We start from the raw sequence: 54,973 nt of genomic DNA on the forward strand, positions 1-54,973 counted from the left end.
CGCTCACGGCCCGGCAGGCCCTGGAGATCGCCACGCTGGGCGGGGCGCGCAACCTCGGCAGGGAGAGCGAGCTCGGCTCGCTCGAACCCGGCAAGCTGGCCGACCTCGTCCTGTGGCGCGTCGACGGCCCCTTCACCTCGGCGGTGGCCGACCCGGTCTGCGCCCTCGTCTTCGGGCCCCCGCCGCCGCCGGCGCGCGTGCTGGTGGGCGGGCGCACCGTGGTCGAGGACGGCGAGCTGAAGACCGTCTCCCAGGACGCCGCCGGACGCGCGGGAGCGGCGGCCCATCGGCGGCTGATGAGGCTGGCCGAGGAGCGCGGCTTCACCGCTGCGAAGCAGGTCCATGGGGGCGACTAGGGTGAGAACGTCCCGGTACGAGCAGGAAAGGGCGGTCCCGTGTCGGAGGAAATCCCAGACGAGCTGCTGGCGCGGCTCAAGAGCACCTTCGCGTCGATCGACACCGACGGCGACGGCTACATCAGCGAGGCGGAGCTGAAGCAGCACTTCCCCGACCTTCCGGCGGAGGCGCTCGGGGCGATGAGCGAGGCCGCCGACTCGGATCAGGACGGCCGCTACTCGCTGGAGGAGTTCATCCGCACGGTCTCCTGAGCCGCGAGTCCCGAGCCCGGTCCTCACCACCTGCGCGGTCGCCGAGCCGGGGATGTGATGATGAGTCACGCCTTCCTGCCCGCTCGCACCGGGCAGGAAGGCGTGTCTGGACATTGTTCACCATCCTGTAGGGGTTCGTAGTGGTTCAGCAGGTTCTTGTCGCTCCCGACAAGTTCAAGGGGTCGCTGACGGCGGCCGAGGTGGCATCGCGCGTGTCGGCGGGGCTGGGCGTGCCCACCGTGGAGCTGCCGGTGGCCGACGGGGGCGACGGCACCGTGGACGCGGCCGTGGCCGGCGGGTTCGGCCGGGTCACGATCGAGGTGACCGGGCCCACCGGGGAGCGGATCCCCGCCTCGTACGCCTGGCAGGACACGGACGCGACGGCGGTGGTGGAGCTGTCGGAGGCGTCCGGGCTGCGCCGCCTGCCCGGCGGGCATGAGCCGCTGACCGCCACCAGCTACGGCTCCGGCGAGCTGATCGCGGACGCCGTGCGCCGGGGCGCCAAGCGGGTGGTCCTGGGCCTGGGCGGCAGCGCGTGCACCGATGGGGGCGCGGGCATGGCGCAGGCCCTCGGCGCGCGACTGCTGGACGCCGGCGGGAACGACCTTCCGCGGGGCGGGGCCGCGCTGAAGGATCTCGCCCGCATTGACATGTCGGGTTTTGTGGATGTTTCCGGCATTGAGTTCGTGGTGGCGAGCGATGTGGACAACCCGCTTCTCGGGCCCCACGGCGCAGCCGCCGTCTACGGGCCGCAGAAGGGCGCCACTCCCGAGGACGTCAGGACGCTGGAGGCCGGTCTGGCCAAGCTGGCGGCCGTGGCGACGGCGACCCATGGGCTGATGGGAGCCGTCGAGCACGACGACACGCCCCGGGCGATGGGCGTCGCCGGGGCGCCGGGAGCGGGGGCGGCCGGTGGGGTGGGGTTCGCCGCGCTGGCGTTCCTGCACGCCGAGATCCGGCCCGGCATCGGCTACCTGCTCGACCTGCTCGGGTTCGGCGAGCTGGTCAAGGGCGCGCGGCTGGTGATCACGGGTGAGGGGTCGCTGGACGAGCAGTCCCTGCGCGGCAAGGCGCCCGTCGGCGTGGCGCAGGCCGCGGCCAGAGCGGGCGTCCCCGTGGTGGCCGTCTGCGGGCGCCGTACGCTCACCGACGACGAGCTGCGGGCCGCCGGCATCGAGGCCGCCTACGCCCTCACGGACCTGGAGCCCGACCCCGACCGCTGCATGACCGAGGCGGGGCCGCTGCTCGAGCGGCTCGCCGCCCGGCTGGCCGACGTTCACCTCCGAGAGGACTAGATGATCGATCTGGTGATCCGATCCCGCAGGACCGTCACCCCGGAGGGCGAGCGGGCGGCGGCGGTGGCCGTGCGGGGCGAGAAGATCGCGGTCCTGCACGCCTACGACGCGCCGCTCGACGCCGCCGAGGACATCGACCTGCGCGGCCTGGCCCTCCTGCCCGGCCTGGTCGACACGCACGTGCACGTCAACGAGCCGGGGCGCACGCACTGGGAGGGGTTCGACTCGGCGACCAGGGCGGCGGCCGCCGGCGGCGTCACCACGATCCTCGACATGCCGCTCAACTCGCTCCCGCCCACCGTGAACGTGGCGGCCTTCGAGGCCAAGCTGCGGGCCGCAGAGGGCCAGTGCCACGTGGACGTGGGCTTCTGGGGCGGGGCCGTGCCGGGGAACGTCAAGGACCTCGCGCCGCTGCGTGAGCGCGGGGTCTACGGCTTCAAGTGCTTCATGTCGCCGTCGGGCGTGCCCGAGTTCCCGCCGCTGAGCACTGCCGAGCTGCGGGAGGCGCTGTCCGAGGTGGCCGGGATCGGCGGGGTGATGGTGGTGCACGCCGAGGACCCGGCGCTGCTCGGGGAGCCGGGCGGGCCGACGTACCGGGAGTTCCTGGAGTCGCGGCCCGGGGAGTCGGAGCGCAGCGCCGTCGCGCGGGTCGTGCGGCTGGCCGGGGAGACCGGCGCGCGCGTGCACATCCTGCACGTCTCCAGCGCCTCCTGCCTGGACGTGTTGGAGGAGGCCCAGGCGGCGGGCGTGGCGGTCACGGCGGAGACGTGCCCCCACTACCTGACGCTGGCGGCCGAGCAGGTGCCCGAGGGGGCGACCGCGTACAAGTGCTGCCCGCCCATCCGTTCCGAGGCCAACCGCGACCTGCTGTGGGACGGGCTGGCCAGGGGTGTGCTGAGCTGCGTCGTGTCCGACCACTCGCCGTCGCCCGCCGACCTCAAGGTGCCCGACTTCGCCGCGGCCTGGGGCGGCATCGCCTCGCTCCAGCTCGGCCTGCCCGCGATCTGGACGGAGGCCTCGAGGAGGGGGTACGGGCTGGGGGACGTGGTCCGCTGGATGTCCGCCAATCCAGCCTCAATGGCCGAAATTTCTGGAAAAGGCGGGATAGAAGTCGGCAAAGACGCCGATCTGGTGGCGTTCGATCCCGCGGCGGACAACCCCGTGGACGCCTCGCTCCTCCACCACAAGAACCCGGTCACCCCTTACCACGGCCGCGTGCTCAAGGGCGCCGTACTGACCACCTGGCTGCGCGGCCGGCCCGTGGACGGCGTGGCGCACGGACGATTCCTGTTGGGAGAGCGCTAGATGTCACCCTTCACCACCCTGCCGGACCTCGCCCTGCGCACCCTCGGCGGCTCCGTCGTGGCGGCCAGCGACGAGTCGTTCGCCGAGAAGGAGAGTCTGATCAGGCCGGGCCGTCCGGGCTTCCAGGCGGAGACGTTCGGCAGCAAGGGGCAGGTGTACGACGGGTGGGAGACCCGCCGCCGCCGCTCGCCCGGCCACGACTGGGCGCTGGTGCGGCTGGGGATTCCCGGCGTGATCCGTGGCGTGGTGATCGACACGGCGTGGTTCAAGGGCAACTACCCGCCGCACGCCTGCGTCGAGGCGGCCTCGGTCGAGGGCCACCCGTCACCGGTCGAGCTGGAGGCCGCCTCGTGGGTGGAGATCGTCCCCCGGGCCGAGCTCAAGGGGGACGCCGAGCACCAATTCGCCGTCACCGACTCGCGCCGCTTCACCCACGTGCGGCTGAACATCTTCCCCGACGGCGGCGTCGCCCGCCTCCGGGTGCACGGGGAGGCGCGCCCCGACCTGTCGGTGTACGACGGGCTCAGCCTCGACCTGGCCGCGCTGGCCAACGGCGCCCTGGTCACCGCCTGCTCGAACGAGTTCTACTCCGCTCCCAACAACGTCCTCGCCCCTGGCCTGGCCCGCCACCAGGCGGAGGGCTGGGAGACCGCCCGCCGGCGGGACGGGGGCAACGACTGGCTGGTCATCCGCCTCGCGGGCCGCGGCGTGCTCAGGCTGGCGGAGATCGACACCACGAACCTGCTGTTCAACGCGCCGGGCGCGGTCTCGCTCACCGGGCTCGACGGCGAACGCGAGGTCGAGCTCCTCCCGCGGACCCGCCTCCAGCCCGACACCCCGCACCGCTTCCGCCTCGGCCACCGGGATCCGGTCACGCACGTGCGGGTGGACATCTACCCGGACGGCGGTCTGGCGCGCGTCCGCCTCCAGGGCCACCTGACCCCCTGACCGGCCCTGACCGCGATGGCGGTAGTCTGGCGATCACCCACTGTGACGGCGCCCGATCGGGGCGTCCGGCTGAGCATCGGGGCCTGAGCCGCCGCTCAGTCCGCAGCGGCGGCACGCCTAAACTGAGAGCCATCATGACCCCAACATCCCTGATCGGCGGGCACGTGCTCGTCACAGGCGGCCTGGCGACGGGCGGCCTCAAATACATGGCCGAGATCGGCGCCGAGATGATCCAGGTGTTCGTCACCAACCCACGCGGCTGGGCGCTCACCGAGGGCAGGCCCGACGAGGACGCCAAGCTGGCCGAGTCAGGCGTCGACGCCTTCGTCCACGTGCCCTACCTCGCCAACTTCGGCTCGCCCAGCCCGGAGACGCTGGCCGGCTCCATCGCGCTCGTGCGCCACACGCTGCGGCGCGGGGCGGAGATCGGCGCCAAGGGGGTCGTGGTGCACACCGGCTCGGCGGTCACGCAGTCGCGCGACGACGCGCTGCGCCAGGTGCGGGAAAACCTGCTGCCGCTGCTGGACGAGATCCCCGACGGCGGCCCCGACCTGCTGCTCGAGCCGATGGCGGGGCAGGGCGCCATGCTGTGCGCGACGATCCACGACCTCGAGCCCTACCTGGCCAACCTCGACTGGCACCCGCGGGCGGGCGTCTGCCTCGACACCTGCCACGCCTTCGCCGCCGGTCACGACCTCGCGGCGGCGGGCGGGGTGCAGGAGACGTTCGACGCGCTGCACAAGATCGCCCCCGGGCGGCTCAAGCTGATCCACGCCAACGACTCGAAGGACGTGTGCGGGGCCAAGAAGGACCGGCACGAGAACATCGGGGCCGGGCACATCGGCGCCCAGCCGTTCGCCGAGCTCATGCGGCACCCGGCCATGGCGGGGGTGCCGCTCTGCATCGAGACGCCGGGCAAGGCGCCCAAGCACGCCGAGGACATCGCGCTGCTGAAGAAGCTCCGCGACAGCTGACCGAAACCCCGAAGAGGGGCAAATCGTGATAGGGGCGCCTGCTCGCGCGATCCGACCGCCCCCGAAGGCCGGATCGCGGGGCCGGCTGAGGGCCTCAGCAGGCGCCCCTCCACGGGACCGGCATGGCGGGCCCTACCCCCGTTGAGGGCCCGGCTGCCGTGGTGACCAGCGCGGTCACCGGTGAAGCCGACGCATCAGGCCTGCAATGAGCCCCCCGGCTCGTCCCCCCGATGCGCCGGGGTGGCTATCCGATGCCGAAACACTACGGTTGCGATCTTGTGGGCGAAACCCTGTTTATGGGCAGCTCGTTGAACGGTCCGTAGTCATCGATATACGGAGAGTGTTCTTACGGTGAGCGGTTGCTCTGGTGCGACGAACGGTAGGTTCCCGGGCCCGCGAGCTGCTGGGGCAGAGGTCAGCACGAAGGTCAGCACGCCCGCTTTCACGCCCGCCTCCCGCCGGAGCACGAGCACCGCCGTCACTCCCCCGCCGAGCGCGAACCCGGCCGCCACCCCGCGTCCGTCAGCCGTCGCCACCAGAACGCCTCCCGTGGTGGCCAACGCCCTGGCGGCCAGCACACCGGCGAGCGCGTCTCTCAGAGGCCCAGGAGCCGGCCTGGAGGGGAGTCTCCTCCCCGCCTCCCCGCCCCCGCATCACGCACGCGTATGTGCCCCAGGAGCCCGTACAGCGGCGGCACGACACAGAACACCGCCAGCGCCCGACCAGCGCCGCCGACACACCGTCACCGGACCGCTCTTCCGGGAGCCGTCACGAGATCACGCCCCGGTGCTGGCGTACGAGCTGCTCGCGCACCTGACGGCTGTGCCGCCTGCTGACCTGCAGCGTCTCGGTGCCGACGGTGAGCGTCACCCGTCCGCCCTCGAACCTGAGCTCGCTGACGTGCCGGCCCGAGACCAGCGTGCTGCGGTGGATGCGGATGAACCCGGCCTCCGACCACCGCCGCTCCAGCGCGGCCAGGGACATGCGCACGAGGTAGCTCCCGTCCACGGTGTGCAGCCGCACGTAGTCGCCCTTGGCCTCGGCGTACCAGACGGCCTGCTGCGGCACGAACCGGGTGCGCCCGCCCAGCTCGACCGGGATCACCTCGTCCTGGCCAGACTCGGGGGCCGGCAGGGAGGACGCCTCCAGCCTGCGCACGGCCTCCGCCAGGCGCTCGGCCCTGACCGGCTTGAGCAGGTAGTCGACCGCCTCCAGCTCGAACGCCTGCACCGCGCACTCCTCGTGCGCGGTCACGAACACCAGCTTGGGCGGGCTGGGAAAGCCGCCGACCAGCCTGGCCAGATCGAGCCCGTCGAGCCCCGGCATCCGGATGTCCAGGAAGATCCCGTCGAGCCGCTCGCCGCTGCCGATCATCTGCACCATGTCCTGCAGCGCCGCGACGCCGTCGGCGGCGGTCGCGACGTGTTCGATCCTGTCGTCCTGGCGCAGCAGGTAGGCCAGCTCCTCCAGAGCGGGCACCTCGTCGTCGACGGCCAGAACTCTCAGCATGTCCTCCACGCTGCCGTATGAAAGCAGAGGCCACAAGCGACACGCCAACATAGAGTAATGAATTGACTACAATGAGCTGAGTTGAGTCTTGGGCACCCGCAGCCTCACCTTCGTGCCCGCGCCCAGCGCCGTCTCCACGACGAGCCCGTAGCCGTCGCCGTAGATCTGGCGCATCCTCAGGTCCACGTTCGCCAGGCCGATGCCGCTGCCCTCGCGGGCCGGGTCCTCGTCCAGCATCCGCCGCGCGCACTCCGGGTCCATCCCGGCGCCGTCGTCCTCGACCGTGATGTGCGCCTCGGGGCCTGCGTCGCGCACCACCACCCGCACCTCGCCGCTGCCGCCGCGCCCGCGCATGCCGTGCTTGATGGCGTTCTCGACGAGCGGCTGCAGGCACAGGAACGGCACGGGCACGGGCAGCACCTCGGGCGCCACCTGCATGCTGAAGCGCAGCTTGTCGCCGAATCTGGCACGTTCCAGCAGCAGGTAGCGGTCGACGCAGGTCAGCTCGTCGGCCAGGGTCGTGAAGTCGTGCGCCCTGCGCAGCGCGTACCGGGAGAAGTCGGCGAAGTCGAGCAGGAGCTCGCGGGCGCGCTTGGGGTTCGTGCGGACGAACGAGGCGATCGTGGTGAGCGCGTTGTAGACGAAGTGCGGGGAGATCTGCGCCCGCAGCGCGCGCATCTCGGCCTCCAGGGCGCGCCGCCGCGAGGCGTCCAGGTCCGCCAGTTCGAGCTGGTCCGACACCCAGCGGGCGACCTCGGTGACGGTACGCACGAGCCCGGCGCTCACCTCGTCGTCGAAGGCCGCCAGCGTCCCCACGACCGTGCCGTCCACGGTCAGCGGCACCACGACGCCCCCCTGCGGCTCCCCCGCGAACACCTGCGCCCGGCCCGCCGCCAGCGCGGCGCGGGCGTAGGTGAGCACGTCGTCGGTACACGGCCCCTCCCAGGCCAGCGCGGCCTCGGTCGAGGTGATCGCGACGGCCCGGGCGCCGAGCAGCGTGCGCAGGTGCCGCACGGCCTTGCGGGCGGAGTCGCGGTTGAGCCCGCCGCGCAGAGCGGGGGCGGCCATCGCGGCGATGTGCAGCGTGGTGAATGTCGCCTCGTCCGACCTGCGGCCCTCGGGCAGCGCGTGGCGGCGCGACCGAGCCCGGGCAAGCCCGTAGCCGGCGATGAAGGACAAGGAAGACAGCGCCACGCACGCGGTGGTCAGCATGCGGGCAACCGTAGCCAAAAACAGAGCGTGTCCGGGGGAAAACTCTCAGTGAAGTCTAAGGGGGTCCCTCGCCGGGTTCTTCCTGGTAGGAGTAGCGCTGCTCGCGCCAGGGGTCGGCGATGTTGTGGTAGCCGCGCTCCTCCCAGAAACCTCGGCGATCTTCGAGGAGATATTCGATGCCGCGCACCCATTTGACGCTCTTCCACGCGTACAGATGGGGCACGACGATCCGCAGCGGGAAGCCCCGGTCGGGGCTGAGCGGCTTCTCGTCGAGCTCCATGGCGAACAGCGTGTCGGGCGCGGCGAAGTCGGACATGCGGAGGTTGGCGCTGTAGCCGTACTCGGCCCAGATCATCACGTGGCGCACCGCGGGGTCGGGCGGGGCGGCCTCCATGATCGTGGCAGGGGTGACGCCGCGCCACTCGTTGCCCATGAGGGAGAACTTGGTCACGCAGTGGAAGTCGGCGATGCGGGTCGTGCGGGGCAACCGCTCGAACTCGCCCCAGGTGTAGCTGTGCTCCGCGCCGGACGCGGTGGCGCCGAAGACCCGGAAGTCCCAGCTCTCCGGCTTGAATCGGGGAACCCTGCCGTAGTGGATCACGGGTCGGCCGCGCGGCACGTACTGGCCTGGAGGCAGGCGCGACTCCTCCACGATCACTCCCCTCACCGGATTCGCCGTCTTGGGCCATCCTGCCATCGGATCGTCCGCGCCTCGCGGGCGGGTGCGGCGCCGTACGCGAGCGGGCGGCCTGACCTGGCACTCCCGCCGGCCCACGCGGCCGGAGCCGTCACGTACTCATGAGTAACTTGAGTACGTGACCCCATGCGGCAGCCGGTCGCCCGGCGGCACGATGGCCGCATGACGAAGACCATCCAGCCCACGCATACCGCCGCGTTCTACGTCCAGGCGGTCCTGTCGTTCGCCGTCTCGCTGGCCTCCGTGGTGATCGCCCTGATCTACCTGCCCGTCGAGGGGTGGGTCAGGGCGTTCCTGGGGCTCGGCCTGCTGTACGTCGTCACCTCGACGATCACGTTGTGCAAGGTCGTACGCGATCGTCAGGAGCAGTCGGAGGTCACCAACCGCGTGGACCAGGCCCGGCTGGACAAGCTGCTGGCCGAGCACGACCCGTTCAAGGTCAGCACCTGAGCCCCGCCTGGGGCGGACCGTCGCGCACGGGGGTCGCGACGATCCGCGGCTACAGCGTGTACTCCTGGATCGAGTCGGCGAGCTGCACGCACAGCTCCTCGGCGTCGAGCCGCTTCTCGATCTGCTTCAGGTCCTCGATCTTGGCCCGCGTCTCCGCCCGCTTGGGCGCCAGCAGCGTGCAGCAGTCCTCGTCGGGCAGCTCGGAGATCTCCAGCGTGCCGATGCGCCGCGCCTCGGCCATGATCTCGGTCTTGTCCCAGCCCACCAGGGGGCGCAGGATCGGCATGTCCACCGCGTTGTCCTGGGCGGTGATGTTGGCCAGGGTCTGGGAGGAGACCTGGCCGAGCGCGTCGCCGGTGATCAGCGCGGAGGCGTGGATGCGGTGGGCGACCTCCTCGGCCGTCTTGAGCATGAGCCGCCGCTGCGCGATCACCGCCAGGCGGTCCTGGCCGGAGGTGCGGATCGACTGCTGCGCCTTGCCGAACGGCACCACCCAGAGCCGCGACCTGCCCTGGAACCTGTCGAGCTTCTTGACCAGCGCGTACGCCTTGTAGATCGACTCGGAGGTGGTGAACGGGATGCCGGAGAAGTGCAGGAAGTCGACGTGCAGGCCGCGCCGCATCATCCGGTATGCCGCCACGGGCGAGTCGATGCCGCCCGACATGAGCACCAGCGCCCGGCCGCTGCTGCCCACCGGCAGGCCGCCCTGACCGGGGATGCCGCCGGTGAAGATGAACACCTCGTCCCTGTCGACCTCGATGAACACCGTCAGCTCGGGGTTCTTCAGATCGACAGGGAGGCCGTACTCGTCGTTGATCGCGCCGCCCACGAGCCGGTCGAGCTCGTTGGAGCGCAGCGGGAAGCGCTTGTCGCGGCGGCGGGAGCGGACTGCGAAGCGGGCGCCCCGCTTGGCCTCCTCGCTCTCGCCCACCAGCTCCAGACCGGCCTTCAGCACGATGTCGGGGTCTTTGGCGACCCGCCACGCCCGGTGGATCCAGACCAGCCCCGGCACGTCGGCGACCCGCTGGGCCACGGCCTCCGCCTGCTCGGCTGTGGCGCCCTGGGGCAGGAAGATCGCGATCACGCCATGCCGCTTGCGCACGTCGACCTTGAGGTCGAGCGACTGGAGCGCGTCGCGGATGTTGCTGATCAGGCGGCGTTCGAACAGCTCGCGGTTCTTGCCCTTGAGGACGATCTCGCCCAGCTTGAGCAGAACGCACGGCTCGCCCAGGGCGGACATCGTCATGGTGGAACCTCCGGGAAGATGGGGAATTGCGCGTGTTGATGCCAACGTCGCTTGATGCCAACGTCGCGCCTCATTGAGTTTAGTCCGCGTCGAGTCCCCGCTCGATCGCATATCGCACCAGCTCCACTCGGTTGTGCAACTGGAGCTTGCCCAGCGTGTTCTGGACGTGGTTCTGGACCGTGCGGTGGGAGAGCACGAGCCGTTCGGCGATCTGCTTGTAGGTCAGGCCCTTGGCGACCAGCCTGAGCACCTCGGTCTCGCGCTCGGTCAGCCGCGGCCCCTCGGCGGGCGCGGAGTGCGCGGCCAGCCGCCGGTATTCGCCGAGCACGAGCCCGGCCAGCCCCGGGGTGAAGACGGCGTCGCCGTCGGCGGTACGGCGTACCGCGTCGAGGAACTCCTCCCGGCTGGCCGACTTCACCAGATATCCGGACGCGCCCGCCTTGACGGCCTCCAGCACGTCGTCCTGCTCGGCGCTGGCCGACAGCACCAGCACCCTGGGCGGCGGCTCGACCGCAGCCAGCCTGGCGGCCACCTGCGGGCCCGGCATGTCCGGTAACCGCAGGTCGAGCACCACGACGTCCGGCCGCACCGCCCCGGCCGCCCGCACGGCCTGCCGCCCCTCCCCCACGACGGCCACGACCTCGTAACCGGCCTCGGCGAGATCCCTGGCGACGCCGTCACGCCACATCGGATGGTCGTCCACCACCATCACCCGCACCATGCCGCAACTCTAACCGCGCCCCTTCGGGGGCAGCGGTCCCCAGGTGGTGCCGGAGGTCAGGCGGGGAGGGTGATCTCGACCTCGGTGCCCTGGCCGGGGACGCTCACGATCGAGACCTCGCCCCCGAGCTCGGCCACGCGCCCCCGGATGGACCGGGCGACGCCCATGCGGCCGTCGGCGAGCGCCTCGTCCAGGCGACCGTCCGGGATGCCCGGCCCGTCGTCCCTGATGCTGACGGTCACCGTGCCCTCGCCCGACTCCGCCAGCACCCAGGCCCGGGCCCCAGGACCGCAGTGCGCGCGGACGTTGTCCAGGGCCGCGCCGACCGCCGCCGCGGCCTCCTGCGCCACCGCGGCAGGCAGCACCAGCGGGGTCGCCGGGGTGGACACCGTGACCTCGGGCGAGCCATACCGCAGCAGGAGGGCGCGCAGATCTGTCGCGCCAGAAGCCGGCGGGCCGGTCGTGACGAGATCGCGCAGGGCGGCCTCCTGCTCGCCCGCCAGGCGCCCCAGCTCGGCCGCCTCGCCGCCGATCTGCCGCCCGCGCCGCTGGACCAGCGCCAGCACTTGCAAGACCGAATCATGGATGTCGCGGGCCAGCCGGTCGCGTTCGCGCTGGGCGGCCTCCATCTCGATGGCCCGCTGCATGCGCTCCTCGGCCTGCCTGGCCAGCCGGGCCACATGACCGACCACGACGCCCGCCAGGAAGAGCAGGACCGCGCCGTTGATCAGGATGGGCTCCTCATGGGTGCGGACCCGCAGCCACAGGTCGCCCGCCGCGACGACGGCCGCCGCCACCGCGCCCAGCCGCCTCCCCCCGTGCACGGCCCAGGCCAGTACGGGACCGGCCACCCAGGTGGCGGGGACCGGCATGGTGCCCTGCGCGCCCTGGCTGGCGCCTTCGACGTACGGGGAGGCCAGCAGGCAGGCCATCGTCACGAGCAGGTCGATCGCCAGCAGCGGCCACCGGCGCAGCGACTCGGCCGAGTAGGCGAACGTCGCCGCCGCCGTCCACAGCGCCATCACGCCGATGACCAGCCAGCCCAGCACAGGATGCTCGTAGCCGCGGTACTGGGCCATCAGCACGGCCGCGTACACCAGCGACGCGACGCGGTAGACCGCGATCGCGCGCCAGAACGGGCCCTCAATGGCCATGAGCCCCTCTCATGTTCCGACAGAAGGGTTGACAGATAGTGTCGCTATCCATGCGAATAGGACATGCCGGATGAAACAATCCGGGAACCCCTAATTGCAAGGAACCGATAGATGACCGCTGTGAATCATTTCACCTACGGCCTGCTGACGCCGCTGCTCGCCTACGTGATGTCGTGCATCGGGTCGATGCTCGGACTGCGGCTCACCGCACAGGCGCACGCCTCGCGCGGCGGTTCCCGGGTGCGCTGGCTGCTCGGCGCGGCCATCTCGATCGGCGGCACCGGCATCTGGGTCATGCACTTCATCGCCATGATGGGCTTCCAGGTGGAGGGCACCCAGATCAAGTACGACGTGTGGCTCACCGCGGCCTCCGCGGTGGTGGCCATCGTGGTCGTGGGCACCGGCCTGTTTCTCGTCTCCTACGGCGGCGGCCGGGTCCTGGCACTGCTCGGCGGCGGCCTGCTGACGGGGCTCGGCGTGGCCTCCATGCACTACCTGGGCATGTACGCGATGAACATGTCCGCCCACGTCGCCTACGACCGCCTCACCGTGGCCGCCTCCGTGGCCATCGCGGTGGTGGCCGCGACGGTGGCGCTGTGGTTCACGCTCCGGGTCAAGAAGCCGATCTGGATCACCCTCGCCGCCCTGGTCATGGGCGTGGCCGTGTCGGGTATGCACTACACCGGCATGTACGCGATGCGCGTCACGGTTGACTCCGAGCCCGGCGTGGTCACCGGCGCCGACGCGCTCGACTTCCTCGTGCCGCTCATGACCGTGATCAGCCTGATCACGCTGACCATGCTGCTCATGGTGATCCTCTCGCCGTCGGAGGAGGAGCTGCATGAGGACGCGGAGCTGGTGGCCAAGCTGGAGCTGCGCCGCCGCGCCGCCCAGCAGCAGCAACTCACCTACCCCGCGCCCGCCGCGCCGATGCCCCAGCCGCGCCGTGCCATGCAGGCTCGCAGAAGATAGTTGCGCGGGCGACAACCCCCTGTTCATACTCCCTTATCGGTGTGTAAGGGATGGGTGGGGGGCATGTCGCCGATTGACCATTTCTCGTTCGGGCTGTTAACGCCCGTTCTCGCGTACATCATGTCCAGCGTGGGCTCCATGCTGGGCCTGCTGCTGACCTCGAGAGCCCGCCTGGCCGGCGAGCGCGAGGGCAAGTACTGGCTGGTCGGGGCGGCCCTGGCGATCGGCGGCACCGGCATCTGGACCATGCACTTCATCGCCATGCTGGGCTTCTCGGTGGCCGGCTCGGCGATCCGCTACGACGTCCCGCTCACCGCCCTGTCCGCGCTCATCGCGGTCGTGGTCGTGGGGCTGGGGCTGTTCCTCGCCTCCCACGGCGGCGAACGATTATGGTTCCTGCTCGGCGGCGGCGTCCTGACCGGATGCGGCGTGGCGAGCATGCACTACCTCGGCATGGCCGCGATGAACATGTCCGGCCACATCTCCTACGACCCGGCGGTCGTCTCCCTCTCCGTCCTGATCGCGATCGCGGCGGCGACCGTGTCGCTCTGGTTCACGCTGCGGGTCAGGGGCGCGCTCAAGATCGGCGGTGCGGCGCTGGTCATGGGCGTGGCGGTCTCGGGGATGCACTACACGGGGATGTACTCGATGTCGGTGACCACGCACCCGGAGCTGGTGCCCGTCTCCGGCGCCAGGGCCATCGACCTCCTCCTGCCGCTGATCGTCGGCATCAGCGTGATCACCGTGGGCCTGCTGCTCGCTGTCATCCTGTCGCCCTCGGAGAAGGAGCTGCGCAGAGAGGCGGAGTACAAGGCGCGGCTGCACGAACACGACGAGGGCGCGCCGGAAGTGGATCTCTTCGGCACGCCCCGCGGTTGAGCTATCTCCTAGGTACGGCTTGCGACGCGTGGTGGGCCGCCGACTCGCCGCGGCGCAAGCCGTACCCCGAAGGGGGTTGTAGCGGTAACCCCGCTGGTTCAGAAGGTACGGCCGCGCGCTTGCAAGCCGCTTTCAGCTAACCGAAGAACACCTCCGCCTCGGCGTAACGCGAGACGGGCACGGTCTTCAGCTCCGCCGTGGCCTCGTCGAGCCCGACGCGGACGATGTCGGTGCCGCGCAGCGCCACCATCTTGCCGAAGTCGCCCTCGTGGGCCGCGTCGATGGCCTGCAGCCCGAACCTGGTGGCCAGCACCCGGTCGTACGCCGTCGGAGTGCCGCCGCGCTGGATGTGCCCGAGCACCGTGGTGCGGGCCTCCTTGCCGGTGCGCTTCTCGATCTCCTTGGCCAGCACCTCCCCGATGCCGCCCAGCCTGACGTGGCCGAACGCGTCGAGCTCGCCCGTCTGCAGCTCCATCTGGCCCTCGATCGGGTGGGCGCCCTCGGCGACCACGATGATCGGCGAGTATCGGGTGCGGAAGCGGGACTCGACATATTCGCAGACCCGGTCGATGTCGAACGGCCGCTCCGGGATGAGGATGACGTTCGCCCCGCCCGCCATGCCCGCGTGCAGCGCGATCCAGCCCGCATGGCGGCCCATGACCTCGCAGATGAGCGCCCTGTGGTGGGACTCGGCCGTGGTGTGGAGGCGGTCGATGGCCTCCACCGCGATGTTGACGGCGGTGTCGAAGCCGAAGGTGTAGTCGGTGCCCGACAGGTCGTTGTCGATGGTCTTGGGCACGCCCACCACATTGACGTGGCGGTCGTACAGCTGCTTGGCGACGCCCAGCGTGTCTTCGCCGCCGATGGCGATCAAGGCGTCGACACTGGTGGCGGCGAGGTTCTCCTTGATTCGGTCAACCCCGCCCTCGATCTTTATCGGGTTGGTGCGGGAGGAGCCGAGTATGGTGCCACCGCGTGGCAGGATGCCCCGCACGGCCTGGATGTCGAGCGGCATCGTGTCGCCTTCCAGCGGGCCGCGCCAGCCGTCACGGAAGCCGACGAACTCATGACCGTAGACGCTCACCCCCTTACGCACCACAGCCCTGATCACGGCGTTGAGACCGGGGCAGTCGCCGCCCCCGGTGAGCACTCCAATACGCATGGCGGGTTCCTCCCGATGGGGGTCACCTTGATGTCAGACTCGCATTGTGCCCGCCGTCACGGGCAGTGGTCTAGACCAAACGCACAGCTCCGCGACATAAACATCGATTGCGAGGAGATTTCGTGAGTGTGTTGGCCATCGACGCCGGGACAACGGGGGTGACTGCGCTCGTTGTCACCGATAACGGGCAAATCGAGTCCATGGGCTACGAGGAGTTCAGGCAACATTTTCCCTCGCCAGGCTGGGTCGAACACAATCCGGAGGACATCTGGCAGGCCACCCTCTCCGCGTGCAGCGCGGCGCTGAGCCGTGCCTCCGGCTCGCCGTCCTGTGTCGGACTCACCAACCAGCGCGAGACCGCCGTCCTGTGGGACCGGCGGACGCTGGCCGCCCCGTGCCGGGCCATCGTCTGGCAGGACCGGCGCACCGCCGAGATATGCGGGCGGCTGCGCGAGGCGGGCCACGAGCCGCGCGTGTCGGAGCTGACCGGGCTGCGGCTCGACCCGTACTTCACGGCCAGCAAGCTCGCCTGGCTGGCCGAGCACGAGGAGGGCGTGTGGGAGGGCGTCGAGACCGGCAACGTCGCCGTCGGGACGGTGGACTCCTACCTCATCGCCAGGCTCACGGCGGGCGCGCGCCACGTGACCGACCCGTCCAACGCCTCACGCACGCTCCTGTACGGCCTGGAGTCCGGCACCTGGGAGCCCGAGCTGTGCGAGCTGTTCGGGGTGCCCGAACACGCCCTGCCCGAGATCGTGCCCAACTACGGACCGCTCGGCCACACCGAGCCGTCGGCCTTCCTCGGGCTGGAGCTGCCGATCAGCGGGGTGGCCGGCGACCAGCAGGCGGCGCTGTTCGGGCAGACGTGCTTCGACGTGGGTGACGTCAAGTGCACCTACGGCACGGGCTCGTTCGTGCTGGCCAACCTCGGTGGGGAGATCGTCAGGTCCGAAGCGGGGCTGCTGACCACCGTGGCCTGGCAGACGCCGTCGGGCGAGCGCACGTTCGCGCTGGAGGGGTCGATCTTCGTGACCGGGGCCGCCGTGCAGTGGCTGCGCGACGGGCTGGGATTGATCGGCACGGCGCCGGAGTCGGAGGCCCTGGCGCGCACGGTGCCCGACAGCGGCGGCGTGGTGTTCGTGCCGGCCCTGACGGGACTGGGGGCGCCGCACTGGGATCCCCAGGCGCGCGGGCTGATCACCGGCATCACCCGCGGCACCACCCGGGCCCATCTGGTCAGGGCCACGCTGGAGGCGATCGCGTTCGAGGTGCGGGACGTGGTGGAGGCGATGACCGGGGGTCCGGTGCCGGTGCTCAAGGCCGACGGCGGGGCCAGCACGAACGACCTGCTCATGCAGCTCCAGGCCGACCAGCTCGGCACGGCGGTGGAGCGCCCGGTCATCCAGGAGACCACGGCGCTCGGCGCGGCGTTCCTGGCCGGGCTGGGCGCCGGGGTGTGGGGGTCGCGGTCCGACCTGCGCAAGACGTGGCAGCTCGAGCGGCGCTTCGTACCCGGCGCCCGGGACGACGCCGGCTACGAGCGGTGGCGCGCGGCCGTCGAACTGGCATCCCATCATCCGTCAACCACGGGTTGACCGCGAGGGGCGCCAGAGCGCGGCGCTCACCTGGTCGGCGTAGCCCTCGATCTCGTGCTCCCCGCGCCGCGACTCCTGCACGTTCGTGGTGGCGGCCGCGGGGTGACCGGCCGCCCCGGCGGGCCGCCACTTGGCCGACTTCTTACATGATCAGCACGCAGGCCGGGCGCTCGGCCTCGTACGCCTGGCCGGACGGCTGGGGCACGCCGTCCTTCAGGTCGAAGCGGGTGACGGCGTCCGACTGCCGGTTGGCCACGTACATGGTGGTCCCGTCGATGGCGAAGTGCCTGGGCCAGTCGCCGCCCGATGGCACCTCTGCCACCGGTGACAGGTCCTCGGCGCGCAGCACGGAGATCGTGTCGGGGCCGCGGTTGGCGACGTACACGAGGTCGCCCTCGATCTGGAGGTGGGACGGAGCGTTCTCGCCCTCCTGCCGGGAGGCGGGGGCGACGGTGCGGCGTTCGCCGTCGATGAGGGTGACGGTCGCGTTCAGCTCGCCCGCCACGTACAGGCGGGATCCGATGAACGCGAAGTGGCGCGGGCCCGTGCCCGGGTGGAGCGGGATCGGCTCCAGGACGGTGCCGTCGTAGCGGTAGCGGCGGATCTCGTCGGTGCCGAGGTCGGAGACGTGCAGGATCCCGTCGTGGAAGACGGCCTGATGGGCGTGCGGCCCCTCCTGGCGGTCCTTGTCCGGGCCGGAGCCCTTGTGGCGCAGCACGATCGGATCACCCTGGAACGCGCCCCGGGAGTCGAGGCGGTAGATGACGGCCGTTCCGTCGCCGTAGTTGGCCGCCGCGAGCACGCTGCCCGTGGGGTCCACGGCGACGTGGCAGGGGCTGTCGCCCTCGCTCGGCCGCTCGTCCAGCGGGCTCAGGCTCTCCCCGGCCTGGAAGGCGGTCAGCCAGCCGCGCTGGAGCTCACCCGCCGCGTACAGCACCGGCAAGGTGGGATGGGCGGCCAGGAACGACGGCGACGCCACTCTGGTGAGCCTGCCGCCGAGGGTGAAGATGCCTGGGCCATATCCGCCTACATAGACCTGCTTCACAGCTGGGATCCTTCCATGGTTGACTATGGCAATGAGTTCGTTGACAGAGGCAAGGGTTTCTGAGATCAGGGCCTTCAACCGGTTCTATACGAAAGTGATCGGCGTGCTGCAGGCAGGCATGCTCGACTCGCCGTATTCGCTGACAGAGGTGAGGGTGCTGTTCGAGCTGGCGCACTCCGCGCCGATGGAGACCGGCGAGCTGCGCGCCCTGCTCGGCCTGGACGCGGGCTACCTCAGCAGGATCCTGACCCGCCTGGACGGCGACGGGCTGGTCGCGCGCGAGCGCTCCACGTCGGACGCGCGCAAGCAACTCGTACGGCTCACGCCCGCGGGCATGGAGACGTTCCGGTCGCTCGACGAGCGCTCGGCCGAGGAGATCGAGCGGCTGCTCGCCGCGCTGCCGGACGAGGGCCAGGAGCGGCTGGTCACCAGCATGGCCACGATCAGGCGGCTGCTGGGCGCCGAGGGCAGGCGGGAAGCCGTTGTGATCAGGCCTCCGCGCGCCGGCGACCTCGGCTGGGTCGCCTTCCGGCACGGCGAGCTCTACGCCCGCGAGTACGGCTGGGGCACCGAGTTCGAGCAGCTCGTCGCCAGGATCGTCGGCGACCTGGACTTCTCGCGCGACGCGGGGTGGATCGCCGAGGTGGACGGGGAGCGGGCCGGGTGCGTGTTCTGCGTGCACCAGGACGAGACGACGGCCAAGCTCCGGATGCTGCTGGTGGAGCCGTCCGCCCGGGGGCACGGGATCGGGCGGAGGCTCGTGGAGGAGTGCGTGCGGCACGCGAAGGCCGAGGGGTACAAGCGGATGACGCTGTGGACCCGCGACAGCCTGGTGAGCGCGCGGCGGATCTACCAGGCGGCCGGGTTCGAGCTGGAGTCGGAGGAGAAGGGGACGGAGAACGGGGTCGAGGTCACCGAGCAGGTGTGGTCGCGCGACCTCCAGGCCACCAGTTGAGCGGTCCTGCCAGGCGCATCAGGCTCGGCACGAGCACCGCCCTGATCACGGTCGCGTCCACCAGCACGGCCACCGCCATGCCGACGCCGAGCATCTGCACGAACGTCACCTGCGCCGTGGCGTAGGCGGCGAACGTGAGCGCCAGGATGCCGCCGGCGGCCGTGATCAGCGGCGCGCCCCTCTGCAGGCCGGTGGCCACGGCCTGCTCGGTGTCGCCCGTCCTGTCGTACTCCTCCTTGATGCGGGAGAGCAGGAACACCTCGTAGTCCATCGACAGCCCGTACGCGACGCAGAGCATCAGGATCGGGATGCTGGGATCAAGCGTGCCCGTCGGGGTGAAGCCGAGCAGACCGGAGAGGTTGCCGTCCTGGAAGACCCAGACGATGGCCCCGAACATGACGCCCAGGCTCAGGACGTTCAGCAGCGACGCCTTGATCGGGATGACCAGGCTTCTCGTCATCCCGAAGAGGACCAGGAACGTGACGCCGAGCATGAGCGCCAGCACCAGGGGGAGCCGGTCGACGACCGAGGCCCGGTAGTCGGCCAGCTCGGCCGGGTAGCCGCCGATGAGGACCTCGAAGGGCGACTCGACGGCGCGTACGGCCGCCACCAGCCGGACGGGGTCGCCGGCCAGCGCCTCGGCGGACGGGACCACGGAGAGCCAGGCGCCCTGCCCCTGGAACCTTCGCGGGTCGCCGTCACCTGCCCGCCGGCCGTCCGCGAACGAGCCGGCGGCGGAGTCGACCTGGGCGACCCCGGGCAGGCGGGACAACGTCACGGCATACTGCGAAATATCCCCCGCCGTCCGATCTTTCGAGATGATCTGGATGGCGTCGGTCTCCTCCGCCGGGAAGGCCTGACGGATCACCTCCTGGGTCTGCCGGGACGACGCCTCCAGGGGCAGGATGCGGTCGTCCGCCACACCGAAGCGCAGCCCCAGGAACGGCGAGGCGAGCAGCAGCAGCACCGCCGTGGCCAGCCCGCCGAACACCAGCGGCCGGCGCATCACCCTGGTGGCCAGCGCATGCCAGAACCCGGACTCGCGCTCGGTCCTGACCCGCCGGGGCAGCACCGTGCCGCCGATCGAGGCGAGCACCGCGGGCAGCACGATCACCGCCGCGAACAGGCCGCCGATCACGACGGCGATGCCCGCGTACGCGAAGGACCGCAGGAAGTCGAACGGCAGCGCGAACAGCACGGCCAGAGACGTGGCCACGGTGAGCCCGCTGAACAGCACGGTCCGCCCAGCGTGCTCGACGGCTGCGGCGATCGCGCTCGCCCGGTCGGCGCCGCGCCGCGTCTCCTCGCGGAAGCGCTGGATCACGAACAGGCAGTAGTCGATGCCGAGCCCGAGCCCCATGGCCAGGGTCAGGTTCAGGGCGAACGTGGAAATCTCGGCAAATATCAGGACTCCGCGCAGGAGCGCCAGCCCGATCACCATGGCGAGCACCCCGGCCAGGATCGGCACCAGCGCCGCCATGGCACGGCGCTGGTAGAGCCAGAGCAGCACGAACGCCAGCGGGAAGATGACCAGCTCGGCCCGCACGAAGTCCTGCCTGGCCAGCGGCACGGTCTCCCTGAAGACCTCCTCCCCTCCCCCGGCCCGCACCTGGAGCAGGCCGGTGCCCTTGGTGATCTCGGGCACGAGCCTGGGCAGCACCTGTGCGCGCACGTGGCCGGCGTCCCCGGGGATGCGCACCATGATCAGCGCGTGTTTGCCGTCCTCGCTGCGCAGGGTGGCGGGCTTGCCCCTGGTCCAGTACGAGGCGGACTCGGCGACCCCCTCCTGTCCGGCGACCCGCGCGGTCAGCTCCCTGCCCTCGGCCTCGGCGGCGGGATCGTCCACGGTGCCGGACCTGACGGTCACCAGGAAGATCATGTCGGGGCTGCCGGTGCCGAAGCGCTCGACCAGCTCGGCCTGCGCCCGGTCGGACTCGCTCCCCTGCGCCTCGAACCTGGCCAGCGACAGCCGCGGCACCGCCCCCGCCGCCAGCGCCGCGGCCACGACGAGCACGACGGCGGAAAGCGCCAGCACGATCCTGCGGCGCCGTACGAGGAGGAATCCCAGCCTGCGCAGCGGCGGCCCGCCCGTCTCCTCCCGAGCCGGCCGGAGCTGCGTGTTCACGGTCATGTCCGTCTCCCCCCGAGCAAACTCGGTAAACTGCTCGTGTTTTCGTCGTCGGATCAGAAATACAAGTAAATGCTCGCATTTGTCAACGAGGAGACCCATGCCTGAACGCACGGTCCGCCGGCAGGCGCGTGGCCTGAAGCGCATGGCGGAGATCCTCGACGCCGCCGAGTCGGTGGTCGCCGAGGTGGGATATCCGGACATGACGACGAACCACGTCGCCACGCGGGCGGGGATGTCGCCTGGTTCGCTGTACCAGTTCTTCCGCAACAAGGAGGAGATCCTGGACGGGCTGGTGGCGCGCTACACCGTCGACCGGCAGGAGTTCTGGGCGGCGCGGCTGGCCGCCGTCACCCCGGAGGTGCCACTGGAGGTGCTGGTGGGGCAGCTCGTGGACGAGAGCGTCAGGTTCAAGAGCGCGTCACCGGCGTACTGGTCGCTGCTGTACGGGTCGGCGACGGGCGATCAGCTGGCCGCGGCCTCGCAGCGACTGCACGCCGACATCGCCCGGCAGGTCGCGGCCATGCTGCGCCGCCGCTCCCCCGAGCTGCCCGAGGAACGCGCGGCGCTCATGGGGACGATGGCGGTGGCCATGGTGAAGGCGGTGATGCCGCTGGTCACCTCCGCGCCGCCCGAGCGCGGCGCGGAGCTGGTGGACGAGCTGAAACTCGCGCTGGTGCGTTATCTGGCCTGATCAACCACAGCCGGCCCGAGCAACTGCAGCTGGCCTGATCGACCACAGCCGGCCTGATCAACCGCGGAACGGCCCTGCCACCTCGAACGTGTGGCCCTCGGTGCGCCCGCGCCTGGCCGAGAAGTAGAGCCGCTCGCCGCCCGGCGAGAAGGCCAGCCCGGTCAGCTCCGCCCCCGGGTGGCCCTCCAGCCTGAGGAACGGCGTGACCGCCCGGTCGGGGGCGATGACGTCGATCTCCGTCGTCTCCCTGGCCACGTAGAGGTCGCCCGAGGGGGCGGCGGTGATGGCGCGCACGCCCTCGCACAGCCGGTCGAGCGTGGAGGTCTGCGCGTCATAGGCCCACAGGCCCGTGTCGCCCTTGGTGGTGAAGTAGCACACCCCGCCCGCGTAGTGGCAGCCGTCGCCGCCGTCGAAGTGGCGGGCGTCCTCGACCTGGTGGCGGGCCGCCGCGCGCAGGGCCGCCGGCGAGGGCACCGTCTGCCAGCGGCCGCCGGCGCACAGCACCTCGAGCGTGCCCTCCGTCAGGTCGCCCCAGTCGCCGGGCCTGAACCGGTAGAAGCAGCCGTCGGGCTCGTCCTCGGTCATGTAGATCACGTGCCGCTCCGGGTCGCAGGCGGCGGCCTCGTGCCTGAAGCGGCCCATCGCCAGGCGGGGGCGCGCGGCGCGCGCGCCGTAGGGGTCGCACTCGAAGACGCGGCCGCGGTCGCCCAGCTCGCACGACAGCCAGGTGTGCCACGGCGTGGCGCCGCCCGCGCAGTTGAGGTCGGTGCCCGACAGGATGCGGTAGGCGTCGCCGACGGTGCCGTCGGGGCGGAAGCGCAGCGCCGAGGCGCCGCCGAGCAGCGGAAGCTCGGAGTTGGACACGTAGATCCAGCCGGCGCCGTCGGGGAAACAGGCGCCGCCGTCGGGCGCGGCGTGCCAGGTCAGCCCGGCGACCTTGTGGCCGGAACGGGCCACCACCCTGCCGGTGAAGCCCGAGGCCAGCGCGAGGCCGTCGGCGCCAGGCGGGCCGAGCGGACCGTACGGGCTGGTGCCGCCCCGCCAGAGCGGCCCCGTGCGGAGGAGAGTCTTGTGGGACATCGTGGGCCTCCCTCTAGGTGCCACGCTAGTCGACCGCACGGACATGAATGGCAGGGACTCGCGACATCAAACTCTGCGCAAACCCCGGACTCCCTCCGCGCGATCATGCGGCCAACACCCCGTACCCGAACCCGGCGCCCCCGCCCGTACCGCCCTCTGGTGGGACCGCCGCCTCACGTGCCGCTCGCGGCATGCCGAAGCCCGGGCTCCCGATCGGGCTCCCGGGCTTTCGGCAGATCAGTCAGGCCGTCCGGTCAGGCCATGGCCTGGAACATCCAGTGCTGCTTGTCGATGTCCTGCGCCACCGAGATGAGCAGGTCCTGAGAGACCGGGTCGGGCTCGTCGGTGGCCCGGACGCGCTCGTGCATGCGCTTGCTGACGCCGCTCAGCAGGTCCGTGATCGTCGCCACCACCTTGCCGTCCTCCAGCCAGCCGGACTCCGGCTGCTGGAGCTTCGTGGCCCTGGCGACCGTGGCGGAACGGCCGTCCGGGTTGGCGCCGATCGCGACGGCGCGTTCGGCGATGGTGTCCATGTGCCTTCTGGCCAGTTCGGTGAGCTCGTCCAGCTGGAGATGGATCGAGCGGAAGTGAGGGCCGATGAGGTTCCAGTGTTCTTGCTTGGCGACCAGCGAGAGGTCGATGAGATCGACCAGGGCGCCCTGTAGAGCCTCCGCGACGGCGTTCTTGGCCTCGCCCGAAAGTGGGCCGGTAATCGCGGCCATGTCGTGTTCCTCCCCGTAGGTCGGACTTTTCCCTAATTAGAACGACAACGACGCGGCGGCAGGCATTCCGGCCTGTTGTTGACAGTGTAATAATGACAGTGTCATCGTGGAGGTATGAGCGACACCTGGACCATCGGCGAGCTGGCCGAACGCGCGGCCCGCGCCCTGCGCGGCGGCGGGTCGCCGGTCAACGGCCGGGTCCGTGACGTGCCCGGAGAGCGGCTGATCAGGTGGTATACGACGATCGGCCTGGTGGACCCGCCGTTGACCAGGCGCGGCAGGATCGCCCAGTACGGCCGGAGGCACCTGCTGCAGCTCGTGGCCGTCAAGCGCCTGCAGGCGGCCGGCCACTCGATCGCCCAGATCCAAGCGGCTCTGGCCGGCGCCACGGATCGCATGCTTGAGGCCACCGCCGGCCTGGCGCCCACCTCCGGGGCGGACGCGACACCGAGGCTCGGCGCCGCTCCCCACCTGGCCCCCTGCCTGGAGGGCTCATCGGCGCTGAACGACATGGCGGGGCCGGGACCCACATCGCGACCGGACGACGCACCGGCACCGGACGGGGCGACTCGACCGGACGGGGCGGATCGGCTGGAGGACGCGTTGCTCAGCGAGCCGCCGCTGAGGCACGGGCCCACGCCCACCGGCCGCGCGAGACTGGAGACCGATACCACGTACGACGGCCCAGGACGCGGTGCCGATGCCACACACGACGACCCGGGATGCGATACCCGAGCCACGCACGACGGCCCGGGACGCGCGACCCGGGCCACACACGACGGCGCGGGACCGGCTGCCGGTGCCCGAGTGGACGATGCGGGTGCCGCTACCGGCATAGGTGCCGAGCGGGACGGTGTCACGACCGAGCGCAGTGCAGCCGAGCGCGGCGTGATGCGTTCCGATGACGACGCGGCACAGGCCAGGACCGGCACCACGCACACCCGAGACGGCGTCGCGCGCGCCGACGGGGAGAGCGCGCGCGAGCGGTTCTGGGCTGATCGGCCGGGGAAGGCTGACACAGGGGCGGCAGGGACGGCCGGTCAGGGGGCGACCCATGGCGAGCCGGGCGTGCCCCGGACGGTTGCCCCGATGGTCACAGGAGTCAGGCTGGCGGACGGGGTGCGGCTCGTGCTGGACGCGGGCCAGGTCCCGTCCGAGGAGGACGTTCAGGCGGTGCTGGCGGCGGCGGCGCCGCTGCTCGCGGTGCTCAAAGAGAGGGAACTCACGTCAACTATCACCGGCTGAAGCCGGTGGCTTGCTCTCACGGTCCCGTCTGGCTGAAGGGAGGCCGGTAGCGTGTGGCTGGTTGACGACAGCCCAGCCCGCAGCGCCGAGCATAGCGATGTTGCGGGCCGCGATGTGGTCGGCGTGCCCAGCGAGGCCACACCTGGTACAGGCGAACCGGCCCCGCGCCGGCCGGTTCGCCCTGCTGGTCCATCCGCATTCCGGGCAGGCCTGGCTGGTGTAGGCGGGATCGACCAATATGAAGGCGATCCCGGCCCGGGCGGCCTTGTAGCGGGTGAACTCGATGTTCTGGGCGAAGGCCCAGGAGTGCAGGGTGCGCCGCTGGAGCCGGTGAGCCCTTACCCGCCCGCGGATGCCCTGGAGATCCTCCAGGGCGATCCCGCGGCCGGTGCGTTCGGCTTCGCGCACCACGTACTTACTGATCTGGTGGTTGAGGTCGGTCATCATCCGGTGCTCACGCCCGGACAGACGGCGCAGCACCCGCCGCGCCGCAGGAGTGCCCTTCCTCTGCAACCGGCGGCGCAGCCGATGCCGCCGCTCCCGCAGCGTACGGACATGGCCGTTACCTTCGATGAGACCGGGCAAGGTGGGGCCGGGCAGCACCGCCCCGTCGGAAGTGACCGCCAGGCTCGCCACTCCCTGATCCACTCCCAGGAAGCCGTTGACAGGCTCGCCCACAGGTGGTTTGGGCAGGGTGAGGGCGACGTGCAGCAGCCATACGCCGCGCCGGCAGATCAGGGCGGCCTCCCCGATCGGCAGGGTGTCGAGGGCTTTGAGGTCTTCCTCGCGGCCGGTGTAGGAGACGTGGACGCGGCCGGTGGGGGTCCACAGGGACACGATGCGGGCATCTCGGTTCCAGGTCATCAGGCGCGCGTCGTAGGGGATGGCGCCGTGCGGGCGGAAGATGTGGGCGCGTTTCTTGGTGGCGCGTCGGTTGGCATAGGCGCCCGCGACCCGGGCGATGGCGCGCACGGCTGCTTGGGCGGCCAGTCCGCCGAAGTGGGCGCGCGCTTGGTGGTAGGCGAGCCGGTGCAGGTCCAGGATGGCGAAGATGCGCTGCTGCCAGGCAAGGCGGGAGATGTAGGTGGCTGCCTGGTTGCACACCTGGACGGCTTCGGCGAGGGCACCTACCTGGGCGGGGGTGGGGGCGAGCCACAGTTGCACGACGGAGGGCAGGCCGTGCCGTTTGGCGGCCGAGCGGCGGATCGCCATCGCGCACCTCCTGTCACTGAAGCATCACCCACCGCAAAGATTACCGGCTGTTACCGAGCTTTTCCATACTGTTTTCGAAAGGAGGGGTGGCGCTTCCTCCCGGCCCTGAAGGACCGGGTCTCCGCGCCACAATCCAGATGAAGATCACTTCGCTGGAGCCCGCACGGTGCCTGCCGGTGCCGGACGCCGGGTTCGGCGCGCTGCGGACGGAACGCGGCAACCTGCCGCTCGAGAGCGTGGACGTGGCCGCCGACATCTCCGGGCTCATCGCCGGGGTCGAGGTCACGCAGGGGTTCAGGAACCCGTTCGACGTCACGCTCGAGGCCACGTACGTCTTCCCGCTGCCCGACAGGGCGGCCGTCACCGGGTTCAGGATGGAGGCCGACGACCGGGTGGTCGAGGGCGTGCTGAAGGAGCGCGGTCAGGCCAGGGCCGACTACGACCAGGCGCTGCGCGAGGGCAGGCGGGCGGCGATCGCCGAGGAGGACCGGCCCGACGTGTTCACGATCAGGGTGGGCAACATCCTGCCCGGCGAGCGCGTGTCGGTCAGGCTGACCATGAGCCAGCCGCTGCCGTACGAGGACGGCGCGGCCACGTTCCGCTTCCCGCTGGTCGTGGCCCCGCGCTACATCCCGGGCAGCCCCATCGACGGCCCGCCCGCGGGCGACGGCGCCGCGCCCGACACCGACGCGGTGCCCGACGCGTCCAGGATCAGCCCGCCCGTCCTGCTGCCCGGCTTCCCCGACCCCGTGCGCCTGTCGCTGCGCGCGAGCGTGGACGCGGCCGGGCTGGAGCTGCGTGAGCTGGCCTCCAGCCTGCACGTGGTCGAGGAGGAGGGCCACACGGTACGCCTGCGCCCGGGCGAGCGGCTCGACCGGGACTTCATCCTGCGGATGTCGTTCGAGGCGTCCACGTCGCTGCAGCTCGACGGCCGAGACGGCGCCGGCACGTTCGCTCTCACGGTCGTGCCGCCGCCGCTCCAGTCCACGCGCACGCCGCGCGACCTGGTGCTGGTGCTCGACCGTTCGGGCAGCATGGGCGGCTGGAAGATGGTCACCGCGCGCAGGGCCGCGGCCCGCATCGTCGACACGCTGACGGAGCAGGACAGGTTCGCGGTGCTGACGTTCGACTCCGTGGTGGAGGAGGCGTTCGAGGGGCTGGTGGAGGCGTCCGACCGCAACCGGTACCGAGCCGTCGAGCACCTCGCCCGCGTGGACGCCCGCGGCGGCACCGAGCTGCTGGAGCCGCTGCGCCGGGCCATCGCGCTCCTGGGCGCGAGGAACGAGCGCGAACGCGTCGTGGTGCTGGTCACCGACGGCCAGGTGGGCAACGAGGACCAGATCCTGGAGCAGGTCGGCGGCGCGCTGTCGGCCATGCGCGTGCACACGGTCGGCATCGACCGCGCCGTGAACGCCGGCTTCCTCGGCCGCCTGGCCGGGCTCGGCGCGGGCCGGTGCGAGCTGGTCGAGTCGGAGGACCGGCTGGACGCCGCCATGGAGCAGATCCACCGCAGGATCGGCGCTCCCCTGGTGACCGACCTCTCGCTCAAGGGCCTCGACGTCGAGCCGGACACGGTCACCCATCTCGGGTCGATCTTCCCCGGCGTGCCGCTGCGCGTGTACGGGCGCTACCGCGAGGGCTCCTCGCTGACCGTACGCGGGATGGCCGCGGACGGGCCGTGGGAGGAGCAGGTCGCGGGCGTGGCGGTGGACAATCCGGCCATCCGCGCCGTCTGGGCCCGCGCGCACCTGCGCGAGCTCGAGGACCGGTACGCCATGGGCGAGCACGACCTGGAGTCGCGGATCGTGCGGACCTCGCTGGAGTACGGCGTGCTGTGCCGCTTCACCGCGTACGTGGCGATCGACACCAGGCAGGTCGCCGAGGGCGGTCCGGAACACCGCGTCATCCAGCCGGTCGAGCCGCCGAGCGGATGGGAGCTGCCGCAGGGCCCGCCGATGATGGGCTTCGCGGCACAGGCCGCGGTGATGGCCGCTCCGCCCATGGGAGTCCAGCGGATGCGGCTCCCCGAGCCGGGCCTCGGCCTGTCCGACCTGGATCAGGGGTTGATCGCCGGCGACCCGCAGGGAGCCTCCGAGGGGTTCGGCGGGCCCCGGGTGCCCGCGCAGCCGCCGGCGCCCGCCCCGTTCGCGCCCGGTGGCGGCGCGCGCGGGCGGGGTGGCGCCATGCCGAAGCCCGGCCCGCGCCCGGCACACCGGCTGGAGTCGGTCAGGCCGCAGCTGGTGGCGGAGCTCGAGCGGCTGAAGGCGCTGCCCGCGCCCGACCTGCTGTACCTGGCGGACCTGGGCTCGCGGCTGGCCGCGCTGGCGGCGTACCTCGGGGGGAACGAGCAGCTGGAGACGCTGGCCCGCGAGCTCGAGGCCGCCGAACGGCCGGGCGCCGACGCCCAGGCCCTGCACGAGCGCGCCGTGGAGGTCCTCACGACTCTCGTGGGCGACGACCACGGGCCGGGTCGCCGCGGCTCCTTCTGGAAGCGCGCCTAGGCACGTGCGGAGGGGCGGTTACATGATCGGATTCCACTGTTTCATGAGGACGATCTCGTAGCCGCCCACCGCCGTGTACGGGTCATCCCGGAGGATGTCGCGCAGCTCGGCCTCGTCCGCCACCTCGTACACGTGCAGCGCCCCCGTGTCGTCCGCCCAGGGACCGGCGGTCACCAGCCGTCCCTGCTCCTTGAGCCGCCGCAGGTGCTCCCGGTGCGCGGGCCGGGCCGCCAGGCGGCTGGGGGCGTCGTCGAAGGCTATTTCCAGTACGTATCTCGCCATGCCCGCACGTTAGGGCCCCGCCGGCCGGGTGCTCAGCATCGCGGGTCACCGGGGTGGTGTATCACGGGATACATGACGTACACGCTGGCCGACCTGCCGATGTTCGGCGGGCTCGACGACGGGCGGCTGCGCGGGCTCGAGACGCTGGCGCGGCGGCGGCGCTACCCGGCCGGGCAGGTGCTGTGCACCGAGGGCGATCCGGCCGAGCACCTGATCGTGCTGCTCGACGGGCGGGTGAAGGCCGGGCGGGTGAGCGCCGAGGGCAAGGAGGTGGTGCTCGCCGTGGAGTCCGCGCCGGTCGCGTTCGACAAGACGGCGCTCCTCGTGGACGGCCCGCACCGGGCGACCCGTACGGCCTTGACGGCGGTGGAGGTGGCGTACCTGCCGCGCTCCACGGTGCTCGAGCTCGTCGCCGCCGAGCCGACCGTCGCGGCGCGGCTGCTGCGCACGCTGGCCGCCACCGTGCGGGACCTGGACGAGCGGCTGACCGACGCGGCGGTGCGCGACGTGCCCGCACGCGTGGCCACCTGGCTGGTACGCCGGTGCGCGGCCGGCCGGGTACCGCTGCACGCGGGGCAGGCGGGCCTGGGCGCCGAGATCGGCGCGACCAGGGTGAGCGTCAACCGGGCCCTGCGCGGGTTCGAGCGCCGGGGAATGATCGAGATCCGCGCCGGCGAGGTTATCGTGGTCAATGCCGAGGCCCTCGCCCGCCTGGCCGCACTCCCGGCCCCCGCGCCCTGATCCCCTCCACCAGGCACCGGCGGCGAGTCGCACACGTGACGCGGCGGCGGCGCCGGTGGAGGCGCGCCGCCCGGTGAGAGGGGACGGCGGAGCGCCCGTACCCTGGACACGTGACTGCACTTGTCCTGGACGGCGGCCTGTCCACCCAGCTCGAACGCCTCGGCGCCGACCTCGGCGACGAGCTCTGGTCCGCGCGGTTGCTGCTTGAGCAGCCCGAGCTGATCAGGCGCGTGCACGCCGACTACTTCGCGGCGGGGGCCGACGTGGCCACGACCGCCAGCTACCAGGCCACGATCCCGGGCTTCGTACGGCGCGGGCTTGACGTGGCGGCGGCCGAGCGGCTGATCAGGCTGTCGGTGGAGCTGGCCGCGCAGGCACGCGACGAGGCCGGTCACGGGCTGGTGGCGGCCTCGGTCGGCCCGTACGGCGCCTACCTGGCCAACGGCGCCGAATACACCGGCGACTACGGCCTCGACGAGGACGGCCTGTTCGAATGGCATCTGCCGCGCTGGGAGATCCTCGCCTCGGCCGGGGCCGACCTGCTGGCCTGCGAGACGATCCCGTCGTACCCGGAGGCGCGGGCGCTGGCCAGGCTGCTGGCCCGCACGCCCGAGGTGAAGGCGTGGGTGAGCTTCTCCTGCCGCGACGCCGAGCGGCTCAACGACGGCACGCCGATCCGCGAGGCGGCCGCGCTGTTCAGCGGAAACCCGCAGATGGTGGCCGTGGGGGCGAACTGCACCGCGCCGCGGCACATCCCCGGGCTGATCTCGCGCCTGTCCGGCGGGCTGCCCGTGGTGGTCTACCCGAACTCGGGCGAGACCTGGGACGCCGGGCACCGCCGCTGGCTGGGCCTCGCCGACCCGGTGGAGTTCGGGCAGGCGGCCAAGGAGTGGCAGCAGGCGGGCGCGTCGCTGATCGGCGGGTGCTGCCGTACGACTCCGGAGCACATCGCGCAGATCCGCGCCCACCTCTCCTGAGACCCTGGGACCCCGGATTCCGCCTGCGCGGGGTCCGGGAACAGGAGTGCTAGGCGGACACCGACGCGGCGCCGCGGCGGCGGCTCAGCACGCCGTCGAGGGCCAGCGCGCCGCCGCCCGTGAAGCCGATGGCCAGGCTGGCCGCCGCCAGCGCCAGGACGAACTCGTAGCCGCCCTCGCCGGCGCTGAAGCCGGACGCGCCGTGCACGAACACGATGGCGCCCACCATGTCGATGGCCAGCAGCGTGCCCACGATCGGCAGCGCGGCGCCGAGGATCAGCGCCAGGCCGCCGACCACCTCCAGCACCGCCACCGCCGGGGCGGCCACGGAGGCCAGCGGGATGCCCGCTGACTCGAAGAACTTGGCCGTGCCCGCGATGCCCATGGTCGCGAACTTCTGGTAGCCGTGCACGAGGAAGATCACTCCGATGGCGATCCTCGCGAGCAAAAGGGCGACGGGGCGCGCCTGGTCGAACATTCGATCTCCTTGAGAGTCATTCAGATTTGAACAACCACCCTAGCCGAATGTTCAAATCTGAACAACACTGTAGAATGAGCTGGTGACGGACGACCCCCGATGGCTGGACGAGACGGAGATGGCGGCCTGGCGCGCCTTCCTGTCCACTTCCCACCTGCTCGAGCGGCGGATCGAGGAGCAGCTCAAGGCCTCTGCCGGGCTGACGCACCCGCAGTACGAGATCCTGGTGCGGCTCGCCGAAGCCCCCGGACGTCAGATGCGCATGACCGAGCTGTCCAGGGGCGCCGTGGTGACGAAGAGCGCGCTGACGTACCAGATCACCCAGCTCGAGAAGGCGGGCCTGGTGGAACGCGCCACCTGCCCCAGCGACGAGCGCGGCGTGCTGGCGGTGCTCACCGACGCGGGCATGCGCTGCCTGGAACAGGTGGCGCCGGGGCATGTGGAGGTCGTGCGCGAATATCTGATCGACCGGCTCAGCCGTGAGGAACTGCAGGCGATGACCACGGCCATGCAGAAGACCGAGGCGGTGCTGCGCGCCTCCGGGTGAGGTCAGCTCTTGGCGGCAGCCGCGCGCGCGGCGCGCTCCATCTCGACCCGCGCGCTGGCGGCGTACTTGTCGACGTATTCCTGCCCGGACAGCTCCATCAGCGCGTACATGATCTCGTCGGTCACGGCGCGCAGCACCAGCCGGTCGTCCTCCATCCCGTAGTAGCGGGAGAAGTCGAGCGGCTTGCCGAACTTGACCCCGGGCCGGATCCCGAGCTTGGGCAGCGGCCGTCCCGGCGGCATCATCTCGTACGTGTTGACCATGGCCCACGGGATGACCGGCGCCCGTGACTCCAGGGCGAGCCGGGCCACGCCGGTCTTGCCCTTGTAGAGCCGCCCGTCGGGCGAACGGGTGCCCTCGGGGTAGATGCCGAGGATCTGCCCCTCGCGCAGGATGCGCAGCCCGGTGCGGAGCGCCGCCTCGCTGGCCTTGCCGCCCGAGCGGTCGATCGGCACCGTGCCGACGCCGCTGAAGAACAGGCGGGTGAAGAAGCCCTTGACGCCGCGCCCGGTGAAGTAGTCGGCCTTGCCGAGCGAGATGACCTTGCGGCGGATCTGCAGCGGGCCGAAGAAGTGGTCGGCGAACGACAGATGGTTGCCGGCCAGGATCACGGGCCCTTGCTTGGGCACGTTTTCCGCGCCCTCCGTCCACGGCCGGAAGACGGCGAGGAGGAACGGACCCAAGATGGCCTTGACCACCCAGTAGAACACCCCGGCACCTCTTCTCCAGCACGTTTCGGGCGACCATAGTCATCTTCCCATCCCGAGCGCCATGCTCCTACATCAGCTCTCGCACAAACACCCCGGAACGTGCGACGATCGGGCAGTTCCGGGATGAAATTCCGTCAAGGAGCTGTTATGCCGCTCATGCCAGGCGCGGAGCCCTACCACCACGACGGAGGCCAGATCGGTGTGCTGCTCTGCCATGGGTTCACCGGCACCCCGCAGTCGCTGCGGCCGTGGGGGGAGTTCCTTGCCGCGCATGGGGTGAGCGTCTCGCTGCCCCGCCAGCCCGGGCACGGCACCACGTGGCAGGAGATGAACAGGACGCGCTGGGAGGACTGGTACGCCGAGGTGGAGAAGGCGTTCGCGGATCTCCAGGGACGCTGCCAGAATGTGTTCGTGGCGGGGCTGTCGATGGGCGGCTGCCTGGCGCTGCGCCTCGCCGAGGTGCACGGTTCGGCGATCAGCGGCGTGGTGGCGGTCAACCCGTCGATCGCCAACGACGTGCCGCTGCTCAAGCTCGCTCCGCTGATCAAGTGGTTCGTGCCGTCGGTGGCCGGCGTCGCGAACGACGTCAAGAAGCCCGGCGTGACCGAGCTGGCCTACGCCCGCACCCCCGTGAAGGCGGCCGCGTCGCTGCCCGCGCTATGGTCGCTGGTGCAGGCGGACCTGGCGAAGGTGACACAGCCGCTGCTGGTTTTCCACAGCGCGGAGGACCACGTGGTCAAGCCGACGAGCGTGGCGATCATCCGCGAGAAGGTCCCGCAGGCCACGATCGAGGAGCTTACCGATAGCTACCATGTTGCGACGCTTGACAACGATGCCGACAGGATCTTTGCCGGTAGCCTCGACTTCATCCGGACACATGCCTCGGTACCCTTGCAGAGGGACTGATCGCACCCAGGGGGAAGTCGCGATCGCTGTGGAGAGGCCCATCTAGGTGACGCCCCAGAGTGAGGACGAGGTCTGGCGTCAGATCGTCGCGTCCTTCAACGACACCGCCGAGCGTGACTCGGCCGACCAGCCATGGCCGGACAGCGAGAACGTCCCCCCCGAGCCCACCCGCCGGGTGGTGAAACCCTCGGAGGAGCCCGAGCCCGACGAGGACTCCGCCGAGGAGGAGCAGGAGGGCGAGGAGGGCCACTTCGAGCCGCCCCCGCCGCCTCCGCTGCCCAAGCTCGACCTGCCGACCAAGCTGGCGTGGGTGGCGCTGTTCGGCGGGCCCGCGTACCTTCTGGTCGCCGCGATGGCGAGCTGGCACATGGAGGGCTGGGCGCTGTTCACGGCGGTGGCGGCGTTCATCGGCGGGTTCGTGGCACTGGTCGTGCGCATGGGCGACGGTCCGCCCAACGACTCGGGCTGGGACGACGGCGCCGTCCTGTGACCGCGCGCCGGCGGCACGGCGCCGCCGCAACCAGACGCCCCTAGGAACGGCGCATCAGAGCGACCCCACCACAACGAGACGCCCGTAGGAACGGCGCATCAGAGCGACCTCGCCGCGACGAGACGCCCACACCGGCTGTGGCTGAGGTCCCTCTGAGGCGGGAAACGGGAACGGCGCATCGCAGCCGCCACCGCCGCGAGCCCCCGAGGGACCTCAGCCCACGACGGAGCGGCGGAGCCGGGACCACCCCGAGGAGGTGGGGGCGTCAGGACTTCGAGGTGACGCTCTTGGGCGCGAACGACTCGACCACGTCGGTATAGCGGTCTCGGGTGTCGACCGCGTGCCCCACACCCCACACCGCGCCCTTGCCGGCGAGGTAGGCCACCGCCTGGAGCCGTACGCTGCTCCTGTCCTTCTGGGCGCCGCCCCGGATGGTCTCGCAGTCGCCCTTCTCGCACCGCATCATGAACGGCTCCGTGGCCCGCGACGGATCGTAGCCGGCCAGCCAGTAGCGGCCCTTGCCGTCGCCGGTCACGCCGTAGAGCCGGGCGTCGGAGTCGGAGTCGGGCAGCGGCTGCTGGTGCCAGCGCTTGCCGTTCCAGACCAGCATGAGGGGCGAGATGTCGCCAGGCCCGCGGTAGACGCCGCCGACGGCCACCGCCCGCTTGGCGCTGTCTGCCTGCACGTCACGCAGGTAGCCCCCGGGGATCGAGGGCACCGGCATGGACTTCCACGACCCGCCCGAGTAGTGCACGATCAGCGGCGCGGAGCCCGTGTCACCGACGGCGAACCCGCCGGCCACCGCGTAGAGCGCGCCCTCCTCCTTGGTCTGCTGCACGGTCCAGGAGTTGCCCTGGCCGGTGAGGATGAGCCCCTGCTTGTCGCGGCTGCCGACCGCGACGATCCGCCCCGACTTGGCGTCGACGCCGCCGAGCCAGTCTCCTGCCCGCAGCCCTTGGGGCCTGACCCGGTCGAACCCCGTGACATCGCCGTGGGCGATGTACGGCAGCCCGTCGTGCCCGTCGCCGACCGCCCACACGTCGGACGCGGAGCCGGCGGCCAGCCCGCGCAGGTTTCCCGCGGACGCGGCGTCGCGGACGGGCACCTCGGACCAGTCGCTGCCGTCCCAGTGGCGGATGGTGCCGCGATTTTTCCAGACGTCCCAGATCTGCTGCTGGCCGACGGCCCACACGTCGCTGGAGGAGACGGCGAGCACGTCGGAGAGCGAGCCGTCGGCCTGGAGGCGCACGCTGGTCGACTGCTGCCACGCCTCTATCGTGGCGGGCCGGCGAGGTTCGGCATGCGCGGCGGGCGTGACCTGCGTCAAGGCCACGGACGTCGCCAAGATCAAGGAGAGCGCACGCCGCTGAGAGCGACGGGTCATGAGCAAATGCTACGGGCTGGGGGGCACGTCTTGCCCGTTAGTGCCCAACTCGCAACTCTGCGATAACGGGCAGATGGTCGCTGGCCTCGGCCAGATCGGCGATCGGGGCGTCGGCTCCCCCGCACGACACGACACGCAGGTCGCGCGCGGCGAACACGGCGTCGATGCGGAGCGCGGGCCGGGCGGCCGTGAACGTCAGCCCGTCGCCCTTGGGGGCCACGGCGTAGCAGTCGGCCAGCAGCGCGGCGAGAAAGCGCCAGGCGGGCTGGTGCGCCTGCTCGTTGAGGTCGCCGCAGAGCACGATCGTCGCCCCGAAGCGGCCGGCCGCCCGTTCCAGCAGCGCCACGGCCTCGGCGGCGTGGTGCACCCTGGCCGGGTCGTTCAGATCCAGGTGGAGGGAGCCGACCGCCAGGCGGGCCCCGTCCACGTCCACCACGGCGAGCGCGAGCCCGCGGCGCTCCAGCCCGGCGAAGAACCGCAGCGTGTGGCTCTCGGCGTGCAGCACCCTGACGCGCGGGCCGGTGAACACGGCCACGCCGCCCACCCTGCCGGGGGTGGCCACCCGCATGCCCGCCGCGGCGGCCAGGGCCCTGCGCCGCCACTTCCTGAGCCTCGGCGCCTCCTGCACGCAGAGCACGTCGGCGCGCATGGCGGTGATCACCCGGGTCAACGCGGGCACGCTGTCACGCATCCCGCGTACGTTGTAGGTGGCGACCCTGATCGTCAGCGCTGCCTGGCCAGGTCGGCGGCGCCCACCACCCCTGCGGAGGCGCCCAGCTCGGCCAGCCTGATCTCGGCGAGCGGCCGGTGGCCGCGGCCGGTCAGCCGCTCGGCGAAGGCCTGGCGCGCCCGGTCGATGAACAGGTCGGCGGCACGGGAGACGCCGCCGCCCACGATGAAGCAGCCGGGGTCGAGGACGCCGGCCAGGTCGGCCATGCCCTGGCCGAGCCAGTCGGCCAGGCTGGCGAACGCGGCCAGCGAGGCCTCGTCGCCCAGCCGCGCGGCCTTGGTCACCTCCTCGCCCTCGATCTTGCCGCCGGCCAGCCCGAGCAGGATCTTCGCCTGCTCCGGGTGCGCCTCGGCGATCTCCCTGGCGTCCTTGACGAGGGCCTGGCCGCTGGCGTACTGCTCCCAGCAGCCGACGTTGCCGCAGCCGCACTGGCGCCCTCCGGGCAGGACCTGCATGTGCCCCAGCTCGGCGCCCATGCCCCAGCGGCCGCGGTAGAGTGCGCCGTCGAAGACCAGGCCGCCGCCGATGCCGGTGCCGAGCGTGATGCAGACCACGTGGGACTGGCCCCGCCCGGCGCCGAACCTGGACTCGCCCCAGGCCATGGCGTTGGCGTCGTTCTCGATCACGACCGGCAGCCCGACGAGGCCGCTGATCTTCTTCTGCAGCGGCTCCTCGCGCCAGGCGAGGTTGGGGGCGAAGCGCACGATCGAACGGGTCTCGTCGACGAACCCGGCGGCGCCGACCCCGACGGCCTCGATGGCCCTGCCCGCGCTCAGCTCGCGAACGACGTCGGCCACCGTCTCGGCCACCAGGTCGGGGCGGTCGGCGGCGGTGGGCCTGAGCGTGTGTTCGACGATCTCGCCCTTGTCGTCGACCACACCGGCGGCCACCTTGGTCCCGCCGATATCGACACCGATCGTGAGCATTGCCCCGCTTCTCCCTATCCCAGATCTATGTGTTCCACGTTGTCGTGGCGGTCCCGCCGATCGCGGTCGTCGCGCGGCCCGCGGGGGGCGGGCTTGCTCAACGCGTCGATCGCGCCACGGAACGCGGCGAACAGCTCGCCGCCCGCGGCCATCAGGTGCCCCGTCACGTCGCCGCCCGACTCACGCTGCGCCGCGATGGCCCGGCACCACGGGCAGGCGCGGCAGATGTACTCGTCGTGGGACTCGGACACGGCCTCCTCCCACACGTCTCGTTCCCTGCGGCCGCCGCCGGTGAACGAGTTGAACACGCTCTTGCCGACCTGGCGGGTCGCCCGCCCCTGGATCGACTCGAACAGCTTGCGCGCCTCGTCGGCGACGGTGCCGATCGGGTCTTTGTCGTTGCCGTTGTTGCTCTCGGTCATGGGCCCTCCCTGCGTATGGGTCGCTCATCCTCCTCAACTCATCAGGTTGCGGATTCGCTCCCCGGGCTGAAACCTACCCGCAGCACGCCGTCCCGGAGCGCGGCTCCACTGATCTTCCTTCGGGACAGCGCCGTGGGCAGCGCCAGGATCCTCCGGTACGGCCCGGCCGTGACGATCAGCTCGTCGCCCTTACGGGCCAGGTCGACGTCGCCGCGGTCGGCGCCGGGCAGGGCGAGCACCAGCTCGTCCGCGCTCATCCGCAGCGGCGGCTCGACGGCGTGTGCGGCGAACGGGTCGCACTCGCCGTACATCGCCTCGCCCACCGAGGCCAGCACGTCCTTGCCGACGGGCTCGGCGGGCAGGTAGGGGACGACATGGATGGGCAGCGGGGCGAACGACTGCTCAGCCTCGGTCAGGAGTCTGGACTGCGCCGCCGCCCACTGGGCGCGCCACTCGTCGGCGCCGCCGGTGGGGAAGACCCGGTTGGCGATGACGGCGTCGACGCGGTAGCCGTACAGGCTGAGTGAGGTGAGGGTGCGCCTGGCCTCGGCGAGCACCACGGACTCCGGCGTGAGCACCAGCCGCACGGAGGCGTGGTCGCCGGTGAGCAGCTCGCGCACCTCCATGAGGCCGCGGTGCAGGCGTTCGCCCGCGCTCATGACCTCCTCGCCGGGCGCGCTGACGTGAGCCACGCTGCGCACGAACGGCGAGACCAGCCGCACGAGCTTGCGGCCGACCGGCAGCAGCCTGCTGACGTGCCAGTCGAGCGCCTCGGGCAGGGCCAGCAACCGCAGCGTCTCGGCGGTGGGCGCGCAGTCGACCACGATCACGTCCCAGCGGCCCTCGCGGGCGTGCTCGCGCAGCTCGAGCAGGGCGATGAGCTCCTCGGCGCCGGGCAGCACGGTGATCTCCTCGGAGGTGATCTCGTCGAGGCCCAGCTCGCTCAGCACCCCCTTGGCGTACTGCTGCAGCTCGCCCCAGTGGCGCTCCATCGACTTCTGCGTGTCGACCTGGTGGAGGTGGAGGCCCGGCGCGATCTCGCCGGGCTCGACGGCGAGCGCGTCGGCCAGCGAGTGCGCGGTGTCGGTCGAGACGACCAGCGTCTTGAGCCCGCGTTTGGCGGCGAGCGTGGCCGTGGCGGCGGCGACCGTGGTCTTGCCGACGCCGCCCTTTCCGGTGAAGAGCAGGACCCGGGGACTCAACTCAGCGGCCTTCGACGCGCTTCTTGAGGCCCTTGAGCGCGGTGTCCACGATCACCTTCTCCGCCTTGCGCTTGATCATGCCGATCATGGGGACGCTGAGATCGACCGTGAGCTCGTACGTCACCTCCGTGCCACTGCCCGTGTCGGCGAGCCGGTAACTCCCGCGGAGATCGGAGACCATCTTCCCCGGCTCGACCACGCTCCAGCTCACGCCGTCGTCGCCCTGCCAGGTGTAGCCGAGGGTGTAGGTGTCGCTGATCATCCCGGCGTCGAGGACGAACCGCACCGTCTCCGGTCTGCCGTCGCCGTCGCTCGTGAGGACCTCGGCGCTCTTGACCTGTCCGGCCCACTCCGGATAGGAGGGGAAGTCCGCGATCACTGCCATGACCTCGGGCCGGCCTGCGCTGATGGTGGTGCTCGAAGTGGTGCGATCAGCCATGCGACCACCGTAGTGCAGAATCCGCTACTTGCGGTGGACCGCTGCACGCGGCCCACCGTAGTGCAGAATCCGCTACTTGCGGTGGACCGCTGCACGCGGCCCACCGTAGTGCACAACCCGCGACTTGCGGCGGACCGCTCGACAGAGGGCCGCTTGGGTCACCACTCGAGGACGAACGGAACGCCCTTCCCCCGGAAATGGCCCACGTTCACGCATTCGGTGCGGCCGATGCGGGTGCGTGCGTGCAGCGGGTTGTGGACGTGGCCGAACAGGGCATAGCGCGGCTGCGTACGCCTGATCGCCGCCAGCGTGGCCTCGCTGCCGCGTTCGAACCTCCTGGCCACGACGTCGTAGAGCAGTTCGGGCACGGCCGGCGGGATGTGGCAGCACAGCACGTCGACCTCGCCGACCGCCTCCACCTTGGCCGCGTACTCCTCGTCGCCGATCTCGTACGGCGTGCGGTAAGGCGTCTGGAGCCCTCCGCCCACGAACCCGAACCGCAGGCCGCCGATCTCCACCACCTGCCCGTCGAGCACGTGGAGGCCGGGCCTGAGGTAGTCGCCCCACAGGCGCGGCAGGTCCACGTTGCCGTACGTGAGGTAGGCCGGGGTCGGCATGGCGGCGAAGAGGATCTCGTACTGGGAACGCACGTGGCGTTCGATGTGCTCGCGCGGGTCGCCGTCGAGCGTGGCCCACAGGCGCGCCGACATGGCCCTGGCCTCGTCGAACCGCTTGGCCGTGCGCAGCGCGATGAACTCCGCGGCCTGCTCGGCGCCGAACAGGTCGGGGAAGATGCCCTGCGCGTGGTCGTCGTAGTCGATGAAGAGGATCAGATCGCCCAGGCAGATCAGCGCGTCCGCGCCGTCGCCCGCCCTGGCCAGCGCGTCGGCTCTGCCGTGGACGTCGCTGACGACATGGACCTTCATGGGGCAGATCCTATTCACCATGGCTGCTAGCGTGAGCGTTAAGACTACCCGTCCGTAACTTGACGCGGTAACGTCCAGGCGGTCCCCGAAGAGGAGTTTGATCCGTGCGCGAGTACAGCGTTCCCGTCCTGGTCGATGTGCCTGCTTCCGCCAGCCTGTCCGACATCGTCTTCAGGCGGGCCGAGCAGGAGCCGGGCGCCGTGGTGATGCGCCGCAAGACCGGCGATGGATGGCCGGTGGTCACCGCGTCGGAGTTCCGCGACCAGGTGGTCGAGGTGGCCAAGGGGATGGTCGCGGCGGGGATCTCGCACGGCGACCGGGTCGCGCTGATGTCGCGCACCCGGTACGAGTGGACGCTGATCGACTACGCCATCTGGACGATCGGGGCGGTCACCGTGCCGATCTACGAGACGTCGTCGGCCGAGCAGGTCCGGTGGATCCTGTCGGACAGCGAGGCCAAGGCGGTGTTCGTCGAGCTGGACGAGCACGAGGAGACCGTCAGGGAGGCCGCGCCCGAGCTGAAGCCGGTCTGGCGGATCGACGGCGCCCTGGACCCGGGCGACGTCTCCGACGCCGACGTGGACCAGCGGCGCGAGCAGGTGGTCTGCGCCGACCTCGCCACGGTCGTCTACACCTCGGGCACCACCGGACGCCCCAAGGGCTGCCGCGTCACCCACGACAACCTGCTCTTCACCGCGCTCAACGTGCTGCGCGGCCCGCTGGAGCCGCTGTTCGACACCAAGGACCCGGCGGCCCTGCTGTTCCTGCCGCTCGCGCACATCCTCGCCCGGATCATCCAGGTGGTCCTGATCGAGGCGGGCGCAGTCATCGCGCACACCCCGAACATGAAGAACGTCGCCCCCGACCTGCAGGACTTCAAGCCCACGTTCCTGCTGGGCGTGCCCCGCGTGTTCGAGAAGGTCTACAACGGCGCCGAGCAGAAGGCCATCGCGGGCGGCAAGGGCAAGATCTTCGCCCGCGCCGTGGACGTGGCGATGGCCTCGAGCCGCCTCTCCGCCACCGGCGCGCCGCTCGGGCTCCGGCTGAAGCACGCACTGTTCGACCGGCTGGTGTACACCAAGCTCCGGGCGGCCACGGGCGGTCGCCTCTCGGCGGCGGTCTCCGGCGGCGGCGCGCTGGGCGAGCGGCTCGGCCACTTCTTCAGGGGCGTCGGCATCGAGGTGTTCGAGGGGTACGGCCTGACGGAGACCACCGGGCCGTGCACGGTCAACATGCCGTACGCCAACAAGATCGGCACCGTCGGCAAGCCGCTGCCCGGCGTTACCCTGCGCATCGCCGACGACGGGGAGATCCTGGCCAAGGGCAGGAACGTCTTCCCCGGCTACTGGAAGAACGACGAGGCCACCGCCGACGTGATCGACGCCGACGGCTGGTTCCACACGGGCGACATCGGCGAGCTGGACGCCGACGGCTACCTGAAGATCACGGGTCGCAAGAAGGAGATCCTGGTGACCGCGGCGGGCAAGAACGTCGCCCCCGGGCCGCTGGAGGACGCGCTGCGCGCCCACCCGCTGATCTCCCAGGCCATGATCGTCGGCGACGGGCGCCCGTTCGTCGCCGCCCTGATCACGCTCGATCCCGAGGCACTGCCCGCCGGCGCCTCCGTGGCGGAGCTGCGCGAGGATCCCGCGGTGCTGGCGGACGTCCAGGCGGCGGTCGACCGGGCGAACCTGCAGGTGTCGAAGGCCGAGCAGATCAAGAAGTTCACGATCCTGGACGGCGACATCACCGAGGACAGCGGGCACCTGACGCCCACGCTGAAGGTCAAGCGCAACCTCGTCCTGCGCGACTTCGCCAAGGAGATCGACGAGCTCTACGACGGCAAGTAGCCGAGGTCAGGCGGCGCCCGCGAGAGCGGTCGCCGCGAGGAGCGCGGCGAGCGCGTCCCTGGTCGCCTGCAGCTCGGTGAGCTGCTCGTCCAGGCTCGTGAGCCGCCCCTGCAGATGTCCGAGTGTGCAGGCGTCGAGCACGTCGCCGGACCCGGACACGCACGGCAGCACGTCCCTGATGACCTTCGTCGGCAGCCCGGCGGCGAGGAGGGTCCGGATGCGCCGCACCACGACGGGAGCGTCATCGCCGTAACGGCGGTGACCGCCGTCCCCGCGGTGCGTGGTCAGCAGCCCCTGCTCCTCGTAATAGCGCAGAAGCCGCGGGCTGACCCCCGTCTCCCGGGACAGCTCCCCGATCTTCATGTGACGCTCCTCACAGGCACTTGAATCTCACATCCATGTGAGCTTTTAGCGTGGCGGCCATGAGAGAAATTCCTCGCGAAACCTTTTCCCTTGGCGGCGACCTCACCCTGAACAGGATCGGATACGGGGCGATGCGGCTGGCCGACGGCCCCGAGCCCGCCCGTTCCGCCATGGAGGCGCACATCTGGCGCGCCCCCGCCGACCGCGCGGGCGCCATCGCGCTCCTGCGCAGAGCCGTGGAGCTGGGCGTCGACCTGATCGACACGGCCGACGCCTACACCTTGGGCGCCAACGAGGAGCTGATCGCCGAGGCGCTGCACCCGTACCGGGGGAACGTCACGGTGGCCACCAAGGTCGGCGTGGTACGTCCTTCGCCCACCGAATGGGTGACCCACGGCCACCCCGCCTACCTGCGCCAGCAGGCCGAGCTGGGCCTGCGGCGGCTGCGGGTGGAGCGGATCGACCTGCTCCAGCTCCACCGGATCGACCCCGGCTACCCGCTCGCCGACCAGATCGGGGCGCTCAAGCAGCTCAGGGACGAGGGCAAGGTACGCCACATCGGCCTGTCGGAGGTCAGCGTGGACGAACTGCGCCAGGCGTCGGAGATCACGCCGATCGCCAGCGTCCAGAACATGTACAACCTGGCCACCCGCCAGCACGAGCCCGTGGTCGACTACACGGCCGAGCACGGGATCGCGTTCCTGCCCTACTTCCCCATCGCCGCCGGCTCCCATGCCGGCTCGGGGAGCCCGCTGGCGGAGGTGGCGGCGGAGATCGGCGTCACGCCGGCGCAGGCGTCGCTGGCCTGGCTCCTGCACCGCTCCCCCACAGTGATCCCGATCCCTGGCACGTCCTCTATCGCCCATCTTGAGGAGAATGTGGCCGCAATTTCGGTCAAGCTGACCGACGATCAATACGACAGATTGTCCGGCGCGGTCTGAAAAAGCGGTGGCCGCCCACGAAGAATTGCCGCCACGACATTGGTTGATTGTTTCTGATTTATCCCTCCACAAGCCGTCTGAGCAGGGGAATCTCCTTTCGATTTCGGCTTGTGGGCGGCTACCTGCGGGGTATCCTCATGGCAAAGAAAGGGGGACCGGAGATCCCTAACATCCCCGGTCCCTTACCCCAAGGTAAGGGAGATCTCCTTGAGCATCAAGGATGCCTGCGACAAGCTCGCCGCCACGATCCAGAACGAACTGGTCCAGACCCGAGCGGACATGGGCGAGCTAGGGCAGGACCTCACGGAGCGCATCAACGGCGTGGCCGACCGCGTCAAGGATCTCGACTCCAAGGTGAGCACGAGGTTCATGATGGTGGAGCTCAAACTCGCGAACATGCAGGAAACCCAGAAGGGCATGCAGGACTCCATGCGCGCCATGCAGGAGTCCCAGAAGACCATGCAGGAGTCCCAGAAGACCATGCAGGACTCCATGCACGCCATGCAGACGACCCAACTGGAGATGATGAGCGTCCTCGTCGCCATCCAGCGCAAGCTGGACGTCAACTAACCCCAAGCCGGAGAGCGGGCCCGTGCCGGGACGGGCCCGCTCTTTTCATGTCCACCAGCGGGTGAAAGAACCCAACAGGTTCCGACACGGTAAGCCGCCGACACCGGCTCACCACAACTGGCGGGACGCGCATCCGCCATCCCTGCTGGGGACCGCCGCGTTCGGCGTGCCCACCACGCTCGTCGGGTGCGGCTCGAGGCAGCACCCCCGGCCCAGGAGCGGCGCGCGCCCTCGCGGCGCCCGGTGCGGCCGCTGCGGATCCTGCTGCACGCCTTCCTGATGCTGGTGGCCCTGGGCTGGTTGCTGCCGCTCATCCTGGCCGTCTACGCGTCGCTGCGCCCGTACGAGGAGACCGCTCGCCTGGGGTACTTCTCGCTGCCCAAACACGTCAGCTCGACTACTACGGGCAGGCGTAGTTGTTCACGGCGTTCGTCATCGCGCGGCTGCGCGTTCCCGGGCGGAAGGCGCTGCTGATCGTGTTCACCGCCGGAAACCTGCCGCCGCAGGTCCTCATCACCCTCCACACCCTCGTGACGCTGGTGGCCACCAAGGGCTAGAGGAGAGTGTGGAAGCGGGCGGCCACGTGGTCCCACGCCCATTCGCGGGCGATCCAGTCGCGCCCGCCCGCGCCCATCTTGCGGGCCTTCTCGGGGTCGCTCAGCAGCTCGACGATCGCCTGGGCGACCTCGCCCGCGTCCTCGCCGTCCACGACCAGCCCCGTCTCGCCGGGCCGCACGGCGTCGGGCGCGCCGCCGGACGCGCCCGCCACCACCGGCAGCCCGGTGGCGGACGCCTCCAGGAACACGATCCCGAGCCCCTCCACGTCCACCCCCTTCCACCGGGTACGGCACGGCATCGCGAACACGTCGGCGGCGGCGTAGTAGCCGGGCAGGCCCGCGGCGGGCACCGTGCCGGTGAACCTGATCGACTCCTGCCCGCCCGCCAGCCGTTCCAGTGTCCTGCGGTGGGGGCCGCCGCCCACGAGCAGCAGCACCGCGTCCGGCACCGCCCGCAGCACCTCGGGCCAGGCCCTGATGAGCTGGTCCTGGCCCTTCCTCGGCACCAGCCGCGACACGCAGACGACCACCGGCCTGCTGTCGAGGCCCAGCTCGGCCTTCGGGGCGTCGGGGCGGAACTGGGTGACGTCCACGCCGGGCGCGAGCCGTACCAGCTTGTCGGGGGGGATGGCGGCGACCAGGCGCCGGCGCGTGTACTCGCCCAGGTAAGTGACCACGTCGGCGTGCGCGCCGATCCTGCGCAGCGCCGCGCGGAAGCCCGGCGCGCTCGCCCACGACGCCTCGTGGCCGTGCGTGAGCATCACCACGCGCCGCGCGCCCGCCGCGCGCAGGCGCGGCGCGAGCAGGCCGAGCGGCGCCGCCGCGCCGAACACCACGGTCTGCGCGCCGTGCTCGGCCACCAGCCGCGCCGCCCGGCGCGCGACGGCGGGGGTCGGCAACATGAGCCGCGTCGGATGCCGCACGATCGGGTACGGCTGGCGCTCGTCGAACTCCTCGCAGCCCGGCCAGGCGGGCGCGTAGACGGCCACGCCCGGCGTTCGCAGGGCGAGGCCGTGCACGAACGACTGGATGCCGCCGGGCCTGGGCGGGAAGTCGTTCGTGACGATGAGCACCTTGGGCACGCCGTCGGTCGCGGCATCGGTCACGGCACGTGTCACTGCACTGGTACGCCGTTCAGCTTGGCCCATGCGCGGGCCATGGCGATGCGCTCTGGGCTGGAGGGATGGGAGGCATAGAGCACATATTCCACCGCATCCGGCGACAAGTCGGAAACGTTGGTGACGGCGAGGCGCTTCTGCATCGCGACGAACGTGGCCGGATCGTGCGTCAGGTCGAGCGCGTGCAGGTCGGCCCTGGCCTCGATGTGGCGGCTGACCAGGTTTTGAGCGGGGCCCATGAGCAGTGAGCCGATGGTCATCAGGCCCATGATCGCGCCGACCGCGCGCGGGTCGCCGATCGACGTGACGCCGGCGCGGCGGCGTACCGGGTCGAACACCAGGAACAGCAGGATGGCGCCCAGAGCGGCGCCCAGAGCGCCGATGAACGTGCCGTAGAGGACGTCGTTGTGCTTGGCGTGGCCCAGCTCGTGCGCCACGACCAGCTCGACCTCCGGCTGCGGGGCCTTGAGCAGCGTGTCGTAGACGACGATCCTGCGCGTGGCGCCGAAGCCGGACACGTACGCGTTGAGCGCCGTCGTCCGGCGCGAGGCGTCGGCGACCAGCACGTCCTCGACGGGCACGCCGTCGCGCTGCGCCATGGCGAGCAGGCTCGTGCGGAGTTGACCCTGCCGCATGGGCGTGAAGTCGTTGAACAGCGGCTCGAACACCACCGGATAGATGAACGACACCGCCAGCGTCAGCACGAACGCCCCGACGGCGGCGGGGATCCACCAGCGCCTGAACCTGCGGGCCAGCGCCACGAGCACGAGCAGCATGAGGCAGAGCAGGAACGCCTCGACGCCGATGTTCTTCAGCCGGTCGCCGGTCCAGGACCCCCAGTCCTGGGTGGACAGTCCGTAGTCGCGCAGCAGCGTCTCGAACCAGATGCCGAGCGGCAGCTTGACCAGCTCGACGATGGCGGTGATGACGACGACGCCGAGCACCACCCGTACCCACCAGGGGCCCTTGAGCCAGCCCACCGCCCTCGCGCCGAACGGGGTGGCCACGAGCAGCCCGGCGAGGACGAGTGTGAGCGCCAGCGACAGGTAGCTCGGCACGGTGGTGGCCGCGTCGAACGCCTTGCTTCTGGCGATCTGCGCGGCGGTGAAGTCGCGCGCGGGGTCTGGCGGACCGGAGGCCAGGATGCGCCAAGGGGTGCTGAAGGCGGCCACGGCCAGAATGATCAGGCCGAGCAGCACGGCCGCCGCCCCCGCCTGCCGCCTCAGCCGCCGCTCATCCGCGGCTTCGCGCGGTCCGTCCCCGTTCACGGACACACCCTCCCCATACCCCTCATCTGCCGCCGCCCCCTGTCCGGCGCTTACCCCCTCGACGTCGTCCGTATCTCGCTGTTCGCCCATCAGCCTCCCCCTCACGCGAGCTGGTCTCGCACGTAGTCGCGCCACCGTGCGGTCAGCGTGGCCGCGGAGAGCCCCAGCGCGGCGAGTGCCTGGTCGACGCCGACTGCCCGGGCATCACGGTAGAGCCTCACCAGGGTCTCCTCACCGAACCGGTCAGCGAGGAAGCGACACGCGAGCCAGGCTTCCTGATACGCCCGCGCGAGCCGCAGGGGATCCCGCCCGTCGGCCGCGAAAGCGGCAGATCCGGGCAACTCACCCGGCAGACGGCCGGACCGCACCTCGGCGGCGAGCTCGGCGGCGGCGGTCCTCACGGGGAGCCCGGAGTCGCGGTATCCGACGTAGTCGGCGAACCCCTCGTAGAGCCAGACGGGCAGGCGGTCGGTGCCCGCCGCGACGTGGGTGAGCTCATGGGCCAGTACGACGTCCTTGCCGGTGGAGTTCAGCTTGGCGAAGAACTCGGGGACGATGATCACCCGGCCGCCGTCGGCCATCGCGGCCAGCCCGTCAACCCGCCCCACCCCGGCCAGCCGGGCCGCTTCCGCGGCGGAGCCGGGAACGACGATCAGCGGTCGTACTGGCCGGCCGAGCACGTCCGAGACCCGCTGCCCGGCCACGTCGGCTCTGCGTGCGAGTTCGCGGAGCTCACCGGGTGGGGTGTGGTGGCCGACGACGGCGGACCGCGCGCCGCGGACGACGACCGCGTCGTCACGCCACAGGTGGCGGGCCTCCGGCGGGAGGGCCGGCGAATCGGGGGTGGGGGCGCTGGCGGGGGCGACGGCGAGGAGCACGATGGAGACCACCGCGACCCGCCGACTCACCCACCTGGACACGATGCCCGATCGTAGTCGCCCCACAAGGGCCACATCCGCCGCTTACGTGTGCGCCGACGCGGCGGGACGAGCCCCGCCCGAACCAGCCGACGCAGCAGGACGAGCCCCGCCCGAACCAAAGGGTTCGGGCGGGGCTTGGTCACAGGCCGGGACGGACCGCGCCCACGAAGGACGCCTTACGCCATCCGCCCAGCTTGTCGATGCGCACCCGTTCGCCTGTCCGCGGCGAGTGGATCATCTTGCCCTTGCCGACGTACATGCCCACGTGGCCGAGCCCGTTGAAGAACAGCAGGTCGCCGGGCTGGAGGTGCCGCCAGGAGACCTTCTTCCTGATGCGGGCGAACTGGCTGCTCGCCACGCGCGGGAGCTTCACCCCGGCCTTCTTCCAGGCGTACTGGACGAGGCCGGAGCAGTCGAACGAACCAGGACCTGTGCCTCCGTACCGGTACGGGTCACCGATCTGGTTCTTGGCGGCTGAGACAGCCTTGCGGGCCTTGGACTTCTGCCGGGCCACCTTGACCGCCCTCAGCGTTGCGGCCTTGGCCGACGTCGAGGTCTGGGCGGTCGTGGCCGCCTTGGCCGTCGAGACCGACGTGCTGGTGGCCGCCTGAGCCGTTGGGGCATGGAGGACCAGACCTCCGGCCGTCACGGTCATCGTGAGCGCTACGCCGCTCATGGCAAAGCGGGACAGACGGGGGTTATGCAGGGAGGTAGACAGGATTTCTCCTTGACTCTTCCACGAATGCCTACCGGGTTAGCTGACGGATTCGGGCCTGGAAGTAGCCCTACGGCGCGGTCTACGCGCCGATTCACCCCTGATCCCTGGGAACTGGGATCGCTGGGTCCCCGGCTCCGTGCCTCCTGGCTGCACGGACTCGGCAGGCCACCGCCCGATCAAGAGGTTGATACGGGGATATGGGGCGGTGACCAGCGGATCTTTATCTGTCTCACATCGGTAGGGACCGATGCGGGTTCGCGGAGGACATGGCTCGTTCACCGCGACGTCGCCAGAAGCTACGCCGAACCGTCAAGAATCGGCAAAGCGAGACATGGGCTGTAAAGATCAGATAAAGGGGTCTGTAAGAGTGGAAATCGCTGCTGGAGCGCCAGGCTCTGTTATCGAAATGTGACACTGCTCACACTTCTTTTCGCAGGCGTTTGTCAGATCGCGATTGTCGCCTTTTTCACATTTGCCCCGCCGCAGCCATCTACTATGGTGCATAGAAGAAAGCGTGCGCGATCGTTCAGCCACTCACCGTTTGAGGACCGGGAAGCGCGCCTACGGGCGGACGACGCCCACGATGGGGCCGCCGTAGGAGGAGAGCTTGACGACTTTGACCACGTCGCCGGTTTGGGGCGCGTGGACGATGTCCCCGTTGCCGGCGTAAATGACGACGTGGCCCAGGCTCGAGGTGAAGATGAGGTCCCCGGGCTGGAGATCGTTCAAATCGACCCTGCGGTTGGCCCCCCACGCCCACTGCTGCCACGTCGTACGCGGCAACGACACGCCGCCGGCGCGCCATGCCGCCTGGGTAAGGCCCGAGCAGTCATAGCCTCGTGGACCGGTCCCGCCGTAGATGTACGGCTTGCCCACCTGGGCGTAGGCGAAGCGCAGGACGGCGGCGGCGTTGCCGGAGGCGGGGCCGCTGTACTTGATGCCGACGCTGTTCGGGTTGCCGGGATTGTAGGCGCCCAGTCGCCTCAGCAGCTTCTTCTGCTGGGCGATCAGCTTCAGGATCTCCGCGCGTTCCTTCTCGACGCCGTCCCGCTCCTTGTCCGCGACCTCCAGCGCCTCCTCCGCCTTGTCGCGCTCGGCCTTCAGCCCGCGGTTCTCACGGTCGAACGCGGCCAGCTTCTCCGCCCGCTCCTTCGACAGCTGCCCGGTCAGCGTCAGCGCCGTCAGCAGGGCCTCGGGGTTGTCCGTGCCGATCAGCCCGGGCAAGGAGGTCAGGTCGGTGCCGAGTTTGTAGCTGTTGACGGCCATGCCGATCACCTCGGCCCGCAGGTCCGCGACGGTCGCCAGCTTGCGCTTGTAGCTGTCGTTCAGCTTGGTGTAGGAGCTCTTGGCCTTCTTGTACCGCTCATTGGCCGTGTTGAACTGTTCGACGACCTTGTCGGCCTTGTCGTTGAGCTTCTCGAGCTTGGCCTTGGCCTGCCGGAGTGTGGGTTTGGGATCAGCGAGGGCAGGGCCTATCGGGGACAGGAGCAGCCCGAACGCGAGACCCGCGGCCACCGGCATCCTGCCAAACCTCACTGTGTCGCCTCCCAGGGATGATATCTGGGGCGAAATAGTACAGAAGTGGCGGGTGAGGCATCCCCTAAACGTGGCAAATCGTGATGGAGCGCCAACCCAGCCGGTCCGTAATCTAGGCCCGCCCCAGCCTGCGCAGCAGCAAGCCAGACGGAACGGGTCTGGCTCCCATCCGCCTGACGGACTCGGCCACCTCGCGGTCCGACGACACCACGGCGATGGCCCGGCCGGGCGGCTCGGCGCGGACGAGCTGGCGGATCAGGTCGTCGGCGATCTCCCCTGGGTCGCTGAACAGCACCCGCACCCCGCGCGGCGCCACCACCTGCACGGGGGCGTTGAGCTCCGCCCCGTCGAACACCACGGTCACCTCGACCCTGGTCTGCGCCACCAGCCCGCCGAGCCCGGTCATCAGCCGGTTGCGCTGGTCGGCGAGGGTGAGGGTGCCGTAGCCGGTCTTGGTGACGTTGTAGCCGTCGATGATCAGATGGACCTGCGGCAGGGCCAGGAGCTGGTCGAGCAGCTGCGGGTCGTCGTCGGCGAGGGCGCGTGCGGGCACGCCGCGCACGCCGGGCCGCTCGCCGGTGATCGCGGCGACCGAGTCGGCGGGCCGGGTGATCGTCGTGGGCAGAGCCAGCTCCCTGCGCAGCCCGGCGGAGGCGTCCTGCAGCGCGTCGAGCAGCACCCTGATGCGGGCGTCCTCGATGCTCCTGCCCTCGCGGGCCGCCCGGCGCGAGGCCTCGAGCTGCTTCTCCACGTCCGCCAGGCGCTCGCGCAGCCGCCGCAGCTCGGACTCGCCCGCGACGGAGGAGGCCGAGGCGGCCGCCCTGGCCTCCTCAGCCGCGTGCTCCATCTCCTCGGCGTGATGGACCGCGGCCTTGGCCCGCTCGCGGGCGTCGTGCAGCTTGCGCCGCAGGTCGGAGTTCTCCGCGCGGGCCACCCTGATCTGCTCGCGCAGCCGGTCGGACTCCTCCTTGGCGGCGCTCTTCTGCGCGGCGAGCTGCTCACGCAGCCGGGTGACCGCCTCCTCGCGCTCCGACCCCTCGGCCGCCACCGCCGACTGCTCCAGGTCGGTGCGGGCGACCTCGATCATCTCGGCCCAGCCGGGCGGCCTGGTGAGGTACGCGGCCGCGGCCACGAGCACGGGGTCGGCGGCGGGCGGCACGTTTCCCTCGGCCAGCGAGGCGACCAGCTCGGGCCAGCCGGCGGCCACCGATTCGGCCACCAGCTCGCGGAACTTCTTGTCGTTCTCGAGCTGCGCCGCGATGGGCGCGCTGCCGAGCTTGGCCCGCTTGCGGGGGTCGAATTTGGCGATACCGCGCAGCGGCGGAGGCACGGAGGCAGCGGGCATCGTCCCGAGGACCTGAGACGCCAGATCGACGACATTTAGCCGCACCTGCTCGGGAAGCGGGCGAGACAGGCCTTCACCCGCTGAACTCATCCCACTTGTCCCTTCGTGACATGCCCTTTCAGACAAGGGTACGGCTGCCGCGTACCTGACCGTAACGGTCACCTTTGTATGGACGAGCGCTTGGTTGGCGGTATACGACTGAGCCGGAGCAGGCGCTCACCCAGGAGGCCGACCGTGACAGAAGAGATCCGCACCTCCACCCGCGACCTTGAAGAGCTGCGCGAACGCCTGGCCGTCTGGCTGCGCGGCAGGGCCGGCGAGAGTGCTTCGGTGTCCGAAGTGTCCCGGCCGTCCGAGAACGGCATGTCCAGCGAGACCCTGTTCTTCACCGCCGCCTGGGACGGAGGAGGAACGCGCTGCGTAGCCAGGCTCGCACCTGCGGTAGAGGCCGTTCCGGTGTTCCCCTCCTATGACCTGCGGGCACAGTTCGGGATCATGCGCCTGGCCAGGGAAAAAGCTGGGATTCCAGCGCCCAGGGCCCTCTGGTTCGAACCGGATCCCGATCATCTCGGCACGCCGTTCCTCGTCATGGAGCGCGAGGACGGCGAGGTGCCGCCGGACGTGATGCCGTACACATTCGGGAGCTGGCTGCTGGACGCGGCGCCGGCGGACCAGCGCAGCCTGCAGGACGCCGCCGTGGCGGTCCTGGCGGCGCTGCACCAGGCCCGGTTCACGGCCGAGGAGCTGGCCCCGCTCGGGCCGGCCGGGCTGCGCGCGCACGTCGAGGCACAACGCTCCTACTACGAGTGGGCGCACGGCGAGCGGCGCATCCCGCTGCTGGAGCGGGCCTTCCGCTGGCTGGAGCCGCACTGGCCGCAGGAGCCCGGGCCGGACGTCCTGTGCTGGGGCGACGCCCGGATCGGGAACATGATGTTCCGGGACTTCACCCCGGTCGCCGTGCTCGACTGGGAGATGGCCGCCGTGGGCCCGCGCGAGCTGGACCTGTCCTGGATGATCTTTCTGCACCGCTTCTTCCAGGACCTCACGGTCGCCATGGGCTTTCCCGGCATGGCCGGCTTCATGCGTCGCGGCGACGTCTGCCGGAAATATCGGGAATTAACCGGGTACGAGCCCCGCGACATGGACTTCTACGAGATGTATGCCGCCCTCCGGCACGGCATCGTCATGGCCAGGGTGTGGCAGCGCCGGATCCACTTCGGCGAGCAGCCCGCCCCGGACGACCCCGACGACCTGGTGCTGCACCGGGCCACGATCGAGGAGCTGCTCGCGAGGTGACTACGTACCGGCGTCGTAGACCAGCAGCGCGACCTGGACCCGGTTGTTGAGGTCGAGCTTGGTGAGGATGCGCGAGACGTGCGCCTTGACCGTGGGCACGCTCATGTAGAGCTCGCGCGCGATCTCGGCGTTCGACTTGCCCTGCCCCACGGCCAGCGCCACCTCCCGCTCCCGCTCGCTGAGCCGGGTGAGCAGCTTCCTGGCCCGTTCGGTGCGCTCCCCAGCGCCGCCGTCGGACACGTGCGTGATGAGCTGGCGCGTCACCGCGGGCGAGAGGATCGGCTCGCCCGCGGCCACCTTCCTGATGGCCTGCACCAGGTCGCCGGGCGCGATGTCCTTCAGCAGGAACCCCGCCGCCCCCGCCCGCAGTGCCCGCAGCACCTGCGCGTCGGCGTGGAAGGTGGTCAGCACCACCACCTCGGGCGGCGAGGACGTGCGGCGCAGCGCCTCGGTGGCGGTGAGCCCATCGACGCCGGGCATGCGGATGTCCATCAGCACGACGTCGGGCCGGTGCCCGGCCACCAGCGGCGGTACTTCGGCTCCGTCGCCGGCCTCGGCCACGATCTCGATGTCGTCGACGCCGCCCAGGATCATCGACAGCCCCGCCCGCACCATCGCGTCGTCGTCGACGATCAGCAGCCTGATCATGCATCCTCCCGAGTCGTCTCCACCGGCCACGGTAGCCACGCGCGTACCACGAACTCGCCGTCGGGGGTCGCCCCGTGCTCCAGCCGTCCGCCCGCCAGCTCGGCCCGTTCCGCCAGCCCGATGAGCCCCGCCCCCGCGCCCGGCAGGCGCGGCCCCTGGCGGGCCCACAGAGGATTGCGCACCTCCGCGGACAGCCCCTCGCCCGGCGCTCCCGAGACCGCGACCTCAACGGGCGTCCCGCCCGCGTGCTTGCGCGCGTTGGTCAGCGCCTCCTGGACGATGCGGTAGACGTTGCGGCCGAGCCCTCCCGGCGCTTCGCCGCCGGCTTGCAGGTCGAGACGCACGTCCATGCCCGCGTGGCGGCACTCATCGACCAGCGTGGACAGGTCGGCGAGCGTGGGCTGCGGCCGGTCGGGCACCGGGTCGTCGCCGTCCGGTTGCGCGTGGCGCAGCACGCCGATCACCTCGCGCAGGTCCTGTAACGCGAGATGGGCGTTGGTCCTGATCGCCCCGGCGGCCCTGGCGATCTCCTCGGCGGGCGCGTCCGGCCGGAACTCCAGCGCGCCCGCGTGCAGGCTCAGCATGGAGATGCGGTGCGCGAGCACGTCGTGCATCTCCCTGGCGATGCGCTCGCGCTCGAGCCGCTTGGCCTCCTCCGCGGCGCTGTCGGCGCGCTGCCTGAGCGACCAGACGAGCTGCCGCCTGGCCCTGATCACGATGCCCCACGCGAACACGGTCAGCAGGATCGTCACGCCGAGCGCCGCCGCCCACTTCGCGTCCAGCTCGTTCTGGGGCCGCAGCATGACGTACGGGGCGAGGGTGACGAGCGAGAGCAGCAGCATCGGTCCTGAGACCTTGAACGGCCGGTGCACCGCCACGGTGAACATCCCGACGATCGAGGCTCCACCCGACAGTTCCAGGTAGGACGAGAGCAGGGTCGTCACCAGCGCGAGCCCCACCGGCCACCTGCGCCGCAGCCACACCGCCACGCACGACAGCGCCCCCACCACCTGCTCCAGCGCCAGCAGCGGCTCGGGCTCGTCCTGCAGCTCCGGCAGGCTCACGAGAGTGACCCCGCACGCGAGCAGGAACATGAGGATGTCGACGATCCAGTCGCGGGTCGAGCGGCGCACCCTGCGGTCCTCGCGCCCGTCGCCGAGCAGCACCGACGGCAGCGCCCACCGGTATTCGTGGGCGTGCGCGCCGTCCCCCCGCAGTTCCGTCACGCTCACCGAGGTTAGGCCCTGCCATAGGTACGGCGACAGCGACCAAAGTCGATGCCGGCCGAGACCTACGGCCGTCGCGGGCCCCGCTCCCCCGCGACGACGCTTGGACCCATGAAGTCGATGCTGACGGTGCTCGGCTGGCTGCTGCTCCTGCAAGGTTTCGGCGGCCTGCTGAACACCCTGTTCGGATGGTGGCGGTGGGCGCACGACCTGCTCGTGGTCAACCGGCTGCCGTTCCTTGAGGGGTACGAGGTGTTCGCGGCCATCGTGATCGGGGTGCTCGGGCTGGCGCTGCTGGCCGTGGCCGACTCCGCGAAGAAGGCGGAGGGCGGGGAATGACCGGGATCTCCCAGGTGGCGCTGCGCCCGCCGCGCAACCAGGCCGACCCGCGGGCGATCGCCTGGTGGACGGTGCAGTGGCTGATCCTCATGGTGCCGGTGGCCGTCGCCGCGGTGGCGGCGTACTGGATCTTCACCTCGCGGCCGGTCTGGCTGGGCGTGTGCGTGGGGGTCTTCGCCGCGGGATGCGTGGTGCTGGCCCTCGTGGCGCCGCGCGCCTTCTACCGGGTGGAGCGGTGGGAGGTCACCGACCAGGCGGTCTACACCCGCAAGGGGTGGCTGACCCACACCTGGCGGGTGGCGCCGATGTCGCGGATCCAGCGGGTCGACACCGTGCGGGGGCCGGTGCAGCGACTGTTCGGGCTGGCCGACATCACGGTGACCACCGCCTCGTCCGCGGGGGCCGTCAAGATCGAGGCGCTGGACCACGAGGTGGCGGCCGAGCTGGCCGAACGCCTGACCGCCATCACGCAGGCGACGCCGGGGGACGCGACGTGAACGGCTCTCGCGCGCACGGCACCGCAGGACACGGCGTGACCGGCTCTCCCCCGCGCGGCACGGACGGGCCGTCCCTGGAACAGCCGTGGGGGCTGGGCGGATCAGCCTCATGGGACGCCGGGCCGCCTGTTGGCCGTGAGCCGCCCATCGACGGCGGGACGGCCGTTAGAGGCGGAGCGCCCGTGGGGAGCGGAGCGCCCGCAGGAGGCAGATCACGCGCTGAGGGCACAGCGGCCGTTGCGGGCGGGGGCTGGCGGGGGCTGGCCGGGCGGAGTCTGTGGGCCTCCGGGGTGAAGTCGCTGGCGATCGTGG

General features: G+C 71.0%; 58 protein-coding genes and 1 riboswitch (2 of these 59 only partly in view). Of the genes, 27 read left to right on the forward strand and 31 right to left on the reverse strand.

Annotation, left to right across the window (positions count from 1 at the left end; all coding sequences use genetic code 11):
- From ACIBVN_RS11320 to ACIBVN_RS11345, 6 genes are all read left to right on the forward strand, one after another.
- A protein-coding gene (locus ACIBVN_RS11320) for an 8-oxoguanine deaminase (protein WP_397135083.1) crosses the window boundary here: on the forward strand, positions 1-356 show its 3' portion. Its footprint begins 1,033 nt before the window's first position; only the last 356 of its 1,389 coding nucleotides appear in the window; its start codon lies beyond the left edge, outside the window; its stop codon occupies positions 354-356.
- Positions 357-395: 39 nt separating this feature from the next.
- Positions 396-608, forward strand: a complete 213-nt coding sequence (locus ACIBVN_RS11325) for an EF-hand domain-containing protein (RefSeq protein WP_397135085.1) — start codon at positions 396-398, stop codon at positions 606-608.
- Between the two features lie 140 nt (positions 609-748).
- Positions 749-1,903 carry a glycerate kinase gene (locus ACIBVN_RS11330; RefSeq protein WP_397135087.1) on the forward strand — a complete coding sequence of 385 codons (1,155 nt, stop codon included), beginning with the start codon at positions 749-751 and terminating at the stop codon, positions 1,901-1,903.
- Positions 1,904-3,208: an allantoinase AllB gene (gene allB, locus ACIBVN_RS11335; protein ID WP_397135089.1), complete on the forward strand. Its 1,305-nt coding sequence runs from the start codon at positions 1,904-1,906 to the stop codon at positions 3,206-3,208. It abuts the gene before it with no gap.
- Positions 3,209-4,156 carry an allantoicase gene (gene alc, locus ACIBVN_RS11340; RefSeq protein ID WP_397135091.1) on the forward strand — a complete coding sequence of 316 codons (948 nt, stop codon included), beginning with the start codon at positions 3,209-3,211 and terminating at the stop codon, positions 4,154-4,156. It begins immediately after the preceding gene.
- A 134-nt stretch (positions 4,157-4,290) separates the two neighbouring features.
- Positions 4,291-5,130 (forward strand): deoxyribonuclease IV, encoded by an 840-nt coding sequence (locus ACIBVN_RS11345; protein ID WP_397135093.1) that lies wholly within the window; start codon positions 4,291-4,293, stop codon positions 5,128-5,130.
- 768 nt (positions 5,131-5,898) lie between these two features.
- Here ACIBVN_RS11345 and ACIBVN_RS11350 read toward each other — a convergent pair.
- From ACIBVN_RS11350 to ACIBVN_RS11360, 3 genes are all read right to left on the reverse strand, one after another.
- Positions 5,899-6,639, reverse strand: a complete 741-nt coding sequence (locus tag ACIBVN_RS11350) for a LytR/AlgR family response regulator transcription factor (protein WP_397135095.1) — start codon at positions 6,637-6,639, stop codon at positions 5,899-5,901.
- 66 nt (positions 6,640-6,705) lie between these two features.
- Entirely contained in the window at positions 6,706-7,851 is a 1,146-nt protein-coding gene (locus ACIBVN_RS11355; RefSeq protein WP_397135097.1) for a sensor histidine kinase, read from the reverse strand.
- A gap of 55 nt (positions 7,852-7,906) precedes the next feature.
- On the reverse strand, positions 7,907-8,503 hold the full coding sequence (locus ACIBVN_RS11360) for a sulfite oxidase-like oxidoreductase (RefSeq protein ID WP_397135099.1): 597 nt from the start codon (positions 8,501-8,503) through the stop codon (positions 7,907-7,909).
- Positions 8,504-8,710: 207 nt separating this feature from the next.
- On the opposite strand from ACIBVN_RS11360, the gene ACIBVN_RS11365 reads away from it, so the two are divergent.
- The gene (locus tag ACIBVN_RS11365; RefSeq protein ID WP_397135101.1) at positions 8,711-8,998 is read left to right on the forward strand and encodes a YiaA/YiaB family inner membrane protein; all 288 of its coding nucleotides are present in this window, start codon (positions 8,711-8,713) and stop codon (positions 8,996-8,998) included.
- Positions 8,999-9,047: 49 nt separating this feature from the next.
- On the opposite strand, the gene thiI is transcribed toward ACIBVN_RS11365, so the two are convergent.
- From thiI to macS, 3 genes are all read right to left on the reverse strand, one after another.
- Positions 9,048-10,244: a tRNA uracil 4-sulfurtransferase ThiI gene (thiI, locus tag ACIBVN_RS11370; RefSeq protein WP_397135103.1), complete on the reverse strand. Its 1,197-nt coding sequence runs from the start codon at positions 10,242-10,244 to the stop codon at positions 9,048-9,050.
- 79 nt (positions 10,245-10,323) lie between these two features.
- Positions 10,324-10,965, reverse strand: coding sequence for a response regulator (locus ACIBVN_RS11375; protein WP_397135105.1), 642 nt, complete (start codon positions 10,963-10,965; stop codon positions 10,324-10,326).
- Positions 10,966-11,021: 56 nt separating this feature from the next.
- Positions 11,022-12,119 carry a MacS family sensor histidine kinase gene (macS, locus tag ACIBVN_RS11380; protein ID WP_397135107.1) on the reverse strand — a complete coding sequence of 366 codons (1,098 nt, stop codon included), beginning with the start codon at positions 12,117-12,119 and terminating at the stop codon, positions 11,022-11,024.
- Between the two features lie 111 nt (positions 12,120-12,230).
- Here macS and ACIBVN_RS11385 point away from each other — a divergent pair, with 111 nt between their 5' ends.
- Both ACIBVN_RS11385 and ACIBVN_RS11390 read left to right on the forward strand, forming a co-directional pair.
- Positions 12,231-13,091: an MHYT domain-containing protein gene (locus ACIBVN_RS11385; RefSeq protein WP_397135109.1), complete on the forward strand. Its 861-nt coding sequence runs from the start codon at positions 12,231-12,233 to the stop codon at positions 13,089-13,091.
- 63 nt (positions 13,092-13,154) lie between these two features.
- Positions 13,155-13,970 (forward strand): MHYT domain-containing protein, encoded by an 816-nt coding sequence (locus tag ACIBVN_RS11390; protein WP_397135111.1) that lies wholly within the window; start codon positions 13,155-13,157, stop codon positions 13,968-13,970.
- Between the two features lie 136 nt (positions 13,971-14,106).
- Here ACIBVN_RS11390 and ACIBVN_RS11395 read toward each other — a convergent pair whose 3' ends face one another.
- Entirely contained in the window at positions 14,107-15,132 is a 1,026-nt protein-coding gene (locus tag ACIBVN_RS11395) for a 6-phosphofructokinase (protein WP_397135113.1), read from the reverse strand.
- A 122-nt stretch (positions 15,133-15,254) separates the two neighbouring features.
- On the opposite strand from ACIBVN_RS11395, the gene glpK reads away from it, so the two are divergent.
- Positions 15,255-16,727: a glycerol kinase GlpK gene (gene glpK / locus ACIBVN_RS11400; protein WP_397135115.1), complete on the forward strand. Its 1,473-nt coding sequence runs from the start codon at positions 15,255-15,257 to the stop codon at positions 16,725-16,727.
- A gap of 142 nt (positions 16,728-16,869) precedes the next feature.
- Here the strand turns inward: glpK and ACIBVN_RS11405 are convergent, their stop codons facing one another.
- Positions 16,870-17,772 carry a lactonase family protein gene (locus tag ACIBVN_RS11405; protein ID WP_397135117.1) on the reverse strand — a complete coding sequence of 301 codons (903 nt, stop codon included), beginning with the start codon at positions 17,770-17,772 and terminating at the stop codon, positions 16,870-16,872.
- A 31-nt stretch (positions 17,773-17,803) separates the two neighbouring features.
- Between ACIBVN_RS11405 and ACIBVN_RS11410 the strand changes: the two genes are divergently transcribed.
- Positions 17,804-18,727, forward strand: coding sequence for a GNAT family N-acetyltransferase (locus tag ACIBVN_RS11410; RefSeq protein WP_397135119.1), 924 nt, complete (start codon positions 17,804-17,806; stop codon positions 18,725-18,727).
- Here ACIBVN_RS11410 and ACIBVN_RS11415 read toward each other — a convergent pair.
- Entirely contained in the window at positions 18,684-20,858 is a 2,175-nt protein-coding gene (locus ACIBVN_RS11415; protein ID WP_397135121.1) for an MMPL family transporter, read from the reverse strand. The genes ACIBVN_RS11410 and ACIBVN_RS11415 overlap by 44 nt on opposite strands.
- A gap of 97 nt (positions 20,859-20,955) precedes the next feature.
- Here ACIBVN_RS11415 and ACIBVN_RS11420 point away from each other — a divergent pair, with 97 nt between their 5' ends.
- Positions 20,956-21,549, forward strand: a complete 594-nt coding sequence (locus ACIBVN_RS11420; protein ID WP_397135123.1) for a TetR/AcrR family transcriptional regulator — start codon at positions 20,956-20,958, stop codon at positions 21,547-21,549.
- 57 nt (positions 21,550-21,606) lie between these two features.
- Here ACIBVN_RS11420 and ACIBVN_RS11425 read toward each other — a convergent pair whose 3' ends face one another.
- A complete protein-coding gene (locus tag ACIBVN_RS11425; RefSeq protein ID WP_397135125.1) occupies positions 21,607-22,629 on the reverse strand; it encodes an alkaline phosphatase PhoX in 1,023 nt (340 codons plus the stop codon).
- A 254-nt stretch (positions 22,630-22,883) separates the two neighbouring features.
- Positions 22,884-23,351 (reverse strand): Dps family protein, encoded by a 468-nt coding sequence (locus ACIBVN_RS11430; RefSeq protein ID WP_397135127.1) that lies wholly within the window; start codon positions 23,349-23,351, stop codon positions 22,884-22,886.
- Positions 23,352-23,465: 114 nt separating this feature from the next.
- Here ACIBVN_RS11430 and ACIBVN_RS11435 point away from each other — a divergent pair, with 114 nt between their 5' ends.
- The gene (locus tag ACIBVN_RS11435; protein ID WP_397135129.1) at positions 23,466-24,596 is read left to right on the forward strand and encodes a MerR family transcriptional regulator; all 1,131 of its coding nucleotides are present in this window, start codon (positions 23,466-23,468) and stop codon (positions 24,594-24,596) included.
- On the opposite strand, the gene ACIBVN_RS11440 is transcribed toward ACIBVN_RS11435, so the two are convergent.
- Positions 24,579-25,808 carry an RNA-guided endonuclease InsQ/TnpB family protein gene (locus ACIBVN_RS11440; RefSeq protein WP_397135130.1) on the reverse strand — a complete coding sequence of 410 codons (1,230 nt, stop codon included), beginning with the start codon at positions 25,806-25,808 and terminating at the stop codon, positions 24,579-24,581. The two genes, ACIBVN_RS11435 and ACIBVN_RS11440, sit on opposite strands and share 18 nt — an antisense overlap.
- A gap of 137 nt (positions 25,809-25,945) precedes the next feature.
- Here ACIBVN_RS11440 and ACIBVN_RS11445 point away from each other — a divergent pair, with 137 nt between their 5' ends.
- On the forward strand, positions 25,946-28,309 hold the full coding sequence (locus ACIBVN_RS11445; protein ID WP_397135131.1) for a VIT domain-containing protein: 2,364 nt from the start codon (positions 25,946-25,948) through the stop codon (positions 28,307-28,309).
- Positions 28,310-28,327: 18 nt separating this feature from the next.
- Here ACIBVN_RS11445 and ACIBVN_RS11450 read toward each other — a convergent pair whose 3' ends face one another.
- Complete coding sequence (locus tag ACIBVN_RS11450) at positions 28,328-28,591, reverse strand: YciI family protein (protein ID WP_397135133.1); 264 nt, start codon at positions 28,589-28,591, stop codon at positions 28,328-28,330.
- Positions 28,592-28,663: 72 nt separating this feature from the next.
- Between ACIBVN_RS11450 and ACIBVN_RS11455 the strand changes: the two genes are divergently transcribed.
- Both ACIBVN_RS11455 and mmuM read left to right on the forward strand, forming a co-directional pair.
- On the forward strand, positions 28,664-29,332 hold the full coding sequence (locus ACIBVN_RS11455) for a Crp/Fnr family transcriptional regulator (RefSeq protein ID WP_397135135.1): 669 nt from the start codon (positions 28,664-28,666) through the stop codon (positions 29,330-29,332).
- Positions 29,333-29,442: 110 nt separating this feature from the next.
- Positions 29,443-30,309, forward strand: coding sequence for a homocysteine S-methyltransferase (gene mmuM / locus ACIBVN_RS11460; protein ID WP_397135137.1), 867 nt, complete (start codon positions 29,443-29,445; stop codon positions 30,307-30,309).
- Between the two features lie 49 nt (positions 30,310-30,358).
- On the opposite strand, the gene ACIBVN_RS11465 is transcribed toward mmuM, so the two are convergent.
- On the reverse strand, positions 30,359-30,787 hold the full coding sequence (locus ACIBVN_RS11465) for a DoxX family protein (RefSeq protein ID WP_397135139.1): 429 nt from the start codon (positions 30,785-30,787) through the stop codon (positions 30,359-30,361).
- 82 nt (positions 30,788-30,869) lie between these two features.
- Between ACIBVN_RS11465 and ACIBVN_RS11470 the strand changes: the two genes are divergently transcribed.
- Positions 30,870-31,334, forward strand: coding sequence for a MarR family winged helix-turn-helix transcriptional regulator (locus ACIBVN_RS11470; protein ID WP_397135141.1), 465 nt, complete (start codon positions 30,870-30,872; stop codon positions 31,332-31,334).
- Between the two features lie 2 nt (positions 31,335-31,336).
- Here ACIBVN_RS11470 and ACIBVN_RS11475 read toward each other — a convergent pair whose 3' ends face one another.
- On the reverse strand, positions 31,337-32,044 hold the full coding sequence (locus ACIBVN_RS11475) for a lysophospholipid acyltransferase family protein (protein ID WP_397135143.1): 708 nt from the start codon (positions 32,042-32,044) through the stop codon (positions 31,337-31,339).
- Between the two features lie 147 nt (positions 32,045-32,191).
- On the opposite strand from ACIBVN_RS11475, the gene ACIBVN_RS11480 reads away from it, so the two are divergent.
- Together ACIBVN_RS11480 and ACIBVN_RS11485 are read left to right on the forward strand one after the other, a co-directional pair.
- Entirely contained in the window at positions 32,192-32,950 is a 759-nt protein-coding gene (locus tag ACIBVN_RS11480) for an alpha/beta hydrolase (RefSeq protein ID WP_397135145.1), read from the forward strand.
- 46 nt (positions 32,951-32,996) lie between these two features.
- Positions 32,997-33,440, forward strand: a complete 444-nt coding sequence (locus tag ACIBVN_RS11485; RefSeq protein ID WP_397135147.1) for a hypothetical protein — start codon at positions 32,997-32,999, stop codon at positions 33,438-33,440.
- Between the two features lie 265 nt (positions 33,441-33,705).
- Here ACIBVN_RS11485 and ACIBVN_RS11490 read toward each other — a convergent pair whose 3' ends face one another.
- The 7 genes from ACIBVN_RS11490 to ACIBVN_RS11520 all read right to left on the reverse strand — a co-directional run bounded on the left by ACIBVN_RS11490 (position 33,706) and on the right by ACIBVN_RS11520 (position 39,469).
- A complete protein-coding gene (locus ACIBVN_RS11490) occupies positions 33,706-34,824 on the reverse strand; it encodes a hypothetical protein (protein ID WP_397135149.1) in 1,119 nt (372 codons plus the stop codon).
- Between the two features lie 37 nt (positions 34,825-34,861).
- Positions 34,862-35,515: an endonuclease/exonuclease/phosphatase family protein gene (locus ACIBVN_RS11495; protein ID WP_397135151.1), complete on the reverse strand. Its 654-nt coding sequence runs from the start codon at positions 35,513-35,515 to the stop codon at positions 34,862-34,864.
- 32 nt (positions 35,516-35,547) lie between these two features.
- Positions 35,548-36,480 carry an ROK family glucokinase gene (locus tag ACIBVN_RS11500; protein ID WP_397135153.1) on the reverse strand — a complete coding sequence of 311 codons (933 nt, stop codon included), beginning with the start codon at positions 36,478-36,480 and terminating at the stop codon, positions 35,548-35,550.
- Positions 36,481-36,494: 14 nt separating this feature from the next.
- Complete coding sequence (locus ACIBVN_RS11505; RefSeq protein WP_397135155.1) at positions 36,495-36,902, reverse strand: DUF5304 family protein; 408 nt, start codon at positions 36,900-36,902, stop codon at positions 36,495-36,497.
- A 41-nt stretch (positions 36,903-36,943) separates the two neighbouring features.
- Positions 36,944-38,104 carry an ArsA family ATPase gene (locus ACIBVN_RS11510; protein ID WP_397135157.1) on the reverse strand — a complete coding sequence of 387 codons (1,161 nt, stop codon included), beginning with the start codon at positions 38,102-38,104 and terminating at the stop codon, positions 36,944-36,946.
- A 1-nt stretch (position 38,105) separates the two neighbouring features.
- Positions 38,106-38,543, reverse strand: coding sequence for an SRPBCC family protein (locus ACIBVN_RS11515; protein ID WP_397135159.1), 438 nt, complete (start codon positions 38,541-38,543; stop codon positions 38,106-38,108).
- Positions 38,544-38,701: 158 nt separating this feature from the next.
- A complete protein-coding gene (locus ACIBVN_RS11520; RefSeq protein ID WP_397135161.1) occupies positions 38,702-39,469 on the reverse strand; it encodes a metallophosphoesterase in 768 nt (255 codons plus the stop codon).
- Positions 39,470-39,573: 104 nt separating this feature from the next.
- Between ACIBVN_RS11520 and ACIBVN_RS11525 the strand changes: the two genes are divergently transcribed.
- Positions 39,574-41,319 (forward strand): AMP-dependent synthetase/ligase, encoded by a 1,746-nt coding sequence (locus tag ACIBVN_RS11525; protein ID WP_397135163.1) that lies wholly within the window; start codon positions 39,574-39,576, stop codon positions 41,317-41,319.
- A 6-nt stretch (positions 41,320-41,325) separates the two neighbouring features.
- Here the strand turns inward: ACIBVN_RS11525 and ACIBVN_RS11530 are convergent, their stop codons facing one another.
- Entirely contained in the window at positions 41,326-41,682 is a 357-nt protein-coding gene (locus ACIBVN_RS11530) for a MerR family transcriptional regulator (RefSeq protein WP_397135165.1), read from the reverse strand.
- A gap of 59 nt (positions 41,683-41,741) precedes the next feature.
- Here ACIBVN_RS11530 and ACIBVN_RS11535 point away from each other — a divergent pair, with 59 nt between their 5' ends.
- From ACIBVN_RS11535 to ACIBVN_RS11545, 3 genes are all read left to right on the forward strand, one after another.
- Positions 41,742-42,623, forward strand: coding sequence for an aldo/keto reductase (locus tag ACIBVN_RS11535; protein WP_397135167.1), 882 nt, complete (start codon positions 41,742-41,744; stop codon positions 42,621-42,623).
- Between the two features lie 207 nt (positions 42,624-42,830).
- A complete protein-coding gene (locus ACIBVN_RS11540) occupies positions 42,831-43,193 on the forward strand; it encodes a hypothetical protein (protein ID WP_397135169.1) in 363 nt (120 codons plus the stop codon).
- A 416-nt stretch (positions 43,194-43,609) separates the two neighbouring features.
- On the forward strand, positions 43,610-43,750 hold the full coding sequence (locus ACIBVN_RS11545) for a hypothetical protein (RefSeq protein WP_397135171.1): 141 nt from the start codon (positions 43,610-43,612) through the stop codon (positions 43,748-43,750).
- Here ACIBVN_RS11545 and ACIBVN_RS11550 read toward each other — a convergent pair.
- The 6 genes from ACIBVN_RS11550 to ACIBVN_RS11575 all read right to left on the reverse strand — a co-directional run bounded on the left by ACIBVN_RS11550 (position 43,747) and on the right by ACIBVN_RS11575 (position 50,745).
- Entirely contained in the window at positions 43,747-44,832 is a 1,086-nt protein-coding gene (locus ACIBVN_RS11550) for a glycosyltransferase family 4 protein (protein WP_397135321.1), read from the reverse strand. The genes ACIBVN_RS11545 and ACIBVN_RS11550 overlap by 4 nt on opposite strands.
- A gap of 32 nt (positions 44,833-44,864) precedes the next feature.
- Complete coding sequence (locus ACIBVN_RS11555; RefSeq protein WP_397135173.1) at positions 44,865-46,136, reverse strand: M48 family metallopeptidase; 1,272 nt, start codon at positions 46,134-46,136, stop codon at positions 44,865-44,867.
- A gap of 101 nt (positions 46,137-46,237) precedes the next feature.
- Positions 46,238-47,056 (reverse strand): hypothetical protein, encoded by an 819-nt coding sequence (locus ACIBVN_RS11560; protein WP_397135175.1) that lies wholly within the window; start codon positions 47,054-47,056, stop codon positions 46,238-46,240.
- Between the two features lie 139 nt (positions 47,057-47,195).
- Entirely contained in the window at positions 47,196-47,732 is a 537-nt protein-coding gene (locus tag ACIBVN_RS11565; protein ID WP_397135177.1) for a C40 family peptidase, read from the reverse strand.
- 52 nt (positions 47,733-47,784) lie between these two features.
- A riboswitch (cyclic di-AMP (ydaO/yuaA leader) is annotated at positions 47,785-47,947 on the reverse strand.
- 388 nt (positions 47,948-48,335) lie between these two features.
- Positions 48,336-49,295: an NlpC/P60 family protein gene (locus ACIBVN_RS11570; RefSeq protein ID WP_397135179.1), complete on the reverse strand. Its 960-nt coding sequence runs from the start codon at positions 49,293-49,295 to the stop codon at positions 48,336-48,338.
- A 127-nt stretch (positions 49,296-49,422) separates the two neighbouring features.
- On the reverse strand, positions 49,423-50,745 hold the full coding sequence (locus ACIBVN_RS11575) for an NYN domain-containing protein (RefSeq protein WP_397135181.1): 1,323 nt from the start codon (positions 50,743-50,745) through the stop codon (positions 49,423-49,425).
- A 144-nt stretch (positions 50,746-50,889) separates the two neighbouring features.
- On the opposite strand from ACIBVN_RS11575, the gene ACIBVN_RS11580 reads away from it, so the two are divergent.
- The gene (locus ACIBVN_RS11580) at positions 50,890-51,951 is read left to right on the forward strand and encodes a phosphotransferase family protein (RefSeq protein ID WP_397135183.1); all 1,062 of its coding nucleotides are present in this window, start codon (positions 50,890-50,892) and stop codon (positions 51,949-51,951) included.
- Here ACIBVN_RS11580 and ACIBVN_RS11585 read toward each other — a convergent pair whose 3' ends face one another.
- Positions 51,952-52,599, reverse strand: a complete 648-nt coding sequence (locus ACIBVN_RS11585) for a response regulator (RefSeq protein WP_397135185.1) — start codon at positions 52,597-52,599, stop codon at positions 51,952-51,954. It abuts the gene before it with no gap.
- Positions 52,596-53,825, reverse strand: a complete 1,230-nt coding sequence (locus tag ACIBVN_RS11590) for a sensor histidine kinase (RefSeq protein ID WP_397135187.1) — start codon at positions 53,823-53,825, stop codon at positions 52,596-52,598. Before ACIBVN_RS11590 ends, ACIBVN_RS11585 begins: the two co-directional genes overlap by 4 nt.
- Positions 53,826-53,936: 111 nt before the next feature.
- On the opposite strand from ACIBVN_RS11590, the gene ACIBVN_RS11595 reads away from it, so the two are divergent.
- The 3 genes in view from ACIBVN_RS11595 to ACIBVN_RS11605 are tightly spaced (each overlapping or abutting the next) and all read left to right on the forward strand, a layout consistent with a single transcriptional unit that may run on beyond the window.
- Positions 53,937-54,164, forward strand: coding sequence for a hypothetical protein (locus ACIBVN_RS11595; protein ID WP_397135189.1), 228 nt, complete (start codon positions 53,937-53,939; stop codon positions 54,162-54,164).
- Positions 54,161-54,661: a PH domain-containing protein gene (locus ACIBVN_RS11600; RefSeq protein ID WP_397135191.1), complete on the forward strand. Its 501-nt coding sequence runs from the start codon at positions 54,161-54,163 to the stop codon at positions 54,659-54,661. The genes ACIBVN_RS11595 and ACIBVN_RS11600 overlap by 4 nt, the downstream gene beginning before the upstream one ends.
- A protein-coding gene (locus tag ACIBVN_RS11605) for a PH domain-containing protein (RefSeq protein WP_397135193.1) crosses the window boundary here: on the forward strand, positions 54,658-54,973 show its 5' portion. It continues 1,691 nt past the right edge of the window; 316 of the gene's 2,007 nt are visible here — the first part of the coding sequence; its start codon is at positions 54,658-54,660; its stop codon lies off the right edge, out of view. Before ACIBVN_RS11600 ends, ACIBVN_RS11605 begins: the two co-directional genes overlap by 4 nt.

Origin of the sequence: Nonomuraea sp. NPDC049400 (assembly GCF_044466425.1) — a bacterium.
Lineage (GTDB): Bacteria > Actinomycetota > Actinomycetes > Streptosporangiales > Streptosporangiaceae > Nonomuraea.

Excerpts from the sequence above, each read along its gene's own strand:
- allB (WP_397135089.1), top strand. The coding sequence starts at position 1,904 with ATGATCGATCTGGTGATCCGATCCCGCAGGACCGTCACCCCGGAGGGC.
- alc (WP_397135091.1), top strand. The coding sequence starts at position 3,209 with ATGTCACCCTTCACCACCCTGCCGGACCTCGCCCTGCGCACCCTCGGC.
- ACIBVN_RS11345 (WP_397135093.1), top strand. The coding sequence starts at position 4,291 with ATGACCCCAACATCCCTGATCGGCGGGCACGTGCTCGTCACAGGCGGC.
- ACIBVN_RS11350 (WP_397135095.1), bottom strand. The coding sequence starts at position 6,639 with ATGCTGAGAGTTCTGGCCGTCGACGACGAGGTGCCCGCTCTGGAGGAG.
- ACIBVN_RS11355 (WP_397135097.1), bottom strand. The coding sequence starts at position 7,851 with ATGCTGACCACCGCGTGCGTGGCGCTGTCTTCCTTGTCCTTCATCGCC.
- ACIBVN_RS11365 (WP_397135101.1), top strand. The coding sequence starts at position 8,711 with ATGACGAAGACCATCCAGCCCACGCATACCGCCGCGTTCTACGTCCAG.
- thiI (WP_397135103.1), bottom strand. The coding sequence starts at position 10,244 with ATGACGATGTCCGCCCTGGGCGAGCCGTGCGTTCTGCTCAAGCTGGGC.
- ACIBVN_RS11375 (WP_397135105.1), bottom strand. The coding sequence starts at position 10,965 with ATGGTGCGGGTGATGGTGGTGGACGACCATCCGATGTGGCGTGACGGC.
- macS (WP_397135107.1), bottom strand. The coding sequence starts at position 12,119 with ATGGCCATTGAGGGCCCGTTCTGGCGCGCGATCGCGGTCTACCGCGTC.
- ACIBVN_RS11385 (WP_397135109.1), top strand. The coding sequence starts at position 12,231 with ATGACCGCTGTGAATCATTTCACCTACGGCCTGCTGACGCCGCTGCTC.
- ACIBVN_RS11390 (WP_397135111.1), top strand. The coding sequence starts at position 13,155 with ATGTCGCCGATTGACCATTTCTCGTTCGGGCTGTTAACGCCCGTTCTC.
- ACIBVN_RS11395 (WP_397135113.1), bottom strand. The coding sequence starts at position 15,132 with ATGCGTATTGGAGTGCTCACCGGGGGCGGCGACTGCCCCGGTCTCAAC.
- ACIBVN_RS11410 (WP_397135119.1), top strand. The coding sequence starts at position 17,804 with ATGAGTTCGTTGACAGAGGCAAGGGTTTCTGAGATCAGGGCCTTCAAC.
- ACIBVN_RS11415 (WP_397135121.1), bottom strand. The coding sequence starts at position 20,858 with ATGACCGTGAACACGCAGCTCCGGCCGGCTCGGGAGGAGACGGGCGGG.
- ACIBVN_RS11420 (WP_397135123.1), top strand. The coding sequence starts at position 20,956 with ATGCCTGAACGCACGGTCCGCCGGCAGGCGCGTGGCCTGAAGCGCATG.
- ACIBVN_RS11425 (WP_397135125.1), bottom strand. The coding sequence starts at position 22,629 with ATGTCCCACAAGACTCTCCTCCGCACGGGGCCGCTCTGGCGGGGCGGC.
- ACIBVN_RS11430 (WP_397135127.1), bottom strand. The coding sequence starts at position 23,351 with ATGGCCGCGATTACCGGCCCACTTTCGGGCGAGGCCAAGAACGCCGTC.
- ACIBVN_RS11435 (WP_397135129.1), top strand. The coding sequence starts at position 23,466 with ATGAGCGACACCTGGACCATCGGCGAGCTGGCCGAACGCGCGGCCCGC.
- ACIBVN_RS11440 (WP_397135130.1), bottom strand. The coding sequence starts at position 25,808 with ATGGCGATCCGCCGCTCGGCCGCCAAACGGCACGGCCTGCCCTCCGTC.
- ACIBVN_RS11445 (WP_397135131.1), top strand. The coding sequence starts at position 25,946 with ATGAAGATCACTTCGCTGGAGCCCGCACGGTGCCTGCCGGTGCCGGAC.
- ACIBVN_RS11450 (WP_397135133.1), bottom strand. The coding sequence starts at position 28,591 with ATGGCGAGATACGTACTGGAAATAGCCTTCGACGACGCCCCCAGCCGC.
- ACIBVN_RS11455 (WP_397135135.1), top strand. The coding sequence starts at position 28,664 with ATGACGTACACGCTGGCCGACCTGCCGATGTTCGGCGGGCTCGACGAC.
- ACIBVN_RS11465 (WP_397135139.1), bottom strand. The coding sequence starts at position 30,787 with ATGTTCGACCAGGCGCGCCCCGTCGCCCTTTTGCTCGCGAGGATCGCC.
- ACIBVN_RS11480 (WP_397135145.1), top strand. The coding sequence starts at position 32,192 with ATGCCGCTCATGCCAGGCGCGGAGCCCTACCACCACGACGGAGGCCAG.
- ACIBVN_RS11490 (WP_397135149.1), bottom strand. The coding sequence starts at position 34,824 with ATGACCCGTCGCTCTCAGCGGCGTGCGCTCTCCTTGATCTTGGCGACG.
- ACIBVN_RS11495 (WP_397135151.1), bottom strand. The coding sequence starts at position 35,515 with ATGCGTGACAGCGTGCCCGCGTTGACCCGGGTGATCACCGCCATGCGC.
- ACIBVN_RS11500 (WP_397135153.1), bottom strand. The coding sequence starts at position 36,480 with ATGCTCACGATCGGTGTCGATATCGGCGGGACCAAGGTGGCCGCCGGT.
- ACIBVN_RS11505 (WP_397135155.1), bottom strand. The coding sequence starts at position 36,902 with ATGACCGAGAGCAACAACGGCAACGACAAAGACCCGATCGGCACCGTC.
- ACIBVN_RS11515 (WP_397135159.1), bottom strand. The coding sequence starts at position 38,543 with ATGGCTGATCGCACCACTTCGAGCACCACCATCAGCGCAGGCCGGCCC.
- ACIBVN_RS11520 (WP_397135161.1), bottom strand. The coding sequence starts at position 39,469 with ATGAAGGTCCATGTCGTCAGCGACGTCCACGGCAGAGCCGACGCGCTG.
- ACIBVN_RS11530 (WP_397135165.1), bottom strand. The coding sequence starts at position 41,682 with ATGAAGATCGGGGAGCTGTCCCGGGAGACGGGGGTCAGCCCGCGGCTT.
- ACIBVN_RS11535 (WP_397135167.1), top strand. The coding sequence starts at position 41,742 with ATGAGAGAAATTCCTCGCGAAACCTTTTCCCTTGGCGGCGACCTCACC.
- ACIBVN_RS11565 (WP_397135177.1), bottom strand. The coding sequence starts at position 47,732 with ATGAGCGGCGTAGCGCTCACGATGACCGTGACGGCCGGAGGTCTGGTC.
- ACIBVN_RS11570 (WP_397135179.1), bottom strand. The coding sequence starts at position 49,295 with ATGCCGGTGGCCGCGGGTCTCGCGTTCGGGCTGCTCCTGTCCCCGATA.
- ACIBVN_RS11575 (WP_397135181.1), bottom strand. The coding sequence starts at position 50,745 with ATGAGTTCAGCGGGTGAAGGCCTGTCTCGCCCGCTTCCCGAGCAGGTG.
- ACIBVN_RS11585 (WP_397135185.1), bottom strand. The coding sequence starts at position 52,599 with ATGATCAGGCTGCTGATCGTCGACGACGACGCGATGGTGCGGGCGGGG.
- ACIBVN_RS11595 (WP_397135189.1), top strand. The coding sequence starts at position 53,937 with ATGAAGTCGATGCTGACGGTGCTCGGCTGGCTGCTGCTCCTGCAAGGT.
- ACIBVN_RS11600 (WP_397135191.1), top strand. The coding sequence starts at position 54,161 with ATGACCGGGATCTCCCAGGTGGCGCTGCGCCCGCCGCGCAACCAGGCC.